Genomic DNA, 44,793 nt, shown 5'->3' with positions numbered 1-44,793 from the left:
AACCGTTGATGAACTTAAAGCCCAGATGGAGAAGGAAAAAGGAGACAAAGCCCAGGTATTCAATAAAAGAGGTATGGGAAATAAAGCCGGAACCCGCAGTAATGTTCTTTCTGAGCTGGTGAAAGCAGGGACCATAACCGCAGACCAGCAAAAAGCCGTTCAGGAGGCGCTAAGGTCTCAGAAGGGAACCGATAAGACAACGAAGGATTTACTGGACAGCCTTGTAACGGCCGGAACAATAACCCAGGCTCAAGAGGATGCGGTTATAAAGGCCTATGATGACGCTAAAGCAAAGCTGGAGGCTGAAACACAGAAAAGACTGGAGGAAATGGCAGCAAAAAAAGGAACAACCGTCGATGAACTTAAAGCCCAGATGGAGAAGTTAAGGGTATATAGAACGGACAAATAGTACATAAAATATATAAAATTGAGAAATTCTTCCTGATAAAGATACTCCAGACCATAATACCGGATGGAGTATCTTTTTTTAAAATAAAACCATGATGAAAAAGCAGCAGCATATTGTCAGCATAAGCCTTAATATGGTATATTTTCTATAACTCTATGAATCAAAGCAATAAATATGGGTAAGTATCTTACTAAGAAAAAGGTAAAACATATGAATAAAAGGGGTTACATAATGCAATTTATTTTTATAGGAGTTTTTGTAATTATTTATGGGCTGCTGAACTACTATATCGGGATCCGGGGATACAACGGCATAAGCGCAAAGCTCCCCGTAAACAGGCTGCTATACTGGATAATAATTATCTTTTTTGCAGCTTCCTATATAATTGGTATGGCTGGAAGAAATTATTTGCCTGAGGCTGTAGGACGGATATTAAATACTGTAGGCGGTTATTGGATCGCTGCTTTTGTATATTTACTCGGATTTGCAGTAATCATTGATGTACTCGGTTTTATTGGGAGAAAGCTGGATATGATTCCGGGAATTATTAAAAATAATACCTGGTTTATTGCATTTGCCGTAATAGCGGCCGTGGCAATCCTGCTTGCTGTCGGCACCTATAATGCCATAGTACCCAAAATCTCTGAGTATGATATAAAGATAAATAAAAAAGCGGGCAATATAAAGCAGCTGAAATGTGCAATGATCTCCGATGTACACCTGGGTGAAATTGTGGGAAGGGACAGGCTTAGAAATGCTGTTGAATTAATTAACGGTATGGAGCCTGATATGGTTTTCATAACGGGTGATCTGATCGATGGTTCTGTCAAGCCGGTTAAGAAGGGTAACATGCTGGAGGAGCTTAAAGGCATTAAAGCAAGGTCCGGGGTTTACTTTATAACCGGAAACCATGAGCATTACTCCAATGCTGTGGAGGAAATAACTGAAATGATAGAAGAAACCGGGGTTACAGTGTTAAGGGATAAGACGGTAAAAATAAATGACAGCCTGTATATTGTGGGAAGGGAAGATATGGATGGACAGAGATTCGGACATAAAAGAGCCGGCTTGACGGAATTGCTCGAGGGAGTGGATACCAGCCTGCCTGTTATAGTACTTGACCATCAGCCCTCAAAATTGGATGAGCCCAGGAAAGCAGGGGTGGATCTTCAGCTTTCGGGGCATACCCATGCCGGACAGTTCTTCCCTGCAAGCCTGGTTACAAATATGATGTTTGAAGAAGATTTCGGATATTTAAAGGACGGGGGCTTTAATCTGGTGGTTTCCTGCGGATACGGCACATGGGGGCCGACAGTGAGGATTGGCAGCCAATCCGAAATTATTAAACTTAATATTGATTTTGCGGAATGATACCCTCTATTAACAATGTACATTGTCAATAGAGGGTATCAAGGGCTGCAGCACTAAAAATAAAAATTAGTGTGCAGCTTTTTTTATTTTCCGGGTTTCTTTATGCGCGGTCCGAAAATTTCACAAAAGTATCATACCAGAATGTCACTGGCTCTTGACATATGGCCGGGAAACGCATACAATATTATACGACCATTATTTTATTATGGTCGTATAATATTGTATAATGTTCGCAAAAGGAGGGAGTTTATGTCGCCCAAAATTTTTGCAATGCAGGAGAGGGAAGAGGCCCGGATAAAAATGCTGGACGCAGGATTTGCCCTCATCAAGGAGAACGGGATGACGCATGCCTCGGTGGAAAAAGTGACCCAGGCGGTAGGCCTTGGTAAAAGCACCTTTTACAACTTCTTTCCGTCCAAGGAAATGTTTGTATATGAGATCATCAAATACCAACGGGACCGGGCTAAACAGATGTTCATGGACACGCTGGGCGGGCGGGAAAAGATGAATGCTGAGGAAGGCAAAGCATTCCTGAAGCAGATCATTTTCAGCAAGGACAGCATCTATCAATACCTGACTGCTGCAGATCAAGCCAAGCTGTGCGCGGCCCTGCCTTCGGACTATGGGATCGATCCGGCTGCCGAGGCCGAGGTCATGGGCGGTCTTTTTGGTCATATGGAGGGTGTACGGCAGGACATCGATTACAAGGTGGCCGCCAACCTCATCAAAATCATGGCCATCGCAATGTTCCATCAGGAGGATCTGTACTCAGATGCTATGGAGCTGACGCTGAACCGTATGTATGACCTCCTGTTTTCCTGCATTTTTGAAGAAAGCGTGTAATACGCTTTTTTCGGCACGTCGGTTAGTTATAGCTAACTGGAATTAAATCTATTTTTGAAAGGAGTAAGCCAATGAACAAAAATAACAGTGCGCCGAAGGAAAAAACCGGCGTCTTACGGCTGTTAGAGCTGGCCGGATCAAAAAAGAACAAGCTCCTTATTGCCTGCCTGCTGTCTGTTCTCACCTCGGCCGCCCGTCTTGTGCCCTTTTTTACGATTTATGGAGTGATCAGAGAACTGCTTGCACACTATACCGCCATAGGAGAAGTAGATACAGTAAAAATTTATACGCTGGTAGGTTATACCTTTGCCGCCGCCCTGGTATATGGCATCTGTGCCTTTGCATCCTCGGCATTGGCCCATGACGCCGCCTACGATATAATCTATGAGCTGCGTTTAATGTTAATGGAGAAGCTTTCCCGAATTCCTTCAGGCTATTTTACCGGCACCACGCAAGGGGCCATCAAAAAGGTCATATCGGATGATGTGGAACAGATTGAGGTGTTTATCGCCCACCATATCGCCGATATGGCCGCAGCCACAGCCACCCCGGTTTTTACAATAGTTTATCTTTTCATTATGGACTGGAGGCTGGCACTGGTTACAATGGTTCCAATCCTTATTTCCACATTTCTGCTTTCAGCCGGACTGAAAAATCCAAAGGGTGCTCAAACCCAGGTGGATATGCATGACACCAAGGAAAGGATGGAAGGGACCATTGTGGAATACATACATGGGATGCCGGTGATAAAAATATTCAACCGTTCGTTGAGTGCCTTTCGCCGTTACGAACGGGATGTTTCGGACTATGTTGAAACCGTAGAGCGTACGGCACATCACTTTGCACCTGGAATGGGTGCGTATTACGCCTTCTTTGGAGCACAGCTCCTATTCCTGCTGCCTGCATCCCTGCTTTTTATTTATACAGCCTCCTCATACCTGGATTTTTTGCCGGTTATCCTGCTGTTTTTCCTGGTTGGCGGAGGGTTGAAGGAACCGATGGAAAACATGATGCAAATGATGGTGAATTCAAAGCGTATTACCGAAGGCGTCAGCCGAATCGACCGGATTTTGAAACAGAAGGAGCTTGCTGATGGGAAGACGGGAAATCCATCGTCCTGCGACATCACCTTCAGCGGTGTGTCCTTTGCCTATGAGCAGAACGGATCGCAGGCGGTGAACAATGTCTCTTTTCATCTTCAGCAGGGCTCCGTCACCGGTATTGTCGGCCCTTCGGGCGGGGGGAAATCCACTTTGGCACAGCTGCTGCTGGGCTTCTACGAGCCGCAGGCTGGCACCATACAAATCGGCGGTGTGAATATCCGGGAAATTCCGCAGTACCGTTTAATGAAGCTGGTATCATATGTGTTTCAGGATTCCTTTCTGTTCCACGATACTGTAGAGAACAACATCCGGATGGGTGACAGGCAGGCCACCGGAGAGGAGGTGGAGCAGGCCGCCAGAAACGCAGGCATCCACGAGGTGATTATGGCACTGCCAATGGGCTATGATACGGTCATAGGCGAAAAGGACGCATACCTCTCGGGAGGTGAAAAGCAGCGTATCGCCATTGCCCGGGTTTTCCTCAAGAATGCTCCCATCGTTATCCTGGACGAAGCAACGGCATATGCCGATGCCGAAAACGAGGCCAACATCCAGCAGGCATTTGCAAGGCTGGCGAAAAATAAAACGGTGCTGATTATTGCACACCGGCTTAAGACGGTTGAAAATGCAAACCGTATCCTGGTGATGAAAAATGGTGAGCTGCTTGGAGAGGGCACCCATACCGAGCTGCTGGAGCACTGCCCTCAGTACGGCAATATGATTGCAGCCAACGAGCGGCGGGACCGCTGGACCATCCGGAAGGAGGCGGCATTGGTATGAAGAAATTTAAACGCTGGTTTAAAACCATTACCTTTGGAGAAACAAAAAAGTATATCCGGCTGACCTTGTGGAACTTTCTGGACAGCTTTGCTGTGACCATCCCTTATGGGGTTATGCTTATGGCCATATATATGCTGCTGATACCGTTCTCGGAGCCCGACGCGCCGCTGCCGCGGAACCGGCTTTGGATTCTGTGCGGCGTGCTGGTATTGCAGTTGATCAGCTACCATTTTATTCGCCGGAAAACGTACATCGACATCTGTGTGGGTTTTGCCGACACAACGAAAAATGCCAGGATTTCCATGGGAGAGCATCTGAGACGGCTGTCCATGGGCTTTTTCGGCCGGAAAGATGCAGGCAACCTGTCTACGGTGCTGCTGCGTGATTACACAGAGGTGGAAAATCTGGCCTCGGGTCTCATTCCTCAGATCTCGGTGATTTTGGTTCGCCTGGCTCTGGCAATAATCGTACTGTCTGTCTTTGATTGGCGTATGATGCTCTCGGTTGTACTGGTTATTCCGCTGGCGTTACCCTTCGCATTTATGAGCTACCGCAAAATGGGTCACATCAGCGGTGAATTGCTGGAGGCGCAGCAAAATGCCGCATCGGGCATCCTTGAATATGTGGGCGGCATTCAAACGCTCAAGGCCTTCAACATGGCGGGCCAGCAGTTTGAAACGCTGAAGAACTCCTTTAAAAAGCAGCACCGGCACTCGGTGGGCATGGAGCTGGCGGCCGCCCCTGTGGGTATGGTCGGGCGCTTTATACTCAATTGCGGCATGGGAATAGTAATGCTTGCGGGCGCCTGGCTGCTGACGAAGGGTATGCTGCCGCCCTTCTACTACATCGCGTTTCTGCTGCTGTCTTTGAATATATATGAGCCTGTTATGATACTGTTCGGCTTTATCTCCGATTTTGCCCGCACAAATCGTTCAGCCTCCCGTATCAATGAGTTGAAAAACGAGCAGCCTTTGCAGGAGCCCGGAACAGGCGCCAGGCCGGAGAATATGAATATTGAATTTGAAAACGTTTCTTTTTCCTATGGAAACCTGGAGGTTCTGCATGACATCTGCCTGCGCTTCCCGGAAAAGAGTATTACAGCATTGGTAGGCCCATCCGGTTCGGGAAAATCCACCATCACCAGGCTGGCTGCGCGCTTTTGGGACCCCGGCAGCGGGACGGTTACGCTGGGCGGCGTGCCGCTTAAGAATATGAAGTCGGATGAACTGCTTTCTTATATCAGCATGGTGTTTCAGGACGTGTATCTGTTCCACGACACCATCGAAGCCAATATCCGCATGGGCAGGTCGGACGCGACGATGGATGAAATCATAGAAGCCGCTAAGACGGCGGCATGCCACGACTTCATTGCCGCTCTCCCAAATGGGTATCAGACCATTGTGGGTGAAGGCGGCTCTACGCTCTCAGGCGGAGAGAAGCAGCGCATCTCCATAGCCAGGGCACTCTTAAAGAATGCACCTATTGTCCTGCTGGACGAAGCTACTGCGTCCCTGGATCCGGAAAATGAGGTGCTGATCCAGCAGGCCATCAGCGCACTGGTTGCCGAAAAGACAGTGATTGTCATTGCCCATCGGCTGCAATCCATATGCAATGCCGAGCAGATTATTGTGCTGGAAAACGGTGCTGTAAAAGAAAGCGGTGACCATGACGAGCTTCTGAGGCAAAACGGCCTGTATGCCGGATTGTGGGAAGAACAAAGCAAAGCCGGAAGCTGGAGGATTCAATAAAAACGGACGAATTTCCGCAATACAGATATCAAATCAGATGGGTGCCATAAAATAAGGCAAATGAAAATCATATATTATGGATCATAATGTGAAAAATTATGATCCGTAATACAGGTTTTTAAGCAGTATTAGTTTTGTAATACATTTCTTTTGCACAATTTCCCTGAAACGGTTTTATTATTTTTTCTTGGGAAAATTAAACTTCCAGTTGTTTTTTTTCTTTACCGGTTGGGCCGGTTTATCCAGTTCAAGGGTTTGAGCGTATTTTGGATAATACATTTCAACTATATTTTTAAAGGTTATTTTTATGGCAGAGTACAGGGGGATTACTATGATCAGGCCGATTAAGCCAAATATCGGAATAATGCCCATCAACAAAAGTATTACGGTAAGAGGGTGGATATCCATACTCTTTTTCATTACCTGGGGAGAAATAAAATTATTGTCTATCTGTTGTACAATTGTCATCACAATAAATATTTTGACCGCCGTAAACGGATTGTCAGCCAGGGACAGCAGTATGGCAGGGATTATACCCAGCCATGGGCCAAAGAACGGAATAATGCAGGTTACCATAGCAAAAATGGCCAGAATCAGGGAATATTTAAGTCCAATAATAAGATAACCTATATACATGAGCAGTCCGATAAAAAATGCTACCAGAAGCTGACCGGCAATGTAATTGGATAATACATAATCAATGTCTGCCAGGATTTTTCTGACATTGTCCTTATGCGCGGCAGGCACAAACCTCACAACGCTGGGTGTGAACTTGCGGCCGTCTTTAAGCAGGTAAAACAATATGATGGGTATGATAATTATTATTGACCCTACATTGGTAATGGTACCGATGAAATTGATGGTGCCTTTCCCTATATTTTTAACCAGGTTCTGGGCAAACCCGGATATTTTATTGGCAATGTCGGGAGTTTGCAGTTGTGAAAGGTCAAAATAACCGAATATGTTGCTGCTCAGCAGGTTGTTGACAGTATTTTCTGCCTTCTCATACAGGCTGGGAAGACTTTGTGCGAAATCTGTAAACTGGGTTTTTACAAGTGAACCAGTGTACGAAGAAAATAAAACTATTGCCGAGAGCACAATGATAAAAGCCAGGATTATTGCCAGAATGCGGGGGATTTTACCTCTCTCAAGCAAGTTTACAAGCGGCCTGAGAATATAAAAAAGCAGCCCGCCGAAAAGAAGAGGGAATATTATAGAGTAAATAAAGCTGAGGATGGGAGAAAAAAAGAAGTCTATTTTCCCAAACATAAATATTATCAGCAGTGTTAGCAGTAAATAACAGCCATACCTGAAAAATTTACCTCCGAACACAAAATTTGTTTTATTATCCATAGGTACCTCGTAAATATATTTTATACTTATATTATGCACGCCGCAGGCGCCCACTTATGTGCCTTGTCAACATAAATTATAGAGTCAAATGAAAAAATATACAATCAATATTTTACAATATCTGAAAGCGGCCCCTGCAATATCATTGGAGATTTATCCCTATCCAGCCATTTCACCAGGGCCAGGACATCCTTTCTGTCGGCAGCTATACAGCCGCTGGTGTATTTGAGCGTCATGCCGGGATTGATTATATGAAAAAATATTGCACTTCCTTTATTTTTAATATTCTGAGGATTATAGCCTATATCAAAAAAAACATCATAAACACCGTTTTTCATACTGCTGAAGTTTTCTGCAGACTTCCAGCGGCCGTTTGCGGGTTCTCTTTGATGAGTATTGTAATACGGGGATTCCGGATCATCTACCCAGACGTCTTTTGAATCATATCTATATAATTCAAGTCCTGTTTTCACATCGGAGGTCTTACTGAAACAGGTTTCGATTTCGTATGCACCCACGGGGGTTTTCCTGTCCCCTTCGCTTTTGGAGGTTGTAAACCCCTTTTGTCCTATATATCCCTTCAGATTCTTATGTACATTCACCCAGCCGTTTTTGTTTTTTTCATATGTATTGATTACTACGTTTGAGGAATTGGTTAATTTGGATGTTACAACGATCAACTGGGAGGTATCTTTGTCTTTCATAAACTTCAGTTCTGAAATGGTTTTACTGCTCAAGCCGTATTCAGTCCTGTCATATTTGTCCAGGGAGACATCCTGTATTTTATAATTTTTATAATCGGTATCATCAAAATGCCACCATTCGGTGCTGAGCTGCTTGAAGCCGGAGGCTGTCATTGCTTTGGACAGAACGTTCAGATTTTTTCGCTGCTCGGCGCTCATGCCTTTATAATTGGGTGAAGCCTTTTCTGAAAAAGTATCGAATCCTGTGGGCATAATGACTTCCTTTCCGTTTTTATCCACAAGAGTAACATCCACAGCGGCTCCCCGGTTGTGTTTGGAGCCTGAACGATATGGGTTGGCTACATAATTTTTATCCGGCGTGGCCTCCCACATTATTTTCTGTATACTCAGCGGCCTGTATGCATCCCAGATTTTAATGGAATATCCCTGTTTTTTGACAAGGTTGTTTGCTTTTATCAGTTTATCCAGTGTACCTTTAGTCAGGACACAGGTTGGAGAAGGGTAGAGGGTTTTCTGGACAAAGTTGTCGCAGGTGGCATATTTCAAATCAATTGCAAAGTCCTTGCTGTGTTCTTCCACAAGCACAAGCTCAGTCTTCCTGATAGCGGCTTGTGCAGCCTCTGCCGAAGTAACCCCGGCAATATTCATACACATTATTATTGTAATAGCGGCTATGATAAATTTTATGCAGAAATGCTGTCTTTTAGTCATTTTTCAGGCTCCCGGGCGTTTTCTTTTAATTTTATCATATTACTGCCGGTATTAAAATCAACAAAACGCAGAAAATGCTCCGGGTTTCCGCTTATATCAAAAACCTGGAGCATTTGAATACAAATTATATTAATTCAAGTTCGGCCACCGTATCAATATCATCCGGAAGGGGATAGGTCGCTCCATCCGGTATTCCAAAATTAAAGAACAAATCCTCCGGATAATCATGAGTATTCCAGGGCCTGGTTACGGGAATCTCGGAACCGTCCTTCAGCAGCCTGATACTTCCGACTTTCCCTGCGAGATTTTCCACACATACGGCACCAATACTTTGTTCAAACACATGCGCATATATTTTACCGGTTTTGATATTCCTGGTGAAACGCCCCCAGTCGGGCTTTGGAAGCCCGGCTTTACCGCAGCCGTATATACTGCTGCCGTTTTGCCGCAGCCAGCTGCCGACCTGCTCCAGTATGGACAGGGATTCCTCCGGTATTTGGCCCTTTGCGTCCGGCCCCACGTTGAGCAGCATATTTCCGTTTTTGCTCACGCATTCCACAAGCTTACGGATTATAAGCTTGGGAGATTTGTAGTTCCTGTCGCTTGAATGATAGCCCCAGTTATTGTTCAGGGTGATGCAGGCTTCCCAGGGAACAGGGTTTCCACTGCCGTCCGTAACGCCGTTGGCAGGTATCAATTGTTCCGGTGAAGCAAAATCGCCGGAATATGTGAAGGGATTGCCGGTTTTAATGGATTGGCTGCCGTCAAGCCTGTTGTCGATCAGAATATGAGGCTGCAGCTGCCTTGCCATATTGACCAGGTCGGCAGCCCTCCAGGTCTCACCGGTCATATTGTCATATGAGAAATCATACCACATTATATCAATATGGCCATATTCCGTAAGCAGCTCTTTAACCTGACCGTGCAGGTAATCCACATATCTTGAAAAATCTCTTTTCCTGTCTTTGTACTCTTCATTTTCCCTCATGGGATGAAAGGGGTCTCCAAAGGCGGGATAATCCTCATGATGCCAGTCTAAAAGCGAATAGTACAGGCCCACCTTCAGACCCTCGGCACGGAAGGCTTCAAGAAACTCCCTTACAAGGTCGCGCCCGCATTTGGTGTTGGTGGATTTATATTCGGTAAGCTTGCTGTCAAAAAGGCAAAAGCCGTCATGGTGCTTGGCTGTCAGAACAGCGTATTTCATGCCCGCTTTTTTAGCGGCTTTTGCCCAGGCCCCCGGATCATATGCAACAGGATCGAATTCTTCAAAATATTTCTGATAAGCTTCATTGCTTATCTTTTCAACACTTCTGACCCACTCCCCCCGTGCTGGAATTGCATAAAGGCCCCAGTGGATGAACATTCCGAAGCGGGCTTCCAGAAACCATTCGGTCCGTTGGTTTCTATCCCTGATAACAGGATTTGAATTTTGCATAAGGATACTCCTCCTGATTAAGTTTGTATTTATATTTATATTTTATAAAATAGATGCTAGAATTGAATGGAAAAACGAAACGGATTTTTGTGTAAAACTGATTATTCATTTATTTCGGAGGAGATCATGAGCAGGCAAAATATTCTATTTAAAAGAGACTTTTTGGATAACCTGCGTGTAAATATTATTTTTTCGGCATATACACATTGCTGGCAGGGCTGGAGGGAGTTTGACTATATACCGGATTTCAACAAGTTCTACTTTATCTGTGAAGGGGAAGGGCTTATAAAAATATGTGATGAGGAGTTCTACCCGCAAAAGGGGCAGCTGGTATTGATGCCCGCGGGCATCCGCCAGTCCTATTCCACCATAAGTAAGGATACCTTTAAAAAATACTGGTGCCATTTTACGGCAAAAATTGGAGATATCAATGTTTTTGATTTTTTTGACGTACCCTATGTTATTGACATTGACAATGTCAATGAGCTTGAGGAGCTGTTCAAGGAGCTCATTGCCCTTCACAATGATCAAAAGCTGTCGGCAATGCTGAGAGAAAAGGCTGTCATGACGGAAATAATAGCCTGTTTCATTGAAAAGGCAAATGTTGAAGATTTCAAGGTCTCCAGATTTGCTTCTCTGGAGAAAATTGACAGTGTGGTGAAATATATAGATTCCCATATTTCAGAAAATCTGTCGGTTGAGTCACTGGCCGAGCATTTTCACTTCCATCCCAATTATTTTACCCGTATTTTCAAGAAATACATGGGGCTGCCCCCGATACAATATATCAACAAAATGAGGATTGAGAGGGCCAAATACCTTTTAAGGACAACCGACCTGCAGATCAATGAGATTGCAGCCGGCACAGGCTTCCTGGACGTATACTACTTTTCCAGGTCCTTTAAAAGCCTTACGGGGTATTCGCCCTCTGATTTCAGGAATATCAGTCCAAACTCTTTCTGAACCGCTTTGTTGCGATGAAAAGGATAACTGCGGTAAAGCCCAGAAGAGCTGCGGTATCCTTCCATAAATAATCCAGTCCGATACCTTTCAGGGCAATTCCTCTTATAATGTCAAGAAAATATGTCAGCGGAATAATATAGCCTAAATAGCTGATAGCTTCCGGCATTGCCTCTCTCGGGAAAATGAAGCCCGACAGCAGGATGCTTGGAAGGAGGAAGAATACCATCACTATCATTGCCTGCATCTGGTTTTTGGCAAAGGTGGATATAAGCATTCCGATTGAAAGCGAGCAGTATACAAAAAGAAATCCCAAAAGCAGCAGCAAACCCACGGAGCCCGCTATACCGACCTTGAAGACCCAGATGCACATGGCCAGAGAGAACAGGAAACCCGAATAGCCTATGACGATATAGGGGATGAGCTTTCCCAGTATCAGCTCGGAGGATTTGATGGGCGTGACTATCAACTGCTCTATGGTGCTTCTCTCTTTTTCTCTGACCAGAGCAAAAGCCGTCAGCATAATGGTTACGTTCTGCAAGATAAGGCCGACTAGGCCCGGTATGGTAAACTTTGTACTCTCCATATCAGGGTTGAACCATACATCCGTTTTCAGAGATATTCCGGTCAGCTTGTCGGGAGTAATACCGTATTTCATCAGCCTTTCAGCTGTATACTTCTGTGAAAAGCCCCTTGCAATGAGCTGCCCGCTGCTCATTGCCGTCCTGGCGGTGGTTGGCTCTGTGCCGTCTATTATCAGCTGTATTTCAGTATTTGAACCGCTCTTTACCTTGTCGGAATAATCCTCCGGAATGATCAGGCCGGCTTTGGCATCTCCGCTTTTTACAAGCTGGGCTATCCTGTCCTCCGACTGCACTGTCTCATACACCATAAAATAATCCGACTCTGTAAATTTGTCGAGAAAGGCCCGGCTTTCTTCAGTATTGCTCTGATCATACACGGCAGTGGGGATTTTATCCACCTCGGTATTAACGGCATAACCGAACAGCAGCATCATGACAACGGGCATTATGAAGGGAAGCCGCAAGCTGATGGGATCCCGCTTTACCTGTATGAATTCCTTCTTTATAATGGATATGAATCTTTGAAAACTGAAACGGTTGTCAGCGCTGCTCATTTATATCATCCCCCTTCAGAAAATTCAGATCTCCTATAGTGCCCGCAACCTTCTGATTGGTTGTCTGCTCAACATATTTGATGAATATATCCTCCAGGTTCCGCGCACCCTCCATATCAATCAACTGTCTGGGAGAGGCGATGTTAATAAGCTTTCCGTTCAATATAAAGCCCACTGTATCACAGCTTTCAGCTTCATCCATATAGTGTGTGGTTACAAGAATGGAGATACCTTGACGGGCCAGCGAATGTATAATTTCCCAGAAGACCCTTCTGGAAACAGGATCAACACCTGCCGTGGGTTCGTCAAGGATAAGGAGCCTGGGTTTGTGTATCAGGGCACAGCCAAGAGCCAAACGCTGTTTCCAGCCTCCTGAAAGTGTTCCTGCCAGGCTTTTTTCCTTGCCTGTAAGGTTAGCCATGGAAATAAGCTCCTTTTTCCTCTCGGCTGTAACCTTTTTGGGCAGGCCGTAAATGCCGCCGTAAAAGTCGAGATTTTCCTCTACCGTAAGGTCTTCGTAAAGACTGAAACGCTGGCTCATATAGCCCAGGTTTTGTCTGACAGCTTCGGTTTCCCTGGCCACATCCCTGCCCATAACAAGGGCTTTTCCGGAGGTGGGGCGAAGTACTCCGCAAAGCATACGGATGGTTGTTGACTTACCTGAACCGTTTGGCCCCAGAAAACCAAAAATGGTTCCCTTGGGGATTGAAAAATTTATATTATCTACAGCAGTTAAATCACCAAATTTTTTAGTGAGGTTTTCAACATAAATAGCATATTCCATAATAACTCCAATCTGCCGACTCAGGGAATTTCCCTTCCGACCCTCTTTTAGATGTCCTGGGGTGAGATTCCGTCGATTATCAGCGTAATCATGTCATCAATTTCCTTTTCACATTCCGAAAGTTTGAAGTTGTCGGTAAAAAGCATCTTCTGAGCTATGAAGGCCACGAAATTTCCTATGATATTCCTCACTATCATCATGGGATCAATATCTGTACGTATTTGACCCTGGGCAGCCATATTTTCAAAGAATGCAAGTATTTGCTGCTGTATTTTAGTGATAAGATTGTGATATATAACATCCCTTATATCCTGATGGAAGAGGGCTTCACTGACTATTACCCTGAACATGGGAAAAAATTTCTGTACCAGCTCAAGTCTGTCCAGAAGTATGTCCTTAAGTACCGTTCTTAAATCCTTTTGTTCTTCATTTTTAAAGATATTATACAGGGAGTCGATAAGGATTTTGTCTGCTGCAACCTTTATACCCTGCAGCATTATGCTGTGCATAATATCCTTTTTTGTTTTAAAGTATCTGAAAATTGTCCCTTCGGCAACACCTGCCTTTTTTGCAATCTCACTGGTGGTGGTTGATGAAAAGCCCTTCTCATTTGAAATCTGGATTGCCGCCTCAAGAATTCTTTTCTCTTTGTCCGGCAAATCCAGTTCGGATAAATCAATATTTTTACTCATGAAATCGGATGCATCCTTTCTTTTGCCATATGGCGCATTATTGCCAACAGGCGGGGTATTTAAATTAACGCATTGTCTTAATCTTTCAGCTGAATAATTAATATATTATTAAAATGAGTGAGTACTCACTACAATTTTATGATATTCCATCAGCTAATCAAATGTCAAGAGAAATTCTGAATATTAATATGATTTTATTAAACAATATCATTAGTGGTCTGTGATATATAAAACTATAATATCTAAAACGTATATTGTCCGGCGAGAAAAATTTTCTCAGGACAGGGCGGAGGCGGCTGTGGCAAAGTCGGAGAAAACTGTAAAAATACTTAAATATATTGGTATCGGCCTTGCAGCAGGGGCGGCAAACGGCCTTTTCGGATCAGGGGGAGGCACCATTGCCGTTCCTGCTATGGTCTTTTTGCTGGAAGAAGAGGAGCATCGTGCACATGCAACCGCCCTGCTGATAATCCTGCCGTTGACCCTGGTAAGCAGCTGCTTTTATCTGGCAAATCATTTTGTGGATTGGAACCTGACCTGGAAAGCCATGGCCGGAGGAGTTGCAGGAGGGATCATAGGAGCTTTTCTTCTGAATAAATGTCCTTCGGATTTATTGAGGAAGGTATTTGGTATTTTTATGATAATTGCAGCATTCAGGATGATTTTCTGATCCGGTGCTAATACTAATCTCATATGCTGATAAGTAGTTACGCGTATAAAAATGTTTTCAGGAAAGGTATGACTATGATAGTAATTTTGATAGGTCTGGCAGCAGGCATAATAAGTGGAATGGGCATAGGCGGCGGAGCAATCCTGATACCGGCTCTGGTATTGTTTGTGAAACCTGAACAGCATGTGGCCCAGAGTACTAATTTGCTGTTTTTTATTCCAACTGCCATAGTTGCGTTATCAATACATATCAAACACAAAAGTGTTGATTTTAAAACCGGAATCCCAATTGTGCTTTTCGGGCTGGCGGGAGCAGTTCTGGGGTCTTATATAGCTCTGGCCATCAACGGGGAGATATTGAGAAAAGGCTTCGGCATATTTTTGCTGGGTATGGGCTTGTATGAGATTTGTGGAAAGAAAAAAACGCGGAAAGCTAAAACTTAATAATCAATTTTAGAATTTTGTTGTTACACATTTGGGTAAGAAATCCGCAAAATAACTGTATATGAAAAAATATTGGCATGGTTTCTTGCTTGACGCGTTGTGCCAGCTGGTTGGCCGGTCAACTTTTGCCGGTAAAAAGATACTACTGGCTATAACGATACTCCCGCACTAACTTCAAGCAATGGATGCACACAAAGCGCTTACTTGAAATAGTACGGTTCAAAACAAGTATTTGTTCCTGTCGCAGCGACTCGACCATCCGGGTCTCGCGTGCTGCTCAAAGTGACCTCCTGTCACTTTGCCGGCAAAAATCCTTGTTTTTCACCTACAAATTTCAGTAAGCACTTTTACCGTGCAATCCATTGCTTGAAGTTGTACTCGCGTATCGTTATGATGAGAATAAACTATTTATCTGCAAAGTTGAGAGCAACGGAACATATACAACGCGTTATTTTTATAGATTACTTTGATATTTTTCCAACCGTTGGTTATTGTGCGGATTCCGTACGAGGCAGGTGCAATAAGTGAGCAGAAAATTGATTAATAAAGCTTTGCATTCAGAGTTTTTTTCTAACGGTGATTGAACGCAAAGTGCTAGCTTAATACTTACGTATCGTTATGATGAGAATAAACTATTTATCTGCAAAGTTGAGAGCAACGGAACATATACAATGCGTTATTTTTATAGATTACTTTGATATTTTTCCAACCGTTGGTTATTGTGCGGATTCCGTACGAGGCAGGTGCAGTAAGTGAGCAGAAAATTGATTAATAAAGCTTTGCATTCAGAGTTTTTTTCTAACGGTGGTTGAAGGCAAAGTGCTTGCTTTGAAGTGTACGGTTAAAACAAGTATTTCTTGTTATTAAGAAATAGCTTGCGCAAAAAAAATTGTGGATAAGTTCTCAAATAACCCAAAGCCTTACAGAATGGCAGTAAAGTATGATGAGGAATGTAAACAAATCTTAGAGGAATATTGTAAACAAGAAAATGTTAACAAAATGGAAGCTGCCAGACGAGGTATTAAGAAATTAAAGGACGACCTAAAAAAATGAAAGGAAGCAGTGTCCAGACGGAAATCAAGCCACTACTTCCCCAACCGACAACCGCCTAAAGGCAATTGCAGCGTAAATATTGTATCATGCGAGGCAATTTTTTTCAAGCATTGTTGGAAAACGATGATGAAAGGATGGAGCCTATGACAAACGAAGAACAAAAAATGTTCAAAACCTTTATAAACATGCGGGAAGAAATCGCAATTAATCGCTTTAAAAACAATTTGCAGTATCTTGAACTTTATGCACAGCAGGAGAAAACTGAAAATATGGTGGAAGAACTGTTTCAGCGATTTGAGAGGGAGAAACGCATTGCCATTCACCGTCATTATGAAGGAGAAACAATAAAACTATGAAATCTATATTGCAGGAACTGTATGACGGTAGTATATACCCGGATGAACTAATCATTTCAAAAGACCCGGAATATTGGTCGTTAAACAAAAAAATATCCGTCAAGATGGACATGTGGAAAAATAAGCTTTCAAAGGATGAATTTACAGAGCTTGAGGCTTTAATGGATTTACGTTCCCAAGTGGACTCCCTGCACGCCGAAGCCTCCTTTTTGTACGGCTTTAAGTTTGCGACATGGATTATGATTGAAGTGATGACCGGAAAGGGGGAGCTTGTACGGTAATGAGAATTAAAGCTTGCACATGCCATGATGAGAACGATACCATTGATGTAGTCACTACGGATAATACAAAAATGTACCTCTTATGTGCTGCGATTGAGAACAGTTCACATACGGACATGATTGGCCGCTCAAAGCTGAGATGGCTTAAAGACAAGGAACCAGCCACATATGCGGAGTTTGTTGTCAAAGGCGATTTGCAGGATTTTTTAGACCGATATGCTGAAAGTTACCATCAACAACAGGATACCATGGAAAAACAGCTTAAAGCACATTTTGTCGGAGATAAGGCATATGCTGCCGCTATGGCAAGAGAAATTATGATGTACGGTGAATAACGAACATTCCCTAATAGCCGGATAAATGGGGGAGGACTGCTCATGTCGGGCAGTTTTCCCCATTTTAGTGCTTTGTCAAAACAAGTCACTGTGTGTACCTGTTCTGGTAAGCGTCAGAACTAAAATATCGTTGTCAATTTTGTATATCAAGAGCCAGTCAGGGGTGATATGGCATTCTCTATGCCCCAGCCAAATGCCGGATAGTGCATGGTCTTTGTTTTTCTCTGGCAGAGGACTGCCAGCTGCCAGCAGGGAAACAATGCCTTGCAGCAGTTGAAGGTTATATCCCCGTTTCATAATGGACTTTAAATCCTTCTTAAATCTACCCGTTGCCAGAATTTCATAATTCATTTTTAACCTCCGCCACCAGTTCCTCAAAACTTGAATAGCGTTTAGCGTTTGGGTCACGGCTTATTCGGTTGGCTTCTTCCATAGCGGCTATTGTTTCGACATTAGGCACATTCAGAGAAATTTCAAAAGGGATTTTCCCCTGCCGTACGGACTGCCGGACAAAGATGGTGAAGGCTGTCGTCATGTTCATGCCTAACTCAGAGAAAAGCTGATCCGCCTGCTCCTTCAGTTCTTTATCTATGCGTATAGTTAAATTTGTTGTTTCAGACATTTGCAATACCTCCTTTGCTATCATTATATACATTTTAACACAAAACATGTGCACTGTAAATGCAATGCACATAAAAATAATATTGTTCTTCATATGGCTATACCTACTTCATTTTTCCAGCCACAATTTTGAAAAAACAGAGCTGCCTCGCAATAATAGGTTTTTAAACCATTATTTTTAAGACAGCTCCGTTGGTAGATTAGACTCGATTAAAAATTAATTATTTGTAAAGTTCCTTGTTTTCATTTATCTTCTTTGACATGTATTTTTCAAGGGTTTCCATTCCTGAACGGGATGCATTTTTCAGGTACTCATTATATGCTTCTTCTGCGCTGCTTTCGCTGTTTGAAAGGATAACCTTTGCTTCATAGGTCTTTACAAGCTCTTTGATCTTTTCAAATATAACCTTTTCATCTGTTTCAGCAAGTGGATTGGAAGCTATAACCCAGGGGTAATTATCAAACTTTTCACGAACCACTTTGTATGTATCCGCAACTAATGCAGGATCAAGTGTCGCGCAACGGGAATTAGCTTCAACTATTTCTGAGCCGCCGAGATAGAACCACGGGTTGTATTTGGTCTTCTGTGTGTCATCTTTTATGGATTGATTCCATTCCTCAGAGAAGACAGGGAGGCCTTCGCTATTGAGAGTGTACTCGATTCCTTCGCGTCCCATCTGTGTTATTGCCTGTCCTTCAGGTGAGAACATCCAGGACATGAGTTTGATGGAAGCTTCGGGGTTCTTGTTATTTTTGGTGATAAAGGTTGCAGACCAACCAACATCAGAAGTTATGAAAGAAGAGTCCTTAAAGGGTACCATTTCTGCAAACACATATTTGGGGTTGATAGCTGCCAATTCGGCATTTGGAGTTGGTATACCATTTTGTGTACATATGCAGCCAAAGAAATATTTATCTCTGGCAATTGCGGTACTGCCTTTTATGAAAAATGCATCGTCTGCGCTGATAAAGCCGCTGCGGTAAGCTTTATTGAGCCACATAAGAACTTCTTTATAGCGGGGATCCTTTGTGTAATGTATATAGGAAGAATCGGGCTGTTCAATATAGTCAACGGCGCCCATTCCGATCAGATTACGGAAAACAAGAGTGTTCCAGTTCTCTGTAAGATTAAGCGGAACCATATCGGGATATTTGCTTTTTACCTGTCCCATAATATTAAAAAGATCGTCGAAGGATTCCATTTTAGGACTGCCTATATCCTCCCAAAGATCTTTTCTGTAAGTTAAAGAAGATACCATAGGAACAGAGCTTACATTCTCCCAATCTTTTTTTTCGGAATAGTGATTGAGAATTGTGTAGGCAATACCATCACTTGAAAAACCACGTCCGATACCCAACTGCTTGTCGCTGGGGGTCCAGCCGGTATTATATTTTTGGAGAAGCTCTTCATAGGAATAGCTTAATTTGGAGTTGGACATACGGTCAATGGAATTCTGAGTGTACACAAGGTCAGGCAGCTCACCCGATGCTATCATAATACCAAGTTGTTTATCGTCAATGGCGATAGTGGGGTTAAGTGTAACACCTGTGCGTTTTGTGATTTCTTCAGGAATGATACCTGTAAATTTTTCAACTGCATACCATGAGTGATCAATGAAAATATCCAGAGTTACAGGTTCATTTTTGGAAACAGCACTGCTTTCCGATGAGTTTGATTCATTTGATTTGGAGGGGCTGCTTCCGCCCCCGCAGGCTGTAACACTTGCAAGCACGCTGCAAATCAAAAGCATAGCAAAAAATTTTTTCATAAAATCCTCCTAAATATTATTTTTATACAATTAAAGCCGGGATTTGAGAATCCATCAGCCTTTAACTGAACCTAGGGTAAGACCGCTTACAATATATCTCTGAAAGAAGGGATATATCAGAAGTATAGGTGCAACAGCCACGATCATGGCTGCCAGCTGAACTGAAACAGTAGTAATGGTACCGCCTGCGACTGAAGCCGCATAGGAATCCATGTTTGATTGTGACATACTGGATTTTTTTATAACTGACATAAGCAGATAACCCATAGTACGAAGAGCTTTATTCTGAGTAAAGAAAGCACAGTCATACCAGCTGTTCCATTGTGTAACCGCAGTAAATATTGCAATTGTGGCAAGCAATGGCTTTGAAATAGGCAGGATAATCTTGCGTAAAATTGTAAGTTCTCCTGCGCCGTCAATACTTGCCGACTCTGCCAGATCTTTCGGAATATCCTGAAAAAATGAAATAGCTACTATTAAGAAAAATGTATTAAGTGCACTTGGAATAATATAGACAAGGAACGAATTGGTCAGGTGCATTGAGCGGATAACCATATAATAGGGAATAATACCGCCCGAAAAATACATGGAGAAGATTACCATACCCATGTAAAACTTTCTGAAAATCAGATTCTTTGCCGAAAGGCCGTAAGCAACAAGGCAGGTGAAGAAAACTGTTATACCGGTGCCCAGTACTGTTCTTAAAACTGTTATCAGGAGTGCCTTTCCCCAAGCCGGATCATTGAGAAGCTCTGCAAAGTTGTCCAGGGTAAATTTCCGCGGCCAGAAGTATATGCCGCCATAAGTTGCATCCTTTCCTTCATTAAAGGCAAGTACTATGGAAAGGAAAAACGGGTAAAATGTTATGATAAATATAAATATTGCCAAAGCATAAACTACAGTATCAATTATCCAGTCCTCTTGTGTACGTTTGATTTTGTGAGAAAATTCTATAGAAGTTTTCATATGAACTTAAGCCTCCTTTGGTTAAAATAAGCCATCACCAGTGAACTTCTTTGCAAGAGAGTTGCTGGTTAAAACAAGAAATACCGAGATTATTGATTGGCAAAGTCCTATTGCGGCGGCATAAGCATATCTTCCGCTGGACAAACCGACTTTCATAACATAGGTTTGAATATTTTCAGAAATATCTATATTGCCTGCATTTCCCAACAAGTATGACTGGTCGAAGTTTGATCCTCCAAGGCCGCCTCCCAGCAGGTTTCCCAGGGCAAGAATAAGAACAACGGTAATTGTGCTTCTGATTCCGGGTAAAGTAATGTACCAAATTCTTTTTATACGGCCTGCACCGTCAATTTGTGCCGCTTCATAAAGTGACAGGTCAATGCCTGCCATACTTGCCAGAAATAGTATGGCCCACCATCCCATGTCCTTCCAGCAGGCAGTTATTACGGCAATAGGCAGGAAATAGGAACTGCCTGTAAGAAACTTAATGGGGCTGTCTGCTAAACCAAGATTCAATAAAAAGGAATTAATAACTCCATTTGACTGCAGGAAAATCTGGCAGAAGCCTGCCACTATTACCCAAGAAATAAAGTATGGCAAATAGCTTGCTGTTTGAACAAGTTTTTTCATGGGGCTTATTTTAATTTCATTAAGCACCAATGCCAGCAGGATTGGTAACGGGAAGGTGAATATCATCTTCAAAATACTCATCACCAGGGTATTACGGATGATACCTAAACTGTTGTAGTCGGTGAAGAATTCAATAAAGTACTTGAATCCTACCCAACCACTGGTAAATATACCTAAAATACCGCTGGAAATCTTATAATCCTTAAAAGCCATCAGAATTCCTACCATCGGTATATAGCTGAAAATAAAAATAAATAACATGCCTGTTAATGTAAATAGCTGCAAGTGTCTTTGCTTCCATAACGGAAGCAACAATCGGTTTTTAATATTGTTGATCAAAAAATCACTCCCCAATCAGAATAAAAGCACTGAAGAAATGTACCTGGAATTGAAAGAACATGTAGATGCATCACTTAAATTCAAGCCCATTGTAGCAAAGCGGCTTTGTCCGTGTAAATTGTCACAAATTCATTTTACTGTCACTTATCACTTTTTTCAGTTTGGAGATAAACTCTGTAAAATGGATGATGACTGGGGTTGACAGGTGTTTTATACTTTGTGCCCGATAATATATGACAGTCAAGATGAACTTCTGACACTTGAGATTATATGAGGAAAGACAGTAACATTTTAGTGTAGATGTATTTGCTTTGGTCTAAAAATACTCAAAATCTCAAAATAAGGAAGGTGCGCAGATGGCGTTAAATTCACAGAAGGTTCTTGCTGATATATTCAAAAAAGAAACAACGTATAAGGATATGGCGGCTAAAGAGACTTTCATACGCAAGGTAAATCCTACATACCCCGGAGACGTATTTGAACGCCCCATGGGCAAGTCATCCCGTATTTATACTCCTAAAATGAAAGGCAGCATTTGGGGTGAGGCTGAACATATAACATTAAGCATGTTGAAAACAGATATTTACGACAGGAGATACTTCAGAAGGAAACCCATTACACTGGATGAGGTGATGAAAGGGGCCTTTTCGGAGGCAAACAGGGATTATGACGACATGCCGCTAACAGGATTGACAAGACCTAAATACGGTGTGCTCCTTGAGACCGGAGGAAGGTTCGATGCCCAGGCCTGGTCAGAGCTTTATCCGTTTCCCTGCCAAAAGGCAGTAGGACAGGTTATAGTCAAAGCAAAGGATATGGAGGGAGCCGAACAGCCGGATGCCATACATGAAATGAACAGCGGAGTTGCTTCGGTTCATGTGGAGAAAGACAGCAAAGAGCTTGATATAAAATACCTTATGTCCATGAAACGGAATGTGGTGGTGGTGGATACCGAGTATAAAAACCTGGAAACACCATTGCAGTTTAGGCTTTACCGCCATCAGGACCAGGGGCATAGACGTTATATGGACGAAAACGGTAATTATATTGAAAAACCGGAGACAGGCGGAGTAGTCTATCGTCCTGTTTCAAAAAAAGATCCTGTAAAATATTATGATTACTCAGCAGATTCAGATTTTAACAAACCATTTGCCCCTCCTGCAAGCGGGTGTGACGGGAGATTTTTCTGGATTGAACAGGTATTCCCTGTGGACAGGACTTTTAAAGATGGATTCCGCTATGTGATGATGGGAATGGTGTCCGACCCCGATGCAGAAATTTCATATCAATCACTCAAAAAGGGTTTGGGAACTCCTCAGCGTATACCCAGAGATGCTCAAGGCAAGCTTATTTTCCATTTCACCATCGGACACGATGGTGAAATGGAAAAGATGGAACGAGCCTTTTCCTGGGTCCGAAATTCACCCGGTGTTGCCGGAACGGCAGAGATTTCAACAATAGGAACCGGCAAAGCCAGAATATATGTAAGTGTTGTTACATCAAATGAAACCGGGGATTATTTTGAAGAGGCAAAGAGACAGCTTCTCGAAGCGGAGAAAGTCGGATACAAGGGTTTGTATGAAGAAAATCGCAGCTGGTACGATGAGCTGTATACCCGTAGGGAGAACGGGCGTATTTTTGTGGGGAGTCCACAAAGCCGTGATGAGAAGGTTAACAATTCTCTTTTAAAGGATGCCTATTTAAGCTGGTCTTACGGGCACGGCGGCTACTGTGCACCCGATCCTTCCAGGAAAGAGGGCGGGGCAGGATATGCGGCCTTTGATATTGATACTCAATCCTGGCATTCGCTGCCTTGCTATAATGAGCTTTTCACCGAGGGCAAATGGTTTGTGCGTAACCAGTACGAAATAATGTATATGTGGTCGCAGCTTGTAACCTATTGGAAGGATGCATTAAAGCAAAAGGCAAAGGACATATACGGTTTACCGGGCCTTATAATGGGCCATGGCTATTTGCCTCCGGCAGAACCTGATCCATGGTATATAGAAAACCAGACCCTGGATTTTTGCATGGAAGTTCCGGGACAGGTAATGAAAGTAATCTGGAATTTATGGGATTATACCGGTGATGAAGAATTTTTAAAGGAAACTGTGTACCCGGTTTTAAGGGAACTTGCAATTTTCTACGAAGCCTTTGCCCGCAGAGGCTATGACGGAAAATATTATCACCTGCTGCCCACTGTTGAAACAGAGAGCTATGGAATTTCATACAAACTGAAATATGCGCAGGATACCACAGGTGCAATTGCCGTATTCCGCAAAACACTCAATATGGCCATAGAAGCTGCAGCAATGATGAATGTGGACAGTGAGCTGATTTCTGCTTGGAAAGAGGTTGCGGATAATCTGCCCCCATACCCTAAATTCATGGTTGGAACAGGTGAAATTTTAGCAGGAAATCCGGGAGCAATGCCAAGGTGGCAGGCAGGGGATCATGAAATCAACAGTGCAAACTACCCTGCAACACTGGCAGATGAAATAAATCTTGACAGCCCTGATGAGGAAAAGGATTTGATTGTCCGTACCTGTGACACTGTCCGTGCTGCGCATAATTCCAACCCGTACATACTGGTAGGAAGATTTGCAGAGTATGTTCCATGCAGCTACAATATGCCGTCAATTAAAATAGATGACAACAGGATATTGACCGATGAGTTGCTGGAAAATCCCGAAAGGATACTTAACAGCAGATCCGGAAGAATTCATATTTTCCCTGTTGTACCTGAGTGGTGTACAATTTCATTCAAAAATATGCTTGCCCGGGGCGGTTTTGAGATTTCAGCAGCAAAGGATGCGGAAGGTATAAAAGCTGTAACAATTACCGCACGCCGTTCATTGGAATGCCGTATCGTCAATCCGTGGCAGGGAAGTAAAGTTGCCGTTACCGACACAAACACCGGAAAAGCAGTTCCTTTCAGCCTGGATGGAAAGTGTCGGGAAGGTATCGTATTCAAAGCTGAAAAAGAACATTCTTACAGCATCGATAAGGTATGATGATTGCAGCTATGTGTCTTTTTACCGGAGGAGGAATCTACTGTAGGAATGAACAACTTAATAGGAAGATTAAAAAACAGTCTCAATTATTACTGCATTTTGTTTGAGGGGATTTTTAACATACTTGGGACGGATATTTTGGGAATGGCCACAATTATACCTCTTTTTCTGGCGGATTTCGGGGCGGGAACCGGATTAATCGGTTCGCTTACCACAATAAATAGTATTATAGGCGCAATTATGCCGTTGATTGCCGGAAGTTTTATAGCTGCTACAGCAAGTAAGAGAAAAGTATCGCTTTTGTTTAACGGTGTTTCCCGTAGCCTCATATTGGTGATACCGGTTGTTCTGCTTATGGGACTCTCAAATTCCATGGTAATTGCAATATTCTTTGCAGTGATGCTTGTCTATTTCATTTGCCAACCGGTGGCCGGGATTTCATGGAACTATTTATTGGGAGACTGTGTAGATGCTCAAAAAAGAGGCAAATTGATGGGAACGCTATTTGCAATCTCGGGCTTTATTACCTTTGCTTCCAGCAATATTATAAGGCTCATACGTGGAAATGAGGGCATAAATCAGTCGCAAAAATATGCATTGATTTTTGCTTTGGCAGGTGTGTTTTTATCTGCGTCGGTACTTTGCTTTGTACCCCTTAAAGAGAAAAGTGTCGGTAAGGCTAAGAGAGAAGAATTAAGCACGAAAGCCTATATTTCAACACTGCTGATATGCTTTAAAAATAAGGATTTTGTACGTCTGCTTTTTGCAAATGGATTTTCCCAGGTATCTACGCTGATAAATGCATTTATCTATGTATATGCGCAGAACACTTTAAAGCTGAGTGTAGGTGAGATTTCCAACCTTTTAGTTATACAGACGGTTGGTATTATATTAGGAGGATTAATAACCGGCCGTGTTTCCTCCAGATTTGGAACAAAGAGATTGCTGATTTTGGTTGAGAGCATCGGGCTGTCTATTCCTCTCTTAGAACTGGCTTCCTCTCAGGTTTCATCATTTGCTGCTATAGCAATTGCCGTATTTTTGCTGGGATTTTCAAAGAGCGGATATATGGGATACCAGATTCACCTGTTGGAGTTGGTTCCCTCCGATAAATCCATATATCATCTTGTAAGCAAGAGTCTCGCACTGTTACCCATTTCTTTTGTCAGTGTGGGCGTAGGTTTATATATGGAGTATTTCCCGGTCAGGAATATATTTATAGCGCAAATTTGTATATGCCTGATTGCAGTATTTTGTACAACACGCCTGAAGTCAATTGTTTACAAAAACCAGGATTAATGTAAATGGATTTAAAAGAATAGAGTATATGGAGATATAGCGTGAACGAATTAAAATACTGTAGTAATTTGACCGCGTACCTCCACGATAATTTCATTACTATTTGTGCCAAAAGTTGGTGTGGAGGTTTTTATGATTGATGAAAAGCAAATTGAAAGTATTCTATATAAGCTTAAACGTTTTGAAGACACATTAAGCGAGTTATTATTTGAAAAAATTGACACCCTTGATATGGTACGCTATGAAACCACGGATTCTCTTTATAGCATACCTGATAATGTTGAGTACATACCCTGCAAAGAGGGGGACCTTTGGGGAGGTGAAGGCTGCTATGGCTGGTTTAAGGGGAAGTACACAGTTCCGGAGGAAATGGCGGGAGAACCACTTTTCGTATACCCCAAAATTGAAGGCTATGAGGCGTTATTATGGGTAAATGGAAAGCCTTTTGGAACCTTTGCTACAAAAATTGTTGTTACAACCCATGGCAATCATTACTGCGATATGATAAGCCTTGCGCCTGAGGCCGGAGAAGAAATTGATATAGCCATTGAGTGTTATGCAGGACACTATGTAAAGGGGACACAGCCCTTTGAGAATAATAAAAGATCTGATTTCAAGAACAGGTACACTTCTGTAGATATTTGTGTGAAAAATACAGAGATCTCTGATTTCTATTTTGATTTGAAGACCCTTAATCAGCTTGTAAAAGCTCTGGACAGGAACAACTACCGCAGGGCTAATGTAATAAATACATTTAAGAAGGTTCACAGGATTTTGTATTATTCCTATGAAAATGTCAGCCGGGAAAAGTTCCTGGAAGCCCTGCGGGAAGCAGCTCCCCTGCTCAAGAGGGAATTGGAAAAGAAAAATTCTGCTTCTGCTCCCTATGCCGGCTTGATTGGACACAGCCATATGGATACAGCCTGGCTTTGGCATATTGGAGAAACCATAAAAAAATGTGCCCGCACCTATTCAAATCAGATGAGCCTGATGGAGCAGTACCCTGAACATCGTTTTATGCAGAGCTCGGCATATCATAGCGAGATGATAAAAGAGCATTATCCTCAGTTGTTTGAAGAGATTAAAAAGAGAGTCAGGGAAGGCCGTTATGAGCCCAACGGCGGGGTCTGGGTTGAGTGTGACTGCAACATTACTTCGGGAGAGTCAATGATCCGTCAATTTCTCTGGGGACAGCGCTTTACCAGAGAAAACTTCGGATATACGGCCGATACCTATTGGCTGCCCGATACCTTTGGCTACAGCCCCACGATACCACAGATTATGAAAGGCTGCGATGTAAATTATTTTGTTACAACCAAGCTTTCCTGGAATGATTATACTGCGTTTCCTTATGACTCTTTCTATTGGAAGGGTCTTGACGGTACCAGGGTTCTGACACATTTTCCAAAGACACATGATTGGCCCTGCCCTGAAACTCTTCAATTTTTCCTGCACAGTGACAAAAAGCATGCCGATATTGTAAAGGAAAAGACCGTCTCAAATATGAAGCTCATTGGATATGGATTTGGTGACGGAGGAGGGGGACCTCAGTACGAGATGATTGAAATGGCACGCCGCATAGAGGACCTGGAAGGTGTGCCCAGAACAGAACATATTACCGTCAGCAATTTTATGAAAAAACTGGAGAATTCCATTGTGGATGCCCCTGTTTACAGCGGTGAGCTGTACCTGGAGCTGCATCGCGGTACGTTGACCAACCAGCATCAGATCAAGCGCAATAACCGTCTGGCTGAAATAGGGCTCCACAACCTGGAGTATGTAACTGTTTGCAATGCCATTAGCAAAATGGAAAAACCGGATGGCAGGGAAATTGCTCTGCTTATGAAAAGGCTCCTTGTTAACCAGTTCCATGATATTCTCCCCGGAACCGGGATACCTCGTGTACATCAGGAATGCATTAAAGAGGTTGGAAATATAATTTGTAAGGCAAACGAAATGATTACTGATGTTATTGGTGCTGCCGGTAATGACAGAATTACAGCAATAAATACCCTTTCCTTTGGCAGAAAAGATGTAATTTACTTTAATCTGGAAGAGGGCAGGATGCTGAAAGATGTGCAGACACAGCAAACTTTTACAGACATTGCCGGAAACCATTGTGTGGCGGCCGGAGGAGTGGAAATACCGGCATTTGGCGCTGTAACCTTTTCAACTGTCGGGGGAAGGCCTTTAAACGATATACAGGATGTGCCCTTTAAGCTTGAAGATGATTTTCTAACAACTCCTTTTGCAAAGGTACATTTTGATAGCAAGGGCTATATGGATTCCTTTGTTGACCTTCGAAATAACCGTGAATTGCGGGGAGACGGCTATGCTCTTAACACCTTCCTCATAGCAGAGGATGTTCCCTCCCGCTGGGACAGCTGGGACCTGGATGCCGACAGCCAGATGAAATTCCGGGATGAGGCAGAACTGCTGAGCCGTGAGGTTGTATCCTGCGGTGCGGTGGAGTTTCGTATAAGGAACATATACAGGCTGACAGAGCTGTCAACCTTGAAGCAGGATATGATTTTCTTTGCCCATAGTCCGGAGGTTAGATTTGAAACTGTTATGGATTGGAATGACAATCATAGATTCCTTAAAACTGCTTTTGATACTTCGGTTTTCAGCAATTTCAGCAGGGAGGAAGTACAATTTGGCTATATCACCCGTTCGTTACACAGAAATACTGATGATGATAAGGCAAAATTTGAAGTCAGCAATCACAAATATGCGGATATATCTGAAAGCCGTTATGGTGTGGCAGTTTTAAATGACAGTAAGTATGGCATTTCAGTCAAGGACTCAAATCTTCGCCTGTCATTGCACAAGGGTGGCTGCAATCCTGATTATAACGGGGATAAGGGAATTCATGAATGTACTTATTCACTCCTGCCCCATAACGAAGGCTTCAGTGCCGAAGCGGTAATCAAGCCTGCATATTGTCTCAACTATAAGCCTTTGTTTGGTAATACCGAAATATGTAATACGACTTTGGCTTCGCTGGATGCTGATAACATTATAATTGAGACCGTCAAACCCTGCGAAGATATTGAAAATGGCTATATTATGCGTATTTATGAGGCTGAGGGCACGTATACCAATACAAGGCTTTCCCTGGGTCATGAAGTAAGTGACATATGGGAGACCAACATGCTGGAGGAAGCAAAACAGAAAATTTCCGGCCATAGCTGTGTGGAATTATGTTTCAGGCCCTTTGAAATCAAAACCTTGCTGATACGTATTAAAAGTCATTCTAACTAATTAAAAGGGGGGACAGAATATGTCGGAATATATAATGAAATACGACAGGGCCGCAGAAAGATGGAATGACGCCACTCCTTTAGGTAACGGCAGACTAGGCGCCATGGTATACGGAAATACGGGAATTGAGAGAATCCAGTTGAATGAGGACAGCCTGTGGTATGGGAACTTTGTTGACAGAAACAATCTGGCCACAAAGGAAAAGCTCAAAGAAATACAGAAGAATGTTCTTGAAGGTAAACTTCAGGAAGCGGAAGATCTTATAGCACAGTACATGGTCGGAGCGCCGGTCAGCATGCGTCATTATGAACCCCTGGGAGAGCTTGACATCGCACTTAACCAGCATACTCCATTTATTAACGGATGGATTACCAACAGCGATGATGCAGAAGATTACGTTTCCGAGCTGAATCTGATGACGGGAATTCATACTGTCAGACATAAGCAGAATGGTGCTGCATACACAAGAGAAATGTTTGTAAGCTATCCGGCACAGGTGCTTTGTATCAGGATAACAACTGACAGGCCCGGCTCTGTTGACCTGGATGTTCAGATGGACCGCTGCAATATTATAGACGAAAAGATTCCGGACCACCGCCGCCCGGGCAAATTCCAACGTGGGGGCGGATGGGCGGGAATGCTGCTGGATGTAAACCACACCATCAACGAAAAAACCCTGATAATTAAAGGAAATGCTTCGGAAACCGGTTTTGCCAGTGCAGTGCGCATGGTGACTGACGGAAGAATTTTTGATCCGTACAGCCAGCTTATTACACGTAATGCCAGTGAGGTTTGCCTATATCTTGCCGGTGCAACAACAAACCGTGCAGATAATCCCGAAGCTGAGGTCATAAGACTGATCGATAACGCTGAGAAAAAAGGTTTTTCCGCATTGAAAGCTGAGCATCTGGCAGATTTTGAACCTCGGATGCGCCGCTGTACACTTGAACTTGGAAAGAATTCCGAACTGACGGTGGATAAGCGTTTGGATAAGGCGAGGGCCGGAATTCATGATCCAAATCTGGCGGCACTCTATTTCACATTTGGACGATACCTTATGCTTTCAGGCGGGCGCGAAAATTCAACAGCGCTGAATCTTCAGGGAATTTGGTGCAAGGATTTCATTCCGGCCTGGGATAGCAAATATACCATAAATATCAATACTCAGATGAATTATTGGCCGGCTGAAGTTACCAACCTTTCCAACTGCCATGAGTCCATGTTTGATCTCATTGAAAAAATGAGTGAAAGGGGGAGAGAAACTGCCAAAACCATGTATGGCTGCAGAGGTACAATGTGCCATCATAATACTGATTTTTATGGTGACTGTGCTCCGCAGGACTGCTATCTGGCGGCAACTTCCTGGACAACAGGAGGAGCATGGATGGCTCTTCATCTCTGGGAGCATTACAGATTTACACTGGATAAGGACTTTTTGAAAAAATGGTATCCTGTTTTGTGTGACCATGCGTTATTCTTCGTTGACTTTTTGATTGAAGATAATAAAGGACATCTGGTGACCTGCCCGTCGGTATCGCCTGAAAACAGATATATACTGCCTGATGGACATGATACACCTGTTTGCGCAGGGCCTGCCATGGATAACCAGATACTCAGGGCACTGTTTGGCGCATGCATTGAGGCAGCCGGTATTTTGGGGATTGATGATCCTAAGACCGGTGGATTCAAAAGGGTCATATCACGTCTCCCAAAAAACAGTATAGGCTCTCAGGGCCAGTTGCTTGAATGGCAGGAGGAAGTTCCTGAAATGACACCCGGAATGGGACATATTTCTCATTTGTGGGGCGCATATCCGGGCGATGAAATTAACTGGAAAGACAGCCCGGAATTACTGGAGGCTGTGAGGACTTCTCTCAAAATCCGGACAGATAACGGAGCAGGTAACGGGGGATGGCCTCTTGCCTGGTTTATCTGCCAGCATGCCCGTATTCTTGACAAGGAGATGACTGGTAAGGAAATCAATAAAATGGTATGCTCTGCCCATACAAGGAACTTTTTCAATGCCTTTGGTGATATTTTTCAAATTGACGGTAACTTTGGTGCTGTGGCAGGTATAGCCGAAGCCTTGATCCAGAGCCATACGGGCATTTTGCATTTGCTTCCGGCACTGCCTCCCGAATGGACGGAAGGCGCGGTAAACGGATTGTGCGCAAGAGGCGGTTTTACAGTAGATATGACCTGGAAGGATAACGCTTTAACAGCCGCAAAAATATATGCTTCTGTTGATGGTGAGGCAGAGCTTGCCGGAGAACAAATGAAGGTGTTTAATGGTGAAACAGCTGTTGAAACAAAGCTGACCAGCCATGGCTTCTGTTTTAAAACAAATGCAAATACAGTGTATATAATCCAAAGAGGCTAAGCTGCAAAGTTTAGCAGGAAAACTATTTAAAATTAATGAACTGGCACCTCTCCAGAGGTCATGTGTTTTTCTCGTAAAAGACAAATATCTACAGAAATTGACTTGAATTTTTATGGATGTTATAATTTTTTTGTCATATTATGATTAAAAAGGGGACTTTGAGATGAATTTTAGAGTACCTGCTATATTACTATTTACAGTATTTATTCTTCTTACTTCTTGTACATCTTCGCCGGATGTACCAAAAAGCAGTAAAATAGGCCCTGAGGTGCAGAAGGTACAAAATGAGACAGTTCTTAGTTGCTTTATTAATCATAGTTGGTACGCGGCCAATAGCTTTTCGGGAATAATACCCAGAGAGATAACCAGGAAAACAGGGGTTTCACTTGATGTCACTGTTGCTACAGATAATGGGCAACTTGGAGTTATGCTGGCTTCCGGTAATATGCCGGATTTAATCTACTCATCAAATATGCTGGACAGGCTGTCCAACAGTAAAGTCAGTTATTGTTATGATGATCTTATTTCCGAGTATGATGTTAAGTGGGAAATCCCACAGATTCTCAGGATGAACTCACTTTCCTTTTCTTCCGACGGCAAGCTTTACACCATTCTTAACCATTACTCAAGCACCGAAGAATGGAAGGAGGTTTCAGGAGTACCTATGGCGGGCTCGCTTATTGCACGTCAGGATATTCTCAATGAATTGGGCAATCCTCCTATTAATAATTTCAATGATTTGATGCATGTTTATGAACTGGTGAAGAAAAATTATCCCGATATGATTCCTCTGATATTTAATGGAGAACACAGGTTTAATGTTTTTAAAATATGGATTGGACTTGGAATTCTTCCATTTGCTGAGCAGAAGGATGGCAGCTATGTATACTCCTATCGTGATGACAAATATCTTAGATTAATGAAGCTGCTGAATGAAATGTACCTAAAGGGATATTTATTAGCCGATAATTTTGTTGCTGAAGAAACTATGGCAGCAATTCCTTATAAGACAGGCAAGGCATTTTCTTATTCATCCTGTACACAAAACTCTAATGTAGATGCACAGGCTGATTTATCCAAACTCGATCCAAACTATCTTTCTGTGGAACTAATGCCTATAGAAGGAGCGAATTATACCATATCTGACATCGGCTGGTCAGGGACATTTATTACCAAAAGTAATAAACATCCCAAAGAGTCTATTGAATTTATCAGATGGATGTTTACTGAAGAAGCTCAAAAACTTACTCAATGGGGACGTGAAGGAGTAGATTATGTTTTAGGACCGGGCAAAAGCCCTGTTTTTTCAAAGGATTTTGTCAATTCCATAAGGAGCAATACGAACAATGCCATATATAACCCGTGGTTTTACTTTGGAGGCTCCGCCATTGTTGAAGCTGTTGGACGCTATGCCGTACTTGATAAAGAAATTTACGAAGATACCTACACAAAGATTCGCCACAGCTACAAAAACTGTCCGTGGATGGCAGCGGCCATACCTTTGGCAGGAGAACCCGAAAAGGACATTTATAACAAAATCGCCAATATGGCCAACAGTTATGAAACAAAGCTGATTATTTCCCAGACATCCGATGAGTTTGAAAGAAACTACAGCAGATATATAAGTGATATGGACAAGATGGGGGCGCTGCAGGTTGAAGCGTATATGACACAGTCTATTGCACGTGTTAAATCGCTTTATACTAACAAGTGAGAGGCTGGTGTCAAAAATGAGGTCTATTAAGCAATTAATAAAAAACTGCAGGAAAAGTATAAAGAGAACTCAAATGACGCGCCGCTTTATAATATTTTATTTCGGCCTTATCTTTCTACCTATGATCATATTTATAAGCTGGTACAGTTTGGGAGTGGTCCGGGAACATCAGACAGAAAAGCGCTATGAGAAACACGCCATATTGGAAAACGCAGCGGTGTTTTTCAGCAGTTACCTGCAGCAATCGAGATTTGTTTATGAATCCCTGCAATCCAATACAGCTTTGTTGAATTTTCTCGAAAACAGCTATTATTCAATATCAGACGAAATACTGACCTATCAGACTCAGATTAAGCCCATATTTTCCAGTATGATTTCTACAAACTCTGTAATAGATGAAATTTTTGTTTACCGCTTTAATAAATCCACAGCAATAACACATTCAGAGATGATTTACTACTTTCTGGATATTAATGAGTTTCCATATGATTCAAAAATATTAAAGGAACTGGAGGTTTCAAATACCTGCAATTACCTTGCGCTTAATCCTCAGGTGGTCAGACGCAAGGATGAGAGCAGTTTCTCTCCAAGACTGATTTTTTATATGAATTTATATAGAAAGGACTATTCTGCGGTGGTCGGTATTTTGGAAGTCCAGCTCGATTTGAACAAAATTCTGCAGCTGCTTAACTACTCACCACAGGGAGACTCTTTATATTTAAAATATCAGGATGAATATTACCCTATACAGTGTGATAAACAAAAAAGCTGTCTGATTTATGAAACTCCGCCCTTGACAGCTCCTCCTCAGGGCAGTAACAATCAGTTGATTTCATCCTCGGTAAAAGGTGCTCCGATTGAGCTTGTAAATATGTACAATTCAAAAATGTCAAATCAAAAACAGGTTTTGGAGAACATTATTTTGTGTATTGTGGCCCTGTTTATTCCCATGATACTGTTTTGTGTAATTATTTACCGGTATACATCACGCCTTTTAAATTTCAGCCGCCATATCAGAAAGTCGGACAAAACAGGACTGATTCCTTATCAGGCAAGTAACCGTGCTGATGAAATTGACACTGTAATTTATGAGTATAACAAAATGATAGGGACCATAGGATCTTTGATAGAATCCACACGCAGGGCCGAACAGCTTAAAAATGATGCCAATTATTATGCGCTGGCATCACAGATTAATCCGCATTTCATGTTTAATACCCTTGAAAATATACGTATGCGAATAGAAATAGAAAAATATACCGAAGCCAGTGATATGTTGTTTATTCTTAGCCGGTTCCTGCGTTATAACATTTCCATGAGGAAGGAGAGCACATTACTGGACGAACTAAACCAGATACGCCACTATTTGCTGATTTATCAGTATCGCCAGAACAATGATGCACAATTTGACCTGCAGATTCCGGAGGATTCCATAAATATACGCTGCCCGTTTTGTATATTGCAGCCCATTGTGGAAAATTGCCTGAAGCACGGCTGGGAAAATGAGAATACCTTGAAAATAAACATATCTGTATACACCGAACATGATGTGGTATATGTTGATATCGGCGATAACGGGAGGGGTATGCAGCGGGGGCAGATTGAACAGCTTAACATGAAAATGAAATCGGCTGGTTCCAGCGAACTGTATCATAATAATGAAAGTTCAGCTGAGAATACAAAGGACGGAACAAATCGCAGCGCAAATGGCCGTACAAACGGGAGCATCGGATTAACAAATGTAAACAGCAGATTGAAATATTTTTATGGAGTGAAGTACGGTATTTCCTTTCGTGCAAATTCACCCAAGGGTGTGGTATGTACATTGTCTTTTGCAAAAGAAGGATTTCTGATAGGTTAGGAAAGGGGGAATTTTATCATGAATATTTTAGTCGTAGATGATGAACAAATTATCGTATTAGGTATTCTGAAGAGGCTTAAACAGATAAGCAATGTTTCTATCAACTGTGTTGGTGCCTATTCAGGTGAAGAAGCGCTGCAAATTATGGAGAATTTCACTCCGAACTTAATTATCACTGACTTAAAAATGCCCAATATCAGTGGATTTGATTTAATTGCACAGGTAAAGGGGAAACAAATCTGTGATAAGTTCATTGTACTGACAGCTCATGAGGAGTTTGAATTTGCACGGCAGGCAGTGAAATACCAGGTAGTTGATTATTTGCTCAAGCCGGTTGATTGGTCAATTCTTGAAAAATATGTCCGTGAAATGGACCTGGTACCGCTTGCTCTTGCAAAGGTTGAAGAAGTTTTGGGGAAATATGATGATTTATTTATTAAGCCAAATTATGAAAAGATGGTTCCGGCACTGAAAAAAATAATCCACTATATTGATGCAAAATTTAATTGTGATATTTCATTGACGCAACTTTCAATATACACCGGCATGAGTGAGAACTCTATCTGCAACCTGGTAAAAAAAGAACTTGGAATTACATTTCTTGATTATGTGTACCAGATGCGTTTAAAAAAAGCAATGAAGATATTAATTGAAGAACCCTCTAAAAAAGTTAAGGATATCGCCATACAAGTCGGTTATCATTCGGATAGGCAGTTTTTCAGATTGTTTAAAAATAAACTTAACATGACACCGGAGCATTTCAGAAAAATAAATTCTTTTAATTAGGGCTGCATACTGGAACTGGAGGAGATTAAAATGGATGTATTTGAAGTGATGAAAAACAGAAGAAGTATCAGGGAATATGATAATATTCCAATAGAAAAGGACAAGCTGGTACAAATCCTTGAAGCCATGTAAACTCTGTTTTTCGTCTGTATAACCCGAATGAGAGTAAATCCATATTTAAGTCAACCAATTAATTTTTTCTATAAAGTAAATCACGAATCTTCTAAAACAATTATTCCAAATGCTCATGAAAACAATTAAAATATCATTCCAATGGATAGAACCATGCCCGAAAATAATGCGGATATAAGCGGATCCATGGGGAATGAATATTATGCAAAATTAGATTACTGAACAATGTCAGCAGCAGGCGATATATTAAATTGAATGAAAAGGAGCAGTTGATTATGAATTTCCATTTCGACGGAAGTATTTCACGTGAGGTTCTTAATAATTATCTGGCCCGGGCGGTCACCCACTGTGGCATTGGGGAGGATAACAGTCTGGCCTCGTCTACCTTTGAGGATGACCTCCGCATGCTTAAGAACGAAGGTGCAAAGTTCATCGGAAGGGCCTCCTATGTATGGGACACAACTGATGATGCGCGGCATTTCAAGATAGCCCGGGAACGTGCGGCCCGTGCCCATGAGGTCGATCAGGATTTTGTGCTGCAGGCCTGCGTATTTGAATGTATTTATAAAAGCTTTGTATCCACAATAAAAATTCCCGGCTGGGTATTTGAAGCGTTTGGACTGGAACCGGTGGACCGCTGCTTTTCTTATGAAGACATGCTCTTTGAGGATGGACGCTATATCAACCAGTGGGGAAAAGCTGCATCGGTGGAGGATATAAACCGCCTGGAATCACGCCTTTGGATTTTCTACCGAGCCTGTTCCTACATTGATGCAGGGTTTGAAGGAATCCACTTTGGCCAGGTGCATTTAATAGGAGCAGAGGATGAGGGCTTCGGCCGCTGGAAGGAAGTTGTCGGCATGGTCCGTGATTACGCAAAAAAACATGCCCGCCGCCATTATGTGCTTTGCGATGCCCATACCCACGGTATAAGTGTGGACGGTGTCTGCCTGTTTGACTACAACGCTTTCCCCATCAGATTAAAAGAAGTCGTGGACTCTCCAATGGAATGCGTATGTGAGGAGGGTTATCTGGACAGCCTTTTTTCCCGGAGCGCACCCGGTGTTTCGCCCAGCGGCTGGTGGGCAGAAGCCATGCCCTTCATAGTTGAGTTTGATAACTTCGGTAATAATAAATTCCGTGGGATGCCAAATCACGAGAGTCATTTCGCCTGGGGATACGATGAGATAACATGGTTTGGACTGCTTCGGGACGAAGCCCGTGCCCGTTTTCTGCGCTATATTGATCAATGGGTAAACAGCCGTTATCCGGAAGGGTGGGTACAGATGCCTTCACGCCGTATCATGATGGAAAGGATAAAACACACCTACAATTCCCAAACCCTCACTGCAGATAGACTTGCAGAACTCGCTCCGAAGGAATATATCACCGCATATGCCAAATATGGCGATTCCTATGATATTTACCGCTGGTATTACAGTGCAAACCGTCCATCGGACGCATGTCCCTTTGGGTTTGGAGACGAGGATGTCATCCGTGAGCTGTTCGCCGGCAGGAAATAAAGCCAGCATCCGTTGAATTTCCAAGCCGGTTTAATACATAGTTCTTATATAACATAAAAAAATTATGATTGGGGGAATTATAATGCAAAACTCAAAAAAATATATCGATTCTTTATTTTCCGCTGAAAAAACAATTAAGGAAACCGCAAAGGCAAAAACCTTCAGGCGGGAACTATGCCGCTATAATCCCGGAGGTATGGGTGGTTCCATAATGGGCCGGTACCCGCGTATGGCCACTCCGGCCATGAAAGCCGCATTGTGGGGAAGCGGCGGAAACCTTACCTTGAGCCTTTTAAAGACAGATGTCGTAGATCGCCGCTATGTAGACAAAGACCATTTTACTATGGCAGATCTTATAGAAGGTGCATTTTCGGAGAAAAACAAGGACATAAACGACATGCCGCTTGCCGGTATGACAAGGCCTCCGTTCGCAGTGCTGCATAAGGACGGCGGCCGCTATAACCATGCTCTTTGGTCGGAGGTCTACCCCTTTCCCTGCCAGAAAAGCGTGGGACAGATAATTGTAAAGGCAGATGAATTGATGGAGGCTGAACAGCCAGTTGCTGAGCAGCATATGAAAGATGGTTCTGTTACCGTTAAGGTTGAAAAGGATGGAAAGAGTATTGATGTAAACTATATTTTTGGAATGAAGCGTAATATTGCGGCTGTTGATTTATCTTATGAGAATATGGATGAACCTGTCGCCTTCAGACTTTACAGGAATGTTGACCAGGGGCACAGACGTTATATGGAGGAAAATGGAGAATACAAAAAGGTTGTCGTATACCGGCCTGCCGATGCCGATCAGTCATATGAATATTATGATTTTGAAGCAGACAGGGAGATCAATGGTCTTTTCGAGCCGCCTGCCACTGGCAGGGAAGGACGCTTTTTCTGGGTACACCAGGTTTTTCCGTCTGATACAACCTTCCCGGAAGGCTTTCGTTATGTAATGATGGGACTCGTTTCCAATGCCGAAGCCGAGGTTGATGAGAATCAGCTTGCCAAAGGTCTGGGAACGGCACCATATATCCCCAGGGATGGACAGGGGATGCTTAAGGTTCCGGGTATCCGCACAATGACTCATCCGGAATTGTTTGAGCTGATGGAGGAGAACTATTCCCATGTAGCAAAGGCACCCGGTGTCGCTGTGACAGCCCGGCTGAAAAACTCTGATTCTGGAAAAGCAAGGCTGTATGTTGCAGTAGTTACTGTCAACGAAACGGCTGATTATATGCAAAAAGCGAAGGACATGCTTCTGGAAGCCGAAAGAATTGGTTTTGAGGGCATTGCTGCGGAAAACGAAGCCTGGTATGATGCACTTTACGAAAAGCGTGAGAACGGTCGTATCATAATGGGTGGAACAGAGGAGGAGAAATGTTTCGCTGCCGACATATTCACCGATGAGGTATATCAGAGCTGGACCTCGGGCCATATGGGCTACTGCAATCCCGATCCGGCCAAATTGGAAGGAGGTGCAAGCTATGCCGGATATGATATTGACATACAGAACTGGCATACCTCGCCCTGCTATAATGAACTGTTTACTGAAGGAAAGTACTTCATGCGCAACCAGTATGAGCCTAAAATGCTCTGGCCCAGACTTATATCTTTGTGGCATGAGACCTTCAAGGAGAAAGCAAGGCTGAAATTCGGACTTCCGGGAATGTGCATGGCGCATGGATTCCTGCCGCCGGCTGCCCAGAGTCCATGGTACATGGAAAACAACAGCCTGGACTTTTCCATGGAAGTGCCAGGTCAGATCATGAAGGTCATATGGAATTTTTGGGATTACGCAGCCGATGAAAAGTTTCTGAAAAACACTGCATATCCAATCCTCCGGGACCTGGCAATTTTCTACGAAGCCTTTGCAAGAATGGGCTGGGACGGAAAACAGTTCAATATCGAGCCTACAGTGGAAACTGAAAGCTACGGGGTGTCCTACCGTTTGGAATACACCTGCAACAATACGGGGGCGCTGACAATGTTTCGGAAAGTACTGAACATTGCAGCAGAGGCGGCGGAATACCTTGGTCTGGACAGCGAGCTTATACCGGGCTGGCTGGAGGTGGCGGAAAAACTGGCGCCATATCCGAAATTCCGGGTAATAGGCGGCGATATAATGGGTTCCAATGAAAAAGCCTTTCCGCGCCATACCAGAGGTGACCACTATATGTTTAACGGCTACAATCCTGTAAACCTTTCAGATGAAATAAACCTTGACAGCCCACAGGAACTTAAGGAGCTGATGGTACGAACAGCAGATGTGGTTTGTGCTGCACGCAACTGGGATCCCTACATTCTCACCGGGGCTTCCAAAGAGTATATACCCTGCCGTTATGCCAAGGGTGCGGTTAAAATTGAGAACCATAACATGCTGGCTGAAGATTTGTTGGAGGCTCCAGAACGGTTGATGAACAGCCGTTCCGGACGTATACATCTGTTCCCTGCCGTACCTGACTGGACGGTGGCAGCATTCAGAGGTTTCCTTGCCCGGGGCGGTTTCGAGGTCAGTGCCGCCAGAAATGAAGAGGGAGTCCAGGCAGTAATGATCAAAGCGAGAAGGAGCATACCCTGCAGGTTAATGAACCCATGGACTGGCAGCAATGTTGCAGCGGAGGATGTTGATACAGGTATACTGGCTGATGTGACCATGGACCTGTCAAACGGTGAGTGTATTATATTTAATGCCGTACAAGGCCATGTTTATAATATTTATCGTAAAAATAACTAAGGAGGATATATTATGTTAAAATATTTGGATACAAACTTAAGCGCAGATGAACGGGCACAGGACCTGGTGAGTCACATGACCCTGGAGGAAAAAGCCTCGCAGCTCCGGTACGACGCGCCTGCCATAGAACGGCTGGGCGTTCCAAAGTATACATGGTGGAATGAAGCACTTCACGGAGTTGCAAGGGAGGGCACGGCCACCGTATTTCCCCAGGCCATTGCACTGGCTGCCATATTTGACGAAGGATATTTGAAAAAAATAGCCGGGATAATTGCCACTGAGGGAAGGGCTAAATACAATGCCAATGTCAGGAGTGAGGACAGGGACATATACAAAGGGCTGACCTTCTGGTCACCTAATGTAAACATTTTCCGTGATCCACGCTGGGGCAGGGGGCATGAAACCTACGGCGAGGATCCCTATCTGACCTCACGGCTGGGTGTTGCCTTTATTAAAGGTCTCCAGGGTGAAGGAAAATATCTGAAGGGAGCGGCATGTGCAAAACATTTCGCCGTACACAGCGGGCCCGAAGCCATACGCCATGAATTCAATGCAGAAGTATCACAAAAGGACCTATGGGAGACCTATCTGCCGGCTTTTGAGGCATGCGTGAAGGAAGGCAAAGTGGAGGCTGTCATGGGGGCTTATAACCGGACTAACGGGGAGCCCTGCTGCGGCAGCAAGACGCTGCTGAAGGACATCTTACGCGACAGGTGGGGCTTTGACGGTCATGTGACATCCGACTGCTGGGCTATCGCCGATTTCCATATGCATCACCATGTGACTGCCACACCGACGGAATCTGCAGCAATGGCGCTTAAAAACGGCTGCAACCTCAACTGCGGCAACATTTACCTCTATTTGTTGGCGGCGTATAAGGAGGGGCTGGTCACTGAAGAGGACATTACAAACTCTGCCGTTCAACTTATGAAAACCCGGATCAAACTTGGCATGTTTGACGGCCATATTGAATACGATGATATCCCTTATGAGGTAAACGACTGCAAGGAGCATCGTGCAGTATCCCTTGAAGCAGCTCATAAATCCATGGTACTGCTCAAGAATAGCGGTTTGCTGCCCCTTGACAGGGAAAAAATGAAAAGCGTTGCAGTCATAGGGCCCAATGCTGATAATCAACTCATGCTCAAAGGCAATTATTTCGGTACGGCTTCCGAATATGTCACCATATTGGAAGGCATAAGAGAGGCTGTCGCGGATGACGTACGGCTTTATTATTCGGAAGGCTGCCATATGTTTAAAGAAAAAATTGGTGATTGGTCTGATCCGGATGACAGACTCTCAGAAGTTCGTGCTATTGCCGAAAACTCTGATGTTATTGTCCTTTGCCTGGGCATGGATTCAGAAATTGAAGGTGAGCAGGGCGATGCGAGTAATGCCGCCGCCGCAGGCGATAAGAACAGTCTTGATTTACCGGGACGGCAGCAGAAGCTGCTGGAGACTGTGGTTGCAACCGATAAGCCGGTGGTATTGGTGCTGGGTGTGGGAAGTGCCTTGGCCATTAATTATGCCCAGGAACATTGTGCCGCCATACTCAATGCATGGTATCCGGGAAGTCTGGGCGGGCGTGCCGTTGCGGACATACTTTTTGGGAAGGTATCTCCAGGGGGAAAACTCCCTGTAACCTTCTATAAGAGTATTGAGGAGCTGCCGGATTTCACCGATTATTCCATGAAAAGCAGGACTTACAGATATTTGGAAAGTGAACCCTTGTATCCCTTTGGCTACGGACTAACTTACTCCGCAACTGTACTGAGTGATTTGAAAGCGGCTGTTGACGGCAAAAAAGGCCAGCCGTTGAAAATTTCTGTTACTATAGCTAATACAGGCAGTTACGAGGTGGAAGAAGTTATCCAATGCTATATCAAGGATATTGAATCTCCTTTTGCAGTCCGTAATCATAGTCTTTGTGCATTCAAACGAGTTGCTCTTTTGAAAGGAGAAAGCAGGGAAGTAACACTTGAGATTCAGCCGGCGGTTTTTGAAGTGGTTAACCAGCAAGGTGAACGGGTTGCCGGCAGCGGCAGGTACTGCATATATGTCGGTACTTCCCAGCCGGACGCCAGAAGTGTGGAACTCACCGGACAAAAACCATTGGAATTTATGTATAATCTGGTATAAATAAAACCAAAGCTCCGTTCCGATGTGATATAATTATTACAGTAATTTTCCAGTATGGACAACCCATTCCATAAAATGTTTTATGGACGGGTTTATGTATAAAAAAATATAGTAGCGCGGGCATTGAAATAAAGCTTATCCATTATGTAGAGGAATAATTTATCGGCCCGGAGCGGAAACGGAGATGAACATGGAGCTGCAGGACATAGGAAGTTTGGCGGGGAGAATAAAGGACAATATAGCAAAGGTTATAGTCGGAAAGGAAGATATAATTGATTTGGCTATGATATGCCTGATAACCGGTGGACACATGCTGCTGGAAGATGTTCCAGGCACCGGAAAGACAGTATTTGCAAGGGCACTGGCGTCATCCGTCGACTGTTCCTTCCACAGGATACAGTTTACTCCCGACCTGCTGCCGTCAGACGTTACAGGCATCAACTTCTTTAATCAAAAGGAAAATAACTTTGTATTCAGGCCCGGTCCAATATTTTCAAATATTGTACTGGCTGATGAAATAAACCGTGCAACTCCCAGAACCCAGTCAGCCATGCTGGAGTGTATGGAGGAACGCCAGGTTACCATAGACGGGGAGACCAGAGGCCTGTCTGCACCGTTTCTGGTGATGGCAACCCAGAATCCTGTGGAGATCCAGGGCACATTTCCATTGCCGGAGGCCCAGCTTGACCGTTTTTTGATGAAAACTTCAATGGGTTATCCCGATACACGGGAAGGAATTAGCATATTAAAAAGATTTAAAGAGAATAATCCGCTGGCAGAACTGAAGGCGGCGGCCGCAGCTTCTGAAATAATCGAAGCCTCCAGGCTTTATTCAAAGGTAAAAGTCTCAGATGATATTTTAGAGTACATAACAAAAATAACCGAAGCTACCAGAAAGCACCCGAATGCACATCTGGGAGTGAGCCCGAGAGGAGCCCTGGCACTGCTCAAAGCCGTACAGGTATATGCATTGCTGAAAGCCAGGACCTTTGTGACGCCAGATGATGTAAAAGCCATGGCAGCACCGGTTATGGCACACAGGATCATTCCAAAGGGATTATCAACCGAAAATGTCAGCGCAAGCGATAAAATTATTTCGGATGTTCTTGCGCATACTGCCGTTCCGCTTGAACAGGGCGAATAAAGGAGGGCGTATGTTGTTTCTGCAAATTGTGCTGGCTTTGCCTCTGATAATTTTCGTGGAGATGTTTCTTTACAAAAAATTTTTACTCAAAGGTATGGTCTACAGAAGAAGCATATCTGAGAACTCGGCCTTTGAGGGGCAAAAGCTTTTTCTTATAGAGGAGATAGAGAACAACAACCTTCTGCCCATACCCTGGATGAAGGCTGAGTCGAGAATAAGCCCGAATTTACAGCTTGCTTCTGCAAAAAACATGGAACAGGAAGAGGGCGGCTACCACAGAAGTGTGTTTTCCATTATGCCGTTTTACCGGATAAAGAGAAAACATGAGGTCACCTGCCTTAAAAGAGGCGATTACAATGTGGGGAATGTGACAATAACCTCAGGAGATATTTTTGGTTTTGTATCGAAGATTACCTCATATGACAATGAAACGCGGCTATTGGTATACCCGAATCCCTTGAAGCATGACAAGCTGATGGAATGCTTTCATTCGCTGCAGGGGGATGTTGTGGTCCGGAGATTTATAAATCCGGATCCGTTTCTGGCTGCGGGCGTCAGGGAATATCAGCCGGGTGATCCCATGTCGTGGGTGAACTGGAAGGCAACAGCAAGAACTAATTCGCTGCAGGTATTCAAGTATGATTACACCGCAAACTCCAATATACTGCTGCTGTTTAACATTGACAGCAGCAGCAAGCAGGACCCGTTTCCAAACGAGGAGCAGTGCCGGCAGATTGAATTCGGCATACATTTTTGTGCCGCGGTAGTAGAAAGGGCCATAAAGCAGGGGATAGCCACCGGCTTTTGCTCAAACGGGCATTTCAGGGATATGACCGAGTTTGTCAGCATTCCAGCCCGTTGCAGCCAGCCTCAGCTTTTTACCATTTTAGAGGCAATGGCTAAGCTTCAGCTTCACAGGGCCCTATCCTTTTATACCATGATAAAAAACATGCGGGGTTCCATACCCAAGGATACCGACATACTTATAGTTACACTTTATTCGGATGAGAGCATAGAGGAGGAAATATTTCACCTCCGGCGTGACGGGCACCAGGTTGAGACCTTTGTCATCGGCGAAAGAGGGGTGGTATGATGTTTGGAATTTTTTCAGTAACTGCAATTTTTGAAATATTGGTTTTGCTGCCTGAATTTTATATGCTGCTGCAGTTCTTTATGCCCCCGTCCATGGCATTTATGCTGTCCTGTCTTACCAATCTTGTAACTCTTACGGCAATTATAATATGCAGGTTCAAGCCGGGGCCCTTTGTTTACAAAGCAATAACCCTTATATTATCCGTACTTGCAG

The 44,793-nt window shown here is 43.4% G+C and carries 35 protein-coding genes and 1 pseudogene (1 of these 36 running past the window's edge); 25 read left to right on the top strand and 11 right to left on the bottom strand.

Annotated elements, in window-relative coordinates:
- The 5 genes and pseudogenes from CTER_RS26085 to CTER_RS26065 form a co-directional block, all read left to right on the top strand.
- Positions 1-409 (top strand): annotated as a pseudogene (locus CTER_RS26085) (hypothetical protein); the annotation flags it as partial.
- Positions 410-640: 231 nt separating this feature from the next.
- Positions 641-1,780 (top strand): metallophosphoesterase, encoded by a 1,140-nt coding sequence (locus CTER_RS26080; protein ID WP_040762203.1) that lies wholly within the window; start codon positions 641-643, stop codon positions 1,778-1,780.
- A gap of 249 nt (positions 1,781-2,029) precedes the next feature.
- Positions 2,030-2,623: a TetR/AcrR family transcriptional regulator gene (locus CTER_RS26075; RefSeq protein WP_004630967.1), complete on the top strand. Its 594-nt coding sequence runs from the start codon at positions 2,030-2,032 to the stop codon at positions 2,621-2,623.
- 71 nt (positions 2,624-2,694) lie between these two features.
- Complete coding sequence (locus CTER_RS26070; RefSeq protein ID WP_004630981.1) at positions 2,695-4,506, top strand: ABC transporter ATP-binding protein; 1,812 nt, start codon at positions 2,695-2,697, stop codon at positions 4,504-4,506.
- Complete coding sequence (locus CTER_RS26065; RefSeq protein ID WP_004630969.1) at positions 4,503-6,254, top strand: ABC transporter ATP-binding protein; 1,752 nt, start codon at positions 4,503-4,505, stop codon at positions 6,252-6,254. The genes CTER_RS26070 and CTER_RS26065 overlap by 4 nt, the downstream gene beginning before the upstream one ends.
- 177 nt (positions 6,255-6,431) lie before the next feature.
- On the opposite strand, the gene CTER_RS26060 is transcribed toward CTER_RS26065, so the two are convergent.
- From CTER_RS26060 to CTER_RS26050, 3 genes are all read right to left on the bottom strand, one after another.
- Complete coding sequence (locus CTER_RS26060; protein WP_004630812.1) at positions 6,432-7,607, bottom strand: AI-2E family transporter; 1,176 nt, start codon at positions 7,605-7,607, stop codon at positions 6,432-6,434.
- A gap of 104 nt (positions 7,608-7,711) precedes the next feature.
- Positions 7,712-9,022 (bottom strand): M15 family metallopeptidase, encoded by a 1,311-nt coding sequence (locus CTER_RS26055; protein ID WP_004630882.1) that lies wholly within the window; start codon positions 9,020-9,022, stop codon positions 7,712-7,714.
- A gap of 124 nt (positions 9,023-9,146) precedes the next feature.
- Entirely contained in the window at positions 9,147-10,460 is a 1,314-nt protein-coding gene (locus tag CTER_RS26050) for an alpha-L-fucosidase (RefSeq protein ID WP_004630939.1), read from the bottom strand.
- A gap of 126 nt (positions 10,461-10,586) precedes the next feature.
- Here CTER_RS26050 and CTER_RS26045 point away from each other — a divergent pair, with 126 nt between their 5' ends.
- A complete protein-coding gene (locus tag CTER_RS26045; RefSeq protein ID WP_004630933.1) occupies positions 10,587-11,423 on the top strand; it encodes an AraC family transcriptional regulator in 837 nt (278 codons plus the stop codon).
- On the opposite strand, the gene CTER_RS26040 is transcribed toward CTER_RS26045, so the two are convergent.
- From CTER_RS26040 to CTER_RS26030, 3 genes are read right to left on the bottom strand one after another with little or no spacing between them, the layout of a single operon-like run.
- Positions 11,404-12,558 carry an ABC transporter permease gene (locus tag CTER_RS26040; protein WP_004630850.1) on the bottom strand — a complete coding sequence of 385 codons (1,155 nt, stop codon included), beginning with the start codon at positions 12,556-12,558 and terminating at the stop codon, positions 11,404-11,406. The two genes, CTER_RS26045 and CTER_RS26040, sit on opposite strands and share 20 nt — an antisense overlap.
- Positions 12,545-13,342, bottom strand: a complete 798-nt coding sequence (locus tag CTER_RS26035) for an ABC transporter ATP-binding protein (RefSeq protein ID WP_004630867.1) — start codon at positions 13,340-13,342, stop codon at positions 12,545-12,547. Before CTER_RS26035 ends, CTER_RS26040 begins: the two co-directional genes overlap by 14 nt.
- Positions 13,343-13,389: 47 nt before the next feature.
- Positions 13,390-14,034 carry a TetR/AcrR family transcriptional regulator gene (locus CTER_RS26030; RefSeq protein WP_004630836.1) on the bottom strand — a complete coding sequence of 215 codons (645 nt, stop codon included), beginning with the start codon at positions 14,032-14,034 and terminating at the stop codon, positions 13,390-13,392.
- A 298-nt stretch (positions 14,035-14,332) separates the two neighbouring features.
- Here CTER_RS26030 and CTER_RS26025 point away from each other — a divergent pair, with 298 nt between their 5' ends.
- The 5 genes from CTER_RS26025 to CTER_RS26005 all read left to right on the top strand — a co-directional run bounded on the left by CTER_RS26025 (position 14,333) and on the right by CTER_RS26005 (position 17,172).
- Positions 14,333-14,704: a sulfite exporter TauE/SafE family protein gene (locus CTER_RS26025; protein ID WP_004630807.1), complete on the top strand. Its 372-nt coding sequence runs from the start codon at positions 14,333-14,335 to the stop codon at positions 14,702-14,704.
- Positions 14,705-14,778: 74 nt separating this feature from the next.
- Positions 14,779-15,147, top strand: coding sequence for a sulfite exporter TauE/SafE family protein (locus tag CTER_RS26020; RefSeq protein ID WP_040762201.1), 369 nt, complete (start codon positions 14,779-14,781; stop codon positions 15,145-15,147).
- Positions 15,148-16,343: 1,196 nt separating this feature from the next.
- Positions 16,344-16,556: a hypothetical protein gene (locus tag CTER_RS26015; protein ID WP_004630874.1), complete on the top strand. Its 213-nt coding sequence runs from the start codon at positions 16,344-16,346 to the stop codon at positions 16,554-16,556.
- A complete protein-coding gene (locus CTER_RS26010) occupies positions 16,553-16,837 on the top strand; it encodes a DUF6809 family protein (protein ID WP_004630782.1) in 285 nt (94 codons plus the stop codon). The genes CTER_RS26015 and CTER_RS26010 overlap by 4 nt, the downstream gene beginning before the upstream one ends.
- Positions 16,837-17,172: a DUF6061 family protein gene (locus CTER_RS26005; protein WP_004630767.1), complete on the top strand. Its 336-nt coding sequence runs from the start codon at positions 16,837-16,839 to the stop codon at positions 17,170-17,172. Before CTER_RS26010 ends, CTER_RS26005 begins: the two co-directional genes overlap by 1 nt.
- 75 nt (positions 17,173-17,247) lie before the next feature.
- Here the strand turns inward: CTER_RS26005 and CTER_RS26000 are convergent, their stop codons facing one another.
- The 5 genes from CTER_RS26000 to CTER_RS25980 all read right to left on the bottom strand — a co-directional run bounded on the left by CTER_RS26000 (position 17,248) and on the right by CTER_RS25980 (position 21,497).
- The gene (locus CTER_RS26000; RefSeq protein WP_004630772.1) at positions 17,248-17,523 is read right to left on the bottom strand and encodes a type II toxin-antitoxin system YafQ family toxin; all 276 of its coding nucleotides are present in this window, start codon (positions 17,521-17,523) and stop codon (positions 17,248-17,250) included.
- Positions 17,513-17,794, bottom strand: coding sequence for a type II toxin-antitoxin system RelB/DinJ family antitoxin (locus CTER_RS25995; protein ID WP_040762199.1), 282 nt, complete (start codon positions 17,792-17,794; stop codon positions 17,513-17,515). Before CTER_RS25995 ends, CTER_RS26000 begins: the two co-directional genes overlap by 11 nt.
- A gap of 220 nt (positions 17,795-18,014) precedes the next feature.
- The gene (locus tag CTER_RS25990; RefSeq protein WP_004630804.1) at positions 18,015-19,562 is read right to left on the bottom strand and encodes an extracellular solute-binding protein; all 1,548 of its coding nucleotides are present in this window, start codon (positions 19,560-19,562) and stop codon (positions 18,015-18,017) included.
- A 54-nt stretch (positions 19,563-19,616) separates the two neighbouring features.
- Positions 19,617-20,528, bottom strand: coding sequence for a carbohydrate ABC transporter permease (locus CTER_RS25985; protein WP_004630776.1), 912 nt, complete (start codon positions 20,526-20,528; stop codon positions 19,617-19,619).
- 21 nt (positions 20,529-20,549) lie between these two features.
- A complete protein-coding gene (locus tag CTER_RS25980) occupies positions 20,550-21,497 on the bottom strand; it encodes an ABC transporter permease (protein WP_004630894.1) in 948 nt (315 codons plus the stop codon).
- Positions 21,498-21,853: 356 nt separating this feature from the next.
- Between CTER_RS25980 and CTER_RS25970 the strand changes: the two genes are divergently transcribed.
- The 14 genes from CTER_RS25970 to CTER_RS25910 all read left to right on the top strand — a co-directional run.
- Positions 21,854-24,511, top strand: a complete 2,658-nt coding sequence (locus CTER_RS25970) for a glycosyl hydrolase family 95 catalytic domain-containing protein (RefSeq protein ID WP_004630898.1) — start codon at positions 21,854-21,856, stop codon at positions 24,509-24,511.
- A 48-nt stretch (positions 24,512-24,559) separates the two neighbouring features.
- Positions 24,560-25,810, top strand: a complete 1,251-nt coding sequence (locus CTER_RS25965; RefSeq protein WP_004630958.1) for an MFS transporter — start codon at positions 24,560-24,562, stop codon at positions 25,808-25,810.
- 132 nt (positions 25,811-25,942) lie between these two features.
- Positions 25,943-29,074, top strand: a complete 3,132-nt coding sequence (locus CTER_RS25960) for an alpha-mannosidase (protein WP_004630987.1) — start codon at positions 25,943-25,945, stop codon at positions 29,072-29,074.
- Between the two features lie 19 nt (positions 29,075-29,093).
- Positions 29,094-31,454, top strand: coding sequence for a glycoside hydrolase family 95 protein (locus tag CTER_RS25955; protein ID WP_004630945.1), 2,361 nt, complete (start codon positions 29,094-29,096; stop codon positions 31,452-31,454).
- A 163-nt stretch (positions 31,455-31,617) separates the two neighbouring features.
- The gene (locus CTER_RS25950) at positions 31,618-33,168 is read left to right on the top strand and encodes a type 2 periplasmic-binding domain-containing protein (RefSeq protein ID WP_004630813.1); all 1,551 of its coding nucleotides are present in this window, start codon (positions 31,618-31,620) and stop codon (positions 33,166-33,168) included.
- A gap of 16 nt (positions 33,169-33,184) precedes the next feature.
- Entirely contained in the window at positions 33,185-35,029 is a 1,845-nt protein-coding gene (locus tag CTER_RS25945; protein ID WP_004630878.1) for a sensor histidine kinase, read from the top strand.
- An 18-nt stretch (positions 35,030-35,047) separates the two neighbouring features.
- Entirely contained in the window at positions 35,048-35,815 is a 768-nt protein-coding gene (locus tag CTER_RS25940; RefSeq protein ID WP_004630952.1) for a response regulator, read from the top strand.
- Between the two features lie 30 nt (positions 35,816-35,845).
- Positions 35,846-35,947 (top strand): nitroreductase family protein, encoded by a 102-nt coding sequence (locus CTER_RS28080; protein ID WP_004630925.1) that lies wholly within the window; start codon positions 35,846-35,848, stop codon positions 35,945-35,947.
- A 275-nt stretch (positions 35,948-36,222) separates the two neighbouring features.
- Positions 36,223-37,470, top strand: coding sequence for a hypothetical protein (locus tag CTER_RS25935; protein ID WP_004630927.1), 1,248 nt, complete (start codon positions 36,223-36,225; stop codon positions 37,468-37,470).
- A gap of 82 nt (positions 37,471-37,552) precedes the next feature.
- Complete coding sequence (locus tag CTER_RS25930; RefSeq protein ID WP_004630947.1) at positions 37,553-40,204, top strand: glycosyl hydrolase family 95 catalytic domain-containing protein; 2,652 nt, start codon at positions 37,553-37,555, stop codon at positions 40,202-40,204.
- 12 nt (positions 40,205-40,216) lie between these two features.
- Positions 40,217-42,343: a glycoside hydrolase family 3 C-terminal domain-containing protein gene (locus CTER_RS25925; RefSeq protein WP_004630904.1), complete on the top strand. Its 2,127-nt coding sequence runs from the start codon at positions 40,217-40,219 to the stop codon at positions 42,341-42,343.
- Between the two features lie 190 nt (positions 42,344-42,533).
- The gene (locus CTER_RS25920) at positions 42,534-43,487 is read left to right on the top strand and encodes an AAA family ATPase (RefSeq protein WP_004630834.1); all 954 of its coding nucleotides are present in this window, start codon (positions 42,534-42,536) and stop codon (positions 43,485-43,487) included.
- 10 nt (positions 43,488-43,497) lie between these two features.
- Positions 43,498-44,580 (top strand): DUF58 domain-containing protein, encoded by a 1,083-nt coding sequence (locus CTER_RS25915; protein ID WP_004630791.1) that lies wholly within the window; start codon positions 43,498-43,500, stop codon positions 44,578-44,580.
- Positions 44,577-44,793, top strand: partial view of a DUF4129 domain-containing protein gene (locus CTER_RS25910; protein ID WP_004630809.1) — the 5' portion only. Its footprint extends 1,058 nt past the window's final position; the window shows 217 of its 1,275 coding nt (coding positions 1-217); the start codon lies at positions 44,577-44,579; the stop codon falls past the right edge of the window. The genes CTER_RS25915 and CTER_RS25910 overlap by 4 nt, the downstream gene beginning before the upstream one ends.

It is taken from the genome of Ruminiclostridium cellobioparum subsp. termitidis CT1112, assembly GCF_000350485.1.
Lineage (GTDB): Bacteria > Bacillota > Clostridia > Acetivibrionales > DSM-1351 > Ruminiclostridium > Ruminiclostridium termitidis.
Note: the sequence above shows the minus strand (reverse complement) of the source record. Positions and strands in the feature narration are given on the sequence as shown.

Excerpts from the sequence above, each read along its gene's own strand:
- CTER_RS26080 (WP_040762203.1), top strand. The coding sequence starts at position 641 with ATGCAATTTATTTTTATAGGAGTTTTTGTAATTATTTATGGGCTGCTG.
- CTER_RS26075 (WP_004630967.1), top strand. The coding sequence starts at position 2,030 with ATGTCGCCCAAAATTTTTGCAATGCAGGAGAGGGAAGAGGCCCGGATA.
- CTER_RS26070 (WP_004630981.1), top strand. The coding sequence starts at position 2,695 with ATGAACAAAAATAACAGTGCGCCGAAGGAAAAAACCGGCGTCTTACGG.
- CTER_RS26065 (WP_004630969.1), top strand. The coding sequence starts at position 4,503 with ATGAAGAAATTTAAACGCTGGTTTAAAACCATTACCTTTGGAGAAACA.
- CTER_RS26060 (WP_004630812.1), bottom strand. The coding sequence starts at position 7,607 with ATGGATAATAAAACAAATTTTGTGTTCGGAGGTAAATTTTTCAGGTAT.
- CTER_RS26055 (WP_004630882.1), bottom strand. The coding sequence starts at position 9,022 with ATGACTAAAAGACAGCATTTCTGCATAAAATTTATCATAGCCGCTATT.
- CTER_RS26050 (WP_004630939.1), bottom strand. The coding sequence starts at position 10,460 with ATGCAAAATTCAAATCCTGTTATCAGGGATAGAAACCAACGGACCGAA.
- CTER_RS26045 (WP_004630933.1), top strand. The coding sequence starts at position 10,587 with ATGAGCAGGCAAAATATTCTATTTAAAAGAGACTTTTTGGATAACCTG.
- CTER_RS26040 (WP_004630850.1), bottom strand. The coding sequence starts at position 12,558 with ATGAGCAGCGCTGACAACCGTTTCAGTTTTCAAAGATTCATATCCATT.
- CTER_RS26035 (WP_004630867.1), bottom strand. The coding sequence starts at position 13,342 with ATGGAATATGCTATTTATGTTGAAAACCTCACTAAAAAATTTGGTGAT.
- CTER_RS26030 (WP_004630836.1), bottom strand. The coding sequence starts at position 14,034 with ATGAGTAAAAATATTGATTTATCCGAACTGGATTTGCCGGACAAAGAG.
- CTER_RS26020 (WP_040762201.1), top strand. The coding sequence starts at position 14,779 with ATGATAGTAATTTTGATAGGTCTGGCAGCAGGCATAATAAGTGGAATG.
- CTER_RS26015 (WP_004630874.1), top strand. The coding sequence starts at position 16,344 with ATGACAAACGAAGAACAAAAAATGTTCAAAACCTTTATAAACATGCGG.
- CTER_RS26010 (WP_004630782.1), top strand. The coding sequence starts at position 16,553 with ATGAAATCTATATTGCAGGAACTGTATGACGGTAGTATATACCCGGAT.
- CTER_RS26005 (WP_004630767.1), top strand. The coding sequence starts at position 16,837 with ATGAGAATTAAAGCTTGCACATGCCATGATGAGAACGATACCATTGAT.
- CTER_RS26000 (WP_004630772.1), bottom strand. The coding sequence starts at position 17,523 with ATGAATTATGAAATTCTGGCAACGGGTAGATTTAAGAAGGATTTAAAG.
- CTER_RS25995 (WP_040762199.1), bottom strand. The coding sequence starts at position 17,794 with ATGTCTGAAACAACAAATTTAACTATACGCATAGATAAAGAACTGAAG.
- CTER_RS25990 (WP_004630804.1), bottom strand. The coding sequence starts at position 19,562 with ATGAAAAAATTTTTTGCTATGCTTTTGATTTGCAGCGTGCTTGCAAGT.
- CTER_RS25985 (WP_004630776.1), bottom strand. The coding sequence starts at position 20,528 with ATGAAAACTTCTATAGAATTTTCTCACAAAATCAAACGTACACAAGAG.
- CTER_RS25970 (WP_004630898.1), top strand. The coding sequence starts at position 21,854 with ATGGCGTTAAATTCACAGAAGGTTCTTGCTGATATATTCAAAAAAGAA.
- CTER_RS25965 (WP_004630958.1), top strand. The coding sequence starts at position 24,560 with ATGAACAACTTAATAGGAAGATTAAAAAACAGTCTCAATTATTACTGC.
- CTER_RS25960 (WP_004630987.1), top strand. The coding sequence starts at position 25,943 with ATGATTGATGAAAAGCAAATTGAAAGTATTCTATATAAGCTTAAACGT.
- CTER_RS25955 (WP_004630945.1), top strand. The coding sequence starts at position 29,094 with ATGTCGGAATATATAATGAAATACGACAGGGCCGCAGAAAGATGGAAT.
- CTER_RS25950 (WP_004630813.1), top strand. The coding sequence starts at position 31,618 with ATGAATTTTAGAGTACCTGCTATATTACTATTTACAGTATTTATTCTT.
- CTER_RS25945 (WP_004630878.1), top strand. The coding sequence starts at position 33,185 with ATGAGGTCTATTAAGCAATTAATAAAAAACTGCAGGAAAAGTATAAAG.
- CTER_RS25940 (WP_004630952.1), top strand. The coding sequence starts at position 35,048 with ATGAATATTTTAGTCGTAGATGATGAACAAATTATCGTATTAGGTATT.
- CTER_RS28080 (WP_004630925.1), top strand. The coding sequence starts at position 35,846 with ATGGATGTATTTGAAGTGATGAAAAACAGAAGAAGTATCAGGGAATAT.
- CTER_RS25935 (WP_004630927.1), top strand. The coding sequence starts at position 36,223 with ATGAATTTCCATTTCGACGGAAGTATTTCACGTGAGGTTCTTAATAAT.
- CTER_RS25930 (WP_004630947.1), top strand. The coding sequence starts at position 37,553 with ATGCAAAACTCAAAAAAATATATCGATTCTTTATTTTCCGCTGAAAAA.
- CTER_RS25925 (WP_004630904.1), top strand. The coding sequence starts at position 40,217 with ATGTTAAAATATTTGGATACAAACTTAAGCGCAGATGAACGGGCACAG.
- CTER_RS25920 (WP_004630834.1), top strand. The coding sequence starts at position 42,534 with ATGGAGCTGCAGGACATAGGAAGTTTGGCGGGGAGAATAAAGGACAAT.
- CTER_RS25915 (WP_004630791.1), top strand. The coding sequence starts at position 43,498 with ATGTTGTTTCTGCAAATTGTGCTGGCTTTGCCTCTGATAATTTTCGTG.